Source organism: Citrobacter sp. KH_055_1, assembly GCF_057838705.1.
Window position 1 is genome coordinate 2,984,094 of record NZ_CM174473.1, and the last position, 57,671, is coordinate 3,041,764.

Consider the following 57,671-nt stretch of genomic DNA (forward strand, 5'->3'; position numbering starts at 1 on the left):
GTTCCAGTGCCTGCACGGCATGGGTGAACCCCTGTACGAGCAGGTTACCGGCAAAGTTGCCGATGGCAAACTGAACCGCCCATGCCGTATTTACGCACCGGTAGGGACCCATGAAACGCTGCTGGCGTACCTGGTGCGTCGGCTGCTGGAAAACGGCGCGAATACCTCATTCGTTAACCGTATTGCCGACACCACTCTGCCGCTGGATGAACTGGTCGCCGACCCGGTCGAAGCCGTAGAAAAACTGGCGCAGCAGGAAGGCCTGGCGGGTCTACCGCATCCGAAGATTGCGCTGCCACGCGACCTGTACGGCAAGGGACGCGAAAACTCAGGCGGACTGGATCTGGCGAACGAACATCGCCTGGCCTCGCTGTCCTCTGCCCTGCTCAACAGCGCACTGCAAAAATGGCACGCGAAACCGATGCTGGAGCATCCGGTGACTGACGGACAAATGACGCCGGTAATTAACCCAGCGGAGCCGAAAGATATTGTGGGCTACGTGCGTGAAGCCTCCCCGAATGAAGTGGAGCAAGCGTTACAAAGCGCGGTAAATAATGCGCCGATCTGGTTCGCTACGCCGCCGCAGGAGCGCGCCGCTATTCTGCATCGCGCCGCCGTTCTGATGGAAGGCCAGATGCAGCAACTGATTGGCATTCTGGTTCGCGAAGCAGGTAAAACCTTTAGCAACGCCATTGCCGAAGTGCGTGAAGCGGTCGACTTCCTGCATTATTACGCCGGGCAAGTCCGCGATGATTTTGATAACGAAACCCATCGTCCGCTCGGCCCGGTGGTCTGTATCAGCCCGTGGAACTTCCCGCTGGCCATCTTCAGCGGGCAAATTGCCGCCGCGCTGGCTGCAGGCAACAGCGTGCTGGCAAAACCGGCAGAACAGACACCGCTGATTGCCGCCCAGGGGATCGCCATTTTACTGGAAGCTGGCGTGCCGCCAGGCGTGGTACAACTGTTGCCCGGCCAGGGTGAAACCGTCGGGGCACAGCTGACGTCCGATGAGCGCGTACGCGGCGTGATGTTCACCGGTTCAACGGAAGTCGCCACGCTGTTACAACGTAATATTGCCCGCCGTCTTGACGCGCAAGGCCGTCCGATCCCGCTGATCGCCGAAACCGGTGGAATGAACGCGATGATCGTCGACTCCTCGGCGCTGACGGAGCAAGTGGTCGTTGATGTGCTGGCCTCCGCCTTTGACAGCGCCGGACAGCGCTGCTCGGCACTGCGCGTCCTGTGCCTGCAGGATGACATCGCCGAGCACACACTGAAAATGCTGCGCGGCGCAATGGCCGAATGCCGGATGGGCAATCCGGGTCGCCTGACCACTGACATTGGGCCGGTTATTGACGATGAGGCCAAAACCAATATTGAGCGCCACATTCAGGCCATGCGCGCCAAGGGACGTCCGGTATTCCAGGCTGCACGTGAAAACAGCGAGGATGCGCGGGAATGGCAAACCGGTACCTTTATTGCGCCGACGCTGATTGAGCTGGAGAGCTTCGACGAACTGCAAAAAGAGGTGTTTGGTCCGGTGCTGCACGTCGTACGCTACACCCGCAGCAATCTGGGCAATCTGATTGAGCAAATCAATGCTTCCGGCTACGGCCTGACGCTGGGTGTGCATACCCGTATTGATGAAACCATCGCTCAGGTCACCGGCTCCGCACACGTGGGTAACCTGTACGTCAACCGTAATATGGTTGGCGCGGTGGTCGGCGTGCAGCCCTTCGGCGGCGAAGGCTTGTCAGGCACCGGTCCGAAAGCCGGCGGTCCGCTGTATCTGTACCGTCTGCTGGCTAACCGTCCGGAAAATGCGCTAAGCATCACCCTGGCGCGCCAGGATGCCGATTACCCTGTCGATGCACAGCTCAAGGCGGCGCTGATCCAGCCGCTGGACGCCCTCACCGAATGGGCAGCCGATCGCCCGGCGTTGCAGACCCTGTGCCAACAGTTTGCTGAACTGGCGCAGGCCGGAACCCAGCGCCTGCTGCCTGGCCCTACCGGCGAGCGCAACACCTGGACGCTGTTACCTCGCGATCGCGTTCTGTGTATTGCCGATAACGAACAGGACGCACTGGTTCAGGTCGCCGCCGTGGCTTCCGTGGGCAGTCTCATCCTGTGGCCGGATGATGCTTTCCACCGCGATCTGGCAAAACGTCTGCCTGCCGCTCTTTCCGGGCGCATCCAGTTTGCCAAAGCGGATAATCTGACCGTACAACCGTTCGATGCCGTTATCTTCCACGGTGATTCCGATCAACTGCGCGCGTTATGCGAGGCGGTTGCCGCACGGGATGGCGCAATTGTCTCGGTACAAGGCTTTGCCCGTGGTGAGAGCAATATCCTGCTGGAGCGGCTGTATATTGAACGCTCATTGAGCGTCAACACCGCTGCTGCTGGCGGTAACGCCAGCCTGATGACAATCGGCTAAGGGTATGGTTAATTAAGGCTCCGGTAACGGCAATACCATTCAGTTAAGCATGTAGGGTGAACATGTGATTCTTGCTCAGGGTTCCGTTCACCTCAGCGGTATCATTTCTCTGAAGCTCAGGTACCCGTGAACGTGCAAGGGAGGCTCACCGCCGCCTCCCTTGCAACCCAGGCTCCCGGCCCGATAGCCTGGAGAAATAAGCGGAGGGAACCACGAAGTGGCAATTTTCCTGCCGGGAGCCGGGATTGTAAAGGGCGTGGCGGAAAACGCCCTTTACACGTTCACAGGAATCGGTGCCTCAGAAAAACGATGAACATGAGGTGAACGGAACCTCTCTCTGAGATAGCATGTTCATCACCTCCCCAACACTGGTTGATGCTTTCTGAAACTGAGTCGTTGACTGAACAGTATTACCGGTAACGGGGCCTTTTTTATGGAGTCAGAGAGAAGCATGAAACGAATTGTACTGACATGTGCGGCACTGCTGCTCAGCAGCCCGGCGCTGGCAGAAGACTGCACCAACGCGAACACCCAAACTGAGATGAACACCTGCGCTGCTGAGCAGTTTAAAACGGCGGATGCAAAGCTCAATGATACCTATCAGAATGCGCTTAAGCGTGCAGCGCCCACTCAACGTGAATTACTGAAAAAGGCGCAAGTCGCGTGGATAACTCTGCGCGATGCTGACTGCGCGTTAATCAGCTCAGGTACGGAAGGCGGCAGCGTGCAATCGATGATCGCGAGCCAGTGTCTGACCGATAAAACCCACGAGCGCGAAGCGTTTCTCGCCTCGCTGCTGCAGTGTGAAGAAGGTGATTTAAGCTGCCCGTTACCGCCCGCCGGTTAACGCACGCGGATCCCTTCGATAATCATCCGCTGGACGTTCTCAACCGTTTGGTTAAAAAAGGCTTCATCGCGTAGTGTCGCACCCGTCACTGCTTCCACCTGTGGAGCAAAGTCGGCGTAGTGCTGGGTTGAAGCCCAAATCATAAAAATCAGATGATGCGGATCGACCGGAGCCAGTTTGCCGCTACTGACCCACCCGGCAATCAGCGCGGATTTCTCATCAATCAGCGTTTTGAGATCTCCCGTCAACTCGGTCATCAGCAGCGGCGCACCTGCCAGCATCTCCATACAAAACAGCCGTGATGCCTGCGGGTAATCGCGGGAAACTTCCAGTTTGAGGCGGATATATTCTTTGATCGCCACCAGCGGCGCAAAGTCTTCACGAAAGGCCTTCAGCGGCGCCAACCAGATGTCGAGGATCTGGCGTAACACGGCAATATAGAGCACTTCTTTTGACGGGTAATAATAGAGCAGATTGGTTTTTGACACGCCCGCCTGCTCAGCCACCTGTTCAAGACGCGTTCCGTGGATCCCAAACTGGGAGAAGATATTTAGCGCCGCAGTTAAAATGGCCTGGCGTTTCGCGTTGACCGCCTGCGAGCGTTTACCTGTTTTTTTCTCTGCGCCTTGAGCCATCCGCCCTCCCCTTGTTCTGAGGGCGTCAGCATAACAAATCATACGGTGAATGGATAAATTAAAGCGGCCACGGGAAGTAGTTACCGTGCATCCTTCAAACAAAAAAACCGCCGGACAATCCGGCGGCGGTGGCTTTGCGACGTCTGTCGTTGAACGCTCAGACGTCACGATATAGTTAACAGACAGCCTGGCAATTACGTTTTGTTATTGCCGTGGCTATTTTTGCCCCCTTTTTTGCCTGCCTCTGAAGCGCGTTGCGGGTCATTCTTGAAATTACCCCCGCTGTGCTGGCCACCTTTTCGACCTGCTTCTGATGCTCTTTCGCGGTCTTCCGCAAAGTTGCCGGAACCGCCTCGATGGTTTGCCATTACTGACCTCCGTCATTGATTAGACATCATATTGCATAGGTACTGAGGAGTGATACCTCACGCAAGCTGTGGGCAATGCCCTATGTTCGCTGCGTGGGATTAAGCATAGTGAAGACTGGCCTGACAACCGGCTAACGGTAATATTCTGCAACAGGTTTGCCGGTATTTGGCGAATAATCACCGCCGGAAATCAATAACCCTTTCTTATGACTAGCAAATCCAACCTGCTCAAAAATGTATCATTTTGCGACAAAATAGAACTGCCATTAAAATTGTTATAAATCAAAGAAATGATGGTGAAATTTGCACTCCTGGCAGTACGTCATATCTTTAAAGAGAGGTAGCGATTCGCTACACAGACGGTTAACTCGAGGAGTAGTGTAAAATGGCAAAAGTTCTGGTGCTTTATTATTCCATGTACGGACACATTGAAACGATGGCCCATGCAGTCGCAGAAGGTGCAAATAAGGTCGATGGCGCGGAAGTCATTATTAAGCGTGTGCCAGAAACGATGCAGCCTGAGATCTTCCTGAAGGCGGGCGGAAAAACACAAAATGCCCCTGTCGCGACCCCGCAAGAACTGGCTGATTACGACGCCATTATTTTCGGCACCCCTACCCGCTTTGGCAATATGTCCGGTCAGATGCGTACCTTCCTGGATCAGACCGGTGGCCTGTGGGCTTCTGGCGGCCTGTACGGCAAACTCGCCAGCGTATTTAGCTCAACAGGAACCGGCGGCGGTCAGGAACAAACCATTACCTCAACCTGGACAACGCTTGCCCACCACGGGATGGTCATCGTTCCTATTGGATACGCCGCGCAAGAGCTGTTTGACGTCTCGCAAGTTCGCGGCGGGACACCGTACGGCGCGACCACCATTGCCGGGGCCGACGGCTCTCGCCAGCCAAGTCAGGAAGAATTGTCTATCGCCCGCTATCAGGGTGAATATGTCGCCGGTCTGGCAGTAAAACTCAACGGCTAATCTGCAACAGGAGGATTCGTATGCCAACTCAAGAAGCGAAAGCCCATCGCGTCGGTGAATGGGCGCGTCTGCGCAATACATCGCCGGAAATCGCCGAGGCTATTTTTGAAGTCGCCCATTATGACGAGAAACTGGCGGAGAAAATTTGGGAAGAAGGCAGCGACGAGGTGCTGATCAAAGCCTTCGAGAAAACGGACAAAGACTCACTCTTTTGGGGTGAACAGACTATCGAACGTAAAAACGTCTAGCATCATGACTCCCCCGTCTGCACGGGGGAGTTTCTTGTTATTTCACTCTACTTTGCCGCCGCATTCAGCACGCTATCGAATTTATCGATCGGGCAGAAGCCATTCGCATCTATCGGGCAGCCTTTCAGTTCCAGCGTCACGCGCTGCGCAGGTGATTTCAACGTCAACACCTGTGCATCACGCAGCTGCTGCGAGCTTTGATAAACATACTCGATTTTCATCAGATCCCGGTTAGCATTACTGTCATGCCAGCGCTGGAAGACAATCTTCCCGCCAATCGGCGTGCGTTCGTTCTGGTCATGCAGCTGATACGGTTTGAAATCCAGCGCGGTGAGTAATGACGCAATGTTGGAGTCGTGACCGACCAACACGGTAATTTTCGGCGCTTTTGTACGCTCGGTCACCAGTGCATTATCGATATATTTCACCAGCGGCCTGGCCACATTTTGCGCCACGGCCGGCGAGGTAAACAGGCTGTCCTGATAGCCATTCTTCAGCTTTGACAGCACCTTCCACTGTTGATCGGATTTGATCTCACCCCAGGCCACCTCATTTAGCGGGAACCCTTCGTAATATTGCAACGTGAACGCATCCACCAGCGAGTTACCAACCTTTAGCGGTCCTGAAACCCCTGGCTCCTGTTGGTACTTCGCAGTAAACGTGTCTTTGGCGTCGGTCAGTGAGCACTGCTGTTTTTCTTTACAGGACGGTGAGTCTTTGTAGTTTGTCATTTGCTCTAGCAACTGGTAGCTGTCGCTAAGCTGCATTTTGCTGCGCTCTTTTTCCATCGCCTGCACGGCCTGCTGACTAAATGCGGCAGAGTCGTCAGTGATTACCGGGTTGAAGGTGGGATCCATGGTGCCCATTTTTTCCTGATGGTGCACGGGAACATCGCAGCCCGGGAACGCGCCGGTCACAAAGAACTGCGCCGTTGCGACCGTACGCTGCAGGCTATTGGCGTAGGTATACACCGTGTCCGGGGCCGGACATTCACCGGATTTCACCATCCCCTGCTCTGCCAGCCATTCACGCATGTAATGGCCCATATAGATTTCCAGCACCCCGCCTTTGGTGGTGAGTTGACCGCCCGGCACATCCCATTGTGGCCACGGCTTCGGCGTCGATTGCTCCAGAACGCTGCCATTATTGGCTAAAGGTGCACGTAAGTTATGTCGGCTCATCATCAATACTTGCTGGAGTTGATAGCCCTCCGGCGCGGTCTGCGCCTGTGCGGCGGATGACAGTAATACGACCCCTGCCACGGCTGCGGCGATTAGTGATTTATTCATCCCTACGACCTCTTGTTGTTATCAATCACCACAGAGTGTGACAGAAACAAGACATTTTTCCGGGAACGCTTTCGCAAAAATGCAGGTGTAGTTAAGGGTTTATCTCAGCTGTAAAAAAATGCCGGGTTTCCCCGGCACGATATTCAGAACGTTTTTGCCCACCACAGCCGCAATTTCATGCCCCAGTAACTGGTCCAGCCGCTGGTTGTGGAGACCACGCGGCCTTGCGACATCACTACCAGCGTCGGCGTAACGCTAACCTCCCAACTGCGGGAGAGCGCGCCATCGGCGTCGTTGATGACCGGAAAATCCACGCCTTTGCGCGACAGCCAGCGAGACACTTCCGCTTCACTGCCGGAGCGTAACGCAATGGTCATCACGTTCTCACCTTCCCGCTGCAACCGGGCAACGTCCGGTGTGGTGAAGCGGCAAACGCCACACCAGCTGGCCCAGAAATAGAGCAGCACAGGTTCTTGTTGACTGAGCGCCGCCAAGGTAACGGTTTCACCCTCCAGCGTCTGCAACGGCGTGCTGTCAAAAGCGGTGGGGAGCGTGGGCGCTCGCCACGCATCCATCAGCAACATCGCGCCCGCAATCAGCACCAGTAAGATGAGCCCTTCGCGCAGCCAGCGGCGCAGTTTACTGAGCATTGGCCGCCGCCAGCTTTTCTTTGACCACGGCTTCCAGCGTTTCCCACGGTACGGCGCCAGGGATCAGTTCATCACCGATGATCGTGGCAGGCGTACCGCGCACACCTACCAGCCGCGCCAGTTGCAGGTTGGTGCTCAGCGTTTCCATACTTTTATCATCCAATGTTACCGGGGTTGCCGCCGATTTTTCCTGTGCCTGTTTAATACTGGCAGCAGTATGGTAGCCTCTTTTCTGCATCAGTTTTTCATGTAGCGCCTGGAACTGCTGCGGGTGCTCACGCCAGGTCATCAGTGCGGTGCGCGCCGACAGCACCGAGCTTTCACCTTTAAACGGCAGCGGTTTAATCACTACGGCTACGTCCGGGTACTTTTGCACAATTTTTTCCAGCATCGGATCCAGCTGCTTGCAGTACGGGCAGTTGTAATCGGTAAAGTTAATCAGCGTCAGTTTTGCCTGCTTCGCGCCAATGCGCGGACTGTCAGGATCGTTAAACAGCGCTTCCTGAATTAACGCTTCAATTTGCTGTTCCTGCTCCGGGGTAAACGGCGCGGGCTCTTGCGCCACACTGACGGCAGAAAACAGGGACAACAGCAGAACAATCAACAGTTTCATGGCGTGACTCCTTTAGCATCTACCAGCATGTTTAACACCGCATCGCGGGTTAACAGCGTCGGCAACGCCTGGCCTTCCGGCATGCCGGGGCCATAAATTTGGTTAAACGGCACAGCAACCTGGCCGCGTTTTTTTAGAAATTCGGTCATTGCTTCAGAGGGCAGCGTCCAGTCACCGCGCAGTGCCACCACATCGGGCTGCTGCAGGGCGGCCTGCACGTGCTCTTTATTCAAGACGTTGAATTTGTTGACCTTACAGGTAATACACCAGTCGGCGGTCACATCGATGAAAACACGTTTATGCTGAGCCAGCGCATCCGTGATGGCCTGTTCGCTAAGCGGCTGCCAATTGACGCTCTCCTTGGCGGCACTTTGGCTGGTAAACCCCAGATGCGGGAGCAGCAACGTTGCCAGCCAGATGGCTGAACCGAGCATCATCACCCCGAGCAAACGCCGCAGGATAGTCATCCAGCGTCCCGGACGCGGTAAACGCAGTGCCAGACCCGGGCGCAGCGCCACCAGCAGCCACGGTAAACTCATTCCCAGCCCTAGAGCCAGAAACAGCCCCCACAGCGTGGGTAGTGAAGCCGTTAGCGCCACCGCCACCGCCGTACCCAGGAACGGCGCACTGCACGGCGTAGCAAGCAGCGTCGCAAACGCGCCCTGCCAGAAATGACCGGCCAGGCCATTGCCACCGTGGGTCGCCAGCGTAGTGGTCATCTTTGAAGGTAAACGGAATTCAAACAGCCCGAACAGGCTGGCACTGAACGTCAGCATCACCAGCACCATCACGCCGATAAACCACGGACTCTGGAACTGGATCCCCCAGCCGAGTGCCTGATTGGTCATCCGCAGCACCGTCATCAGCGCGGCCAACGCCATAAAGGAGACCACTATCCCGGCCACCGAAGCCAGAAACTGGCGGCGAACCTGGCGACGGTTTTTCTCCTCGACGAGTAAAATTGAACCCAGCTTCATCCCAAGAACCGGCAGCACGCAGGGCATCAGGTTGAGGATAAGCCCGCCCAGTAGCGCCATCAACACCACCTGCCACAGCGGGAGCGCCGCGCTTTCTGCTGCCGGCGCGTCACCAATGACAAGACGACTTTCCTGAGCAACACCGTTATCAGCCAGCACCAGCGTGAGCGATTTACCGCGCAGATCCGGCGCACCCTCACCCCAGCTGTCATGCACCGGGATCGTGGCGCGCAGCGTTTCACCCTCCACGCGCATTGTCGGCATGCCAAAGTCCGCCTCATCGACAGTATCCAGGTACAACCCCGGTGTAGACCAGCCGCCCTTACGCTGCGCCTCGACGACCAGTTCTCCGGCGCGCGCCCCGGCGTGCAGAGAATCCGTCAGACCACTGGCAAGTGGGATCTGCCCCATGGCCTGTGCATAGTCATGGGCAAAGGTGGCGTCCAGGACAGAAGGCGTCACAGAAAAGGGATAATCTGTCAGCAGACAAACGTTGCTACAGGTCGACAGCGTCAAAACGCCGTTCAGCGTAGCCGGTGACGTACCGCGCACCACCATCGGGAACGTCACCCGATCGTGATAGCCCTGGGTAGTAATGTTGGCGACTTCAAAACGCGCAGGCGTGGGCCAGAACCAGTCCACGGTTGGCATGGCGCCCTTCCAGGCAATAGACGGCGCGACGCCGCCCTCGCCCGGTGAGCGCCAGTAGGTTTTCCAGCCATCCTCCAGTTTGACGTCCAGCAGCAGCCTGGTTTCCCCCTCGGCGGACGTATCGGCACGCAGCCGCACACTGGCATGGTCATTCTCGGCTGAGCGCAGCCAGCCGATATCAGCCGCCCAGGATACGGGCAGCCATAGCAATAACAGACAGAGCAGCGCCTGCCTGAAAACAGTCATCATATTTTTTCTCCGTGAATAATTATCTAACAGTCAGCAACGGCTGCTCTGTCATTCACGGAAGACGCAAAACCTGAGATGAACCCGCAGAGTGGGCGGCGAGATAGCTCGCGGTGGGAAAAACGGCAGACGAAAAACCCGCACCGGCGCCAGTAGCGACAGAAGCAGGCAAAGCACCAGAATGGCACCTTCAAACAGCACCGGAGGCGAAGCCAGCAATGACTTCGCACTCAGTTCGCAAGGGGTCACGGGTGAGGCGTCATCAGCCTCTATTTGCGCGCTGGCAACAACGGTTGCGGCAGTGGTGTTCATCTGCAACGCGTGCAGACCCGCCATGCGCTGCGCAGTGCATACCATCACTACGACACATGCCAGGCACAGGAACCACCATCCCATCCGTTGACGTTTTGCCATTTTACCCTCACTGATTGACGCGGTTATCTTAGCTACTGGCGAGGTTTTGGCAACCTTTACGCTGTAAAGTTATGTCGGTGCAGGACATTCATTCGCCCTGCGTGTATGTCATGGAAACAAATAATCGCCACCGTAAAATATAACGAGGGAAATATTTCGCTATTTCCGATAACTCCAAAAAATCCACCCAGACATTTAAATACGTTATTAAAAAGCATCCATGCGTAAATCAAAGTAAGGAGCAGCGCATTATAAAATAAATGCTTTATTATAATGATGGCGTAATGGACATCGCGTTCATTATAAACATCTTTGTTTATAATATGTTATTTAGAGTATATGAAAATGAAAAAATATCTACTCCCGCTGATCGGGTTGCTGTTTACCGTGAGTGCTCAGGCCGCAACATTTACCGATGGAAAAGAATTTATCACGCTGGAAAAAGCCGTACCGTCAGCGCCTGCTGCACTGAAGTTTTTCTCCTTCTACTGCCCCTCTTGCTATCAATACGATGAGGTCCTGGAAGTTACTGATAATGTGAAAAAAGCCTTACCTGAGGATGTTAAACTCACCGAGTACCACGTCGACTTTTTAGGTCCTCTGGGAGCCGATATGACGCACGCCTGGTCTGTCGCCATGCTGTTAAATGTAGAAGATAAGGTTAAACCTTTACTTTTTGATGCCGTACAGAAGAAACAGTCGATTAAAACCGCTGATGATATTCGCAACGTGTTTATCCAGGCAGGCGTGAGCGCCAGCGATTATGATGCCGCATGGAATAGCTTTGCAGTGAAATCACTGACTGCCAAACAGCAAGAATTGGCCAAAGCCGTCGATTTGAAAGGCGTACCGGCTATCTTCATTAACGGCAAATATATGATTAACCCGAAAGGATTAAATTCCGATAACGTGAATGCCTTTGTGCAGAACTACGCAGAGACGGTCCGTTTTCTTATTACCAAATCCTGATCATTAATATTGCACGACGCACCACCAACAGAAACCCTCTGCTACAGTTGGTGGTGCACAATGTCCGATTCATGCCGTCAGGCGCCACTGTTTTCCGTCCCTTTCATAGTTGGCATTCGCACTTTTCAGGATTACCCTAAACTTACGGTGATGCCTTTCCCGAGGGTATCCTTCTTCATGGGTTGATTCATACGAGATAACACTATGGAATTAAAGGATTATTACGCCATCATGGGCGTGAAACCGACGGACGATCTCAAAACCATCAAGACCGCCTATCGTCGACTCGCCCGCAAATACCATCCTGACGTCAGCAAAGAAACCGACGCCGAAGCACGTTTTAAAGAGGTTGCTGAAGCCTGGGAAGTCCTAAGCGATGAACAACGTCGTGCCGAATACGATCAGTTGTGGCAGCACCGCAACGATCCGCAGTTCAGCCGTCAGTTCCAGCAAGGTGAAGGTCAGAGCTACAACGCCGAAGATTTTGACGATATTTTCTCCTCCATTTTTGGTCAACACGCTCGCCAGTCGCAACAGCGCCACGCCCGTCGTGGGCACGATATCGAAATCGATGTGGCCGTGTTCCTCGAAGAAACCCTTGCTGAGCATAGCCGCACCATCAGTTACTCCCTGCCGGTCTACAATGCGTTTGGCCTGGTAGAGCGAGAGATCCCCAAAACGCTGAATGTGAAAATTCCAGCAGGTGTAGGCAACGGCCAGCGCATCAGGCTGAAAGGCCAGGGCACGCCCGGTGAGAACGGTGGCCCGAACGGTGATTTGTGGCTGGTGATTCATATCGCGCCGCATCCGCTATTTGATATCATCAATCAGGACCTGGAAATTGTCGTGCCCCTTGCCCCATGGGAAGCCGCACTGGGCACAAAAGTGACCGTGCCAACACTCACAGAGAGTATCCTGCTGACGATCCCACCTGGCAGCCAGGCCGGACAACGATTACGCATCAAGGGCAAAGGGCTGGTGAGTAAAAAACAGACCGGCGACCTGTACGCGGTGATCAAAATTGTGATGCCACCCAAACCTGACGACAACAGCGCCGCCTTGTGGCAACAGCTGGCGGACGCGCAGAAGACCTTTGATCCACGCAAAGAGTGGGGGAAAGCATAATGGCTAACGTTACCGTCACCTTTACCATTACCGAGTTTTGCCTGCATACCGGCGTTTCCACCGAGGAGCTGACTGAGATTGTCGGCCTGGGGATGATTGAACCCCGCGAAGATGAAAGCGCCCACTGGCAGTTTGACGATCGCGCGTTAGGCGTCGTACGGCGGGCTTTGCGTTTACGTCAGGAACTGGCGCTTGACTGGCCGGGGATAGCCGTTGCGCTCACGTTACTGGAAGAGAATGCGCAGTTGCGTCAGGAAAATCACCTGCTGCGCCAGCGTTTGTCGCGCTTTGTCACGCATTTATAACGTATTGAGATTAACGCCCGATTGATAACGTGAAATACCACGGGTAAGCGACGAATTCAGCGCTTACCCGTGTAGTCAGGATTTATCCGTCTTGCCGAACAGCAACGCCGTGTAGTGGGTGTTCACTTTGCCACTGCGTTTACCGTCTGATCCAAAATATCGATCATCCCGGCACAGACGCTCAGTGGTGTCGCAGAACAGGCCGCCCTGGAAGGTAAAGGCCGTCGTGTCAAATTGTCCGGCCGCTGCCAGTTTATCACCCTGCTTCTTTCCGACATACTTCGTGGTCAGCGCCACCGACAAGCCGTGCTCATCCGCACAGATATATTTGTCGCACAGTACGCCCGCGACAGGGCTGTGTGGTCCGGTGGTCGCGGCGTACGCGGGCAGTGACAGGATACCAACTGCCAGCAGGCTACCAATTTTTATCATCATACTCTCCCTATATTCTTCGCCTGACGTGATTAATATTGTACACCAGAAACCATCTATAACCATGAGCTACAATTATATTACTTTTAGATAATCAGCTGCGCGCTTGATGACAATAATGTGCAAAGGTTTACTATAAACCTGTCTTTTTTAGCAGGGAATTAAAATGAACAAAACAAAAGGCGTAATGATTCTGCCCCTGACATTCGCCCTGTCGGCGTGTGCTTTAAATACGATAGTGCAAGTATAACTCGCCATCACATATTGGGTGAACCTGAATTTAAATAACGTACTCTGTTACCTGTAATTCACTTGCTAAATCATTAGCCAAAATAGGCTTTATCCTTCTTATGCCTGATCGCCTCATGCTATTTATCGATGACACCCCTCCCCTGCATACAATGCAAAATACTGTGTACGTCAAAATTATTCAGGGATTACTATGAACAGAAAACGCTTACTGCTGATACCATTGTTTTTTAGTGTCGCAATTATCACCGCGTGTGACAATCAATCCTCAGAAAAAAACATCACCAGAGAACCCGAAGTTGGGATTATTACTCTGAAACCCTCTTCCGTTGATATTAAAAGTGAACTTCCGGGCAGGGCCGTATCGTTCGAAATTGCTGAGATCAGACCGCAGGTCAGCGGTATAATTATTAAGCGAAATTTTATTGAGGGTGATAAAGTCAGCAAAGGTGAATCGCTCTACCAAATTGATCCGGCGCCTCTGCAGGCAAAACTCGATGCGGCCAAAGGCGCTCTGGCAAAAGCGCTGTCCACTACCAATAATCTACGTTTAACATTCCAGCGCCAGTCAGCTTTATTAAAATCCAATTACGTCAGTCGTCAGGATTATGACACCACGCGTTCACAGCTTAATGAAGCTGACGCTAATGTTGCCGTCGCCAGAGCGGACGTCGAGCAGGCCGCCATTAACCTTCATTACGCCAATGTCACCTCGCCTATCGATGGCATTAGCGGCACGTCTTCCGTTACCGTTGGCGCACTGGTCACCGCGAATCAGGAAAGCGCGCTGGTCACCATTCAGCAATTAGACCCAATTTACGTCGATTTAACCCAGTCGGTGCAGGACTTCTTACGCCTGAAAGAAGAAAAATCCAGTAGAAAAATCGCCCAGGAAAAAGGCCAGATCCCGGTTGAATTGATGCTGGAAAATGGCAAACCCTACCGCTATACCGGGGCGCTGCAGTTTTCCGATCCCGCCGTCGATAAAGTCACTGGCTCCGTGACCCTGCGCGCCATCTTCCCGAATCCTGACGGCGAGATTTTACCCGGTATGTACGTTACGGCTTTACTGGATGAAGGTCGCCAGCAGAACGTTCTAATGGTTCCTCAGCAAGGGGTTACCCATAACGAGCAGGGAAAGGCGACTGCCCTGATCCTCGACCAGAAAAACAGGGTGCAACTGCGCGAAATCAACGCAGTAAAAGCTGTCGGTAACCAATGGTTAGTGACCGCAGGATTACGTCCCGGCGACCGGGTTATTGTTTCCGGATTACAACGAATCCGTCCGGGGATGAAAGCCCGGGTTCTCTCTTCGCCATCAAACAGCCCTGACACGGTAACCGAACAGTAATATTTCAGGTATTAAGGACACCTTCTTCATGGCTAACTTTTTTATTGAGCGCCCGGTTTTTGCCTGGGTGCTGGCGATTATTCTGATGTTTACCGGGGGGATCGCTATTATGAACCTGCCGATCGCCCAATATCCGCAAATAGCGCCCCCGACGATTACGATTAACGCCGCCTACCCTGGCGCAGACGCAAAGACCGTAGAAGACTCCGTCACTCAGGTGATTGAACAAAATATGAATGGTCTTGATGGCCTGATGTACATGTCGTCCACCAGCGACGCGGCAGGCAATGCGTCAATTATCCTGACGTTTAAAACCGGCACATCACCCGATATTGCACAGGTTCAGGTGCAGAATAAACTGCAGTTGGCGATGCCCTCCTTGCCGCAGGAGGTTCAGCAACAAGGGGTCAGCGTGGATAAATCCAGTAGCAATATCTTAATGGTTGCCGGCTTTATCTCGGATAACAACAGCCTGAGCCAATATGATATTGCTGACTATGTTGCCTCAAACATTAAAGATCCTCTCAGTCGTACTGCCGGGGTGGGGAGCGTGCAATTATTCGGTTCACAATACGCCATGCGCATTTGGTTGGATCCGCAAAAACTCAACAAATATAGCCTCACACCGCAGGACGTTATTGCGCAAATTAAGATACAGAATAATCAGATATCGGGGGGACAACTGGGGGGGATGCCTCAGTCGGCAGACCAGCAGTTGAATGCGTCGATCGTTGTTCAGACTCGCCTGCAAAGTACCGATGAATTTGGCAAGATCTTTCTGAAAGTCCAGCAAGACGGTTCTCAGGTTCTGTTGCGTGACGTTGCGCGAATTGAGCTGGGGGCGGAAAATTATTCGACGGTCGCACGGTATAACGGCAAACCTGCCGCCGGGATCGCGATTAAGCTTGCCGCCGGCGCAAATGCCCTGGAAACATCCCAGGCGGTCAAAAAAGAGCTGGACAAATTATCGGCCTGGTTCCCGGCCAGCATGAAGACCGTTTACCCCTATGACACCACCCCGTTTATCAAGATTTCAATTCAGGGTGTTTTCCAAACATTGATCGAGGCAATTATCCTGGTCTTCCTCGTCATGTATCTATTTCTGCAAAATTTCCGCGCGACGCTTATCCCCACAATCGCAGTTCCCGTGGTTATTCTCGGCACATTTTCCATCTTGTCTGTCGCCGGTTTTACGATTAATACACTGACGATGTTTGGCATGGTGCTGGCAATAGGACTTTTAGTCGATGATGCCATCGTAGTGGTCGAGAACGTTGAGCGTATTATTTGCGAAGAAAAATTGCCGCCAAAAGAGGCAGCGCATAAAGCGATGAGCCAGTTGCAAAGAGCGCTGGTCGGTATTGCCGTGGTGTTATCTGCCGTATTTATGCCGATGGCCTTTATGAGCGGCGCGACAGGTGAAATCTTCCGTCAGTTTTCCATCACCTTGATCTCCTCTATGACGCTATCGGTATTCGTGGCGATGAGCCTGACACCCGCACTTTGCGCCACGCTGTTGAAACCCGCGCCTGAGGAGGAGAACACAAGAACACATTTTCTGTTCACCCATTTCAATCATTTCATGGAGAAGTGCACCCGGCACTACACGGACAGCACGCGTAAACTCTTGCGTTGCACAGGCCGTTATATGGTCATCTATTTGGTGATCGGGGCCGGCATGATTGGCTTGTTTTTACGCACCCCAACCTCCTTTTTACCTGAAGAAGATCAGGGGGTATTCATGACCACGGCACAATTGCCTTCAGGTTCAACGATGGTCAATACCCGCAAAGTCCTCGACGAAATAACAGATTACTACCTGACGAAAGAACGGAAAAATGTCGCGTCTGTTTTTACCGTTGGTGGATTTGGCTTCAGCGGCCAGGGGCAAAACAACGGGCTGGCCTTTATCAGCCTGAAGCCATGGTCAGAACGTGTTGGTGAAGAAAATGCAGTTACCGCCATTATTCAACGGGCAATGGTGGCTTTAAGCGCCATTAATAATGCCGTGATTTATCCGTTCAATTTACCTGCGGTAGCAGAACTGGGAACCGCTTCAGGGTTTGATATGGAGCTTCTGGATAACGGTAATCTCGGACACGAAAAAATGATGCAGGCACGCAATCAGTTGCTGGAGCTGGCCAGTCAGTCATCCGGAGAGGTCGCCGGGGTGCGTCCTAACGGGCTGGAAGACACACCGATGTTCCATGTTAATGTTGACGCAAAAAAAGCTGAGGCCATGGGCGTTTCACTCGCGGATATTAATCAGACCCTCTCCACGGCGTTTGGTAGCCGCTATGTCAATGATTTCCTTAACCAGGGCCGCGTTAAAAAAGTGTATGTCCAGGCTGATACGCCGTTCCGTATGCTACCTGGCAATATAAACCACTGGTACGTGCGCAACGCCTCCGGCTCTATGACCCCGCTTTCCGCCTTCTCAACCACCGAATGGACCTATGGTTCACCCCGTCTTGAACGTTACAACGGGCAACCTGCGATGGAAATTCTGGGACAGCCGGTTGCCGGGAAAAGCAGCGGTGATGCAATGAACTTTATGGCATCCATGATTAATAAACTCCCTGCCGGCGTCGGCTACGCGTGGACGGGTCTGTCTTATCAAGAGGCGTTATCCACCAACCAGGCCCCCATGCTATATGCCATTTCGCTCGTGGTAGTCTTTCTTGCGCTGGCAGCACTGTATGAAAGCTGGTCCATTCCTTTTTCCGTGATGCTCGTAGTGCCCATTGGCATCGCCGGTGCGTTGCTGGCTACCGACCTGCGTGGTTTGAGCAATGATGTTTACTTCCAGGTCGGCCTGCTCACCACGATGGGCCTGTCGGCTAAAAACGCCATTCTGATCGTTGAGTTTGCCGTCGAGATTATGCAAAAAGAAGGCAAAACACCGCTTGAGGCTGCCGTCGAGGCGGCGCAAATGCGTCTGCGCCCTATTCTGATGACCTCACTGGCCTTCATTTTAGGTGTAATTCCACTGGCTATAAGCAACGGCGCGGGTTCTGGTGCACAAAATGCCGTCGGTACCGGCGTAATCGGGGGCATGCTGGCGGCGACCGTACTGGCGATTTATTTTGTCCCGGTCTTCTTTGTGCTCGTTGAAAACACGTTAGCGCGATTTAAAACATCACGCTGATATAAATAAATATAATATACCTGTATATGATAAAAACTCTGGGGTTACATAATGTAACCCCAGAGTTTTTAAATAATCGATTAACAATGATTTAATGCATATTCTGAACATTCACCGCAACTTCAGAATATTTTCAGGCCTGAATGAAGTGCAACAGATCGTTATTAATCACCTCGGCATGGGTAGTATGCATCCCATGCGGATAACCTGGATAAATCTTCAGAACGCTGTTAACGAGCAATTTATCCTGCAACAGCGCTGCATTTTTATAAGGGACGACCTGATCATCATCTCCTTGCATCACCAAAACGGGTAGCGTAATGGCTTTTAAATCATCGGTCTGATCGGTTTCAGAGAACGCCTTAATTCCTTCGTAGTGCGCTTTTGCACTCCCCATCATGCCCTGTCGCCACCAGTTTTGAAGAGTTCCATTGGATACCTCCGCCCCTTCCCGATTGAATCCATAAAAAGGCCCGGTTGCCACGTCAAGATAAAACTGCGCGCGATTAGCGGCAAGCGCCTGGCGGAATCCGTCGAAAACGCTGAGCGGTGTCCCTCCCGGATTATTATCTGTCTTAACCATCAGCGGTGGCACGGCGCTGATCAGTACGGCTTTCGCCACGCGACCTTGCGGTTGTCCGTATTGAGCGACATATCTTGCCACCTGCCCCCCTCCCGTGGAGTGACCAATATGCACGGCATTATGCAGATCAAGATGCTCCACCACAGCCGACACGTCTGCCGCATAGTGGTCCATATCATGACCGTCGCTCACCTGATCTGAACGTCCATGCCCGCGACGATCGATGGCGATAACACGATAACCGTGATGAAGGAAGAATAACATCTGGTTATCCCAGTCATCTGCGCTCAGCGGCCAGCCATGATGGAATACGATAGGTTGCGCATCTTTCGCACCCCAGTCTTTATAAAAAATGTTTACACCATCTTTTGTTTTTACAAATGACATAGTTGTATTTCCCTCGAGAGGATATTCCGCCTGAAGATCGTTGATACCACATTGATCGCGCAACGTCTTACCAGCATGTTACACATCAACGTGAATGAACCTGCGTAAGGCTTAGTGAGTATAGTTGCAAAAAAGAAACCTATTAATTTTGGTTTTACTGGATATATAACGTATGCCATCAACAAATCGTTAAAAACAAAGCGTTATTAGCCAACATCCACTTACCTGAAAATTAAACTTCACATTATTAATGAATACCACTCATAGCGCCTATCCTCCTGCTGACCATTATCTGCAAGCACAAACCCGTTAACATGGTCCTGTCTTTCAATATCCAGATGGTTCAGCATGCTTAACCTACAAGCACAAACGCAGTCAGCGACGGCTAAAAAAACCGGTCTTACCTTTGTCCTTATCCTTAGCGCCTTAATGGCCGTGACCTCCTTATCAACCGATATCTATCTGCCGGCAATGCCCATAATGGCAAAAGATTTACACGGCGATGCTGAGTTAACCATCACCGGTTTTCTCATGGGTTTTTGCATTGCACAACTGATTTGGGGACCGATTAGCGATCGTTATGGGCGGCGTCTGCCGCTATTCATTGGTTTGAGTTTATTCGTTATAGGTTCAGTCGGCTGCGCGTTATCAACGGATATTGTACATATTGTCTTCTGGCGTGTTTTTCAGGCGCTAGGTGCCTGTACCGGCCCGATGCTGGCGCGCGCAATGATCCGCGACCTGTTTAGCCGTACTCGCGCAGCACAAATGCTGTCGACCCTGATGATCATCATGGCTATCGCGCCGATTGCCGGTCCTCTGATTGGCGGGCAAATGATTAAGGTCACCTCGTGGCACACCATTTTCTGGTTACTGGCGATAATCGGTACATTCATGCTGCTGTCGCTATTCTGGCTACCGGAAACCCTGACGGAAGACAAACGTTCCCAGGCTTCCATCTCCAGCGCCTTTCATCATTATTCCGCATTACTGACCAACACCAGATATATGCGCTTTACGCTATGCCTGACGTTTTACTACATCGCGGCCTACGCCTTTATCACCGGTTCCCCGTTTGTGTACATCACGTACTTCGGCGTTGATCCGCAGCATTATGGCTGGTTATTTGCCATCAACATTGTGGGACTGATGGCCGTGAGCACGGTCAACAGACGCCTGGTTTATCGCTACCCACTGGAAGCGTTACTTAAGATTGCTGTCTTCATCGCTACCGTTGCCGCCATCGTGCTGGCTGTTACAACGGGTCTGGGCGCGGGAGGGATCACCGTGATTGTCGGAGCCGTATTCGTGTTCTTATCAATGAATGGCATCATCGCCGCGACGTCTACGGCATGTGCACTGGACGCCGCGCCGAATGTCGCCGGTTCCGCATCGGCGCTAATGGGCGCGTTGCAATACGGTAGCGGCATCATCTCCTCGCTGTTGCTGGCACTCTTTAGCGATGGCACACCTTGGACAATGAGCTGGGTCATTGCGGTATTTACGACAGCCAGTGCCGTCATGGCACTGAGCATTCAGGTAAAAAATCCGCAGTAGCACGAGATACTGCTATTCCCCCAGAGAATGGCAAAACACTTAGATTTACAGTGCTTTAAGAATTGTGGCTTCTATTTTCGCTGGGGTGGTGAACGGTGCAAAACGCTTGAGCGGTTTACCGTCACGTCCAATCAGGAACTTAGTGAAGTTCCACTTGATCCGCCCACCCAGCACGCCTGGCAATTCGTCTTTCAGGTAGCGAAATACCGGATGCGTTGCGCCGCCGTTGACCTCCACTTTCTCGAACATCGGGAAACTCACACCGTAGTTGATGTGGCAGGTCTGAGCGATTTCGTCGGCACCGCCGGGTTCCTGCTTACCAAATTGGTTGCAGGGAAACCCCAGCACCACCAGCCCCTGCGCAGCGTACTTCTTGTAAAGCACCTCAAGACCTGCGTATTGTGGCGTAAAGCCACAATGGCTGGCAGTGTTAACGACCAGAACCAGCTTGCCAGCGTAGTCAGCCATAGAGATGAGCTGACCCTGCAGGCTGGTGGCAGTAAGTTGATGAAAAGTGGTCATGTCGGGATCCTCAGAGCAGACGTCGACATTGCCATGCAGCGGGTTGCTGCTGGGGTAATCGTCGCGGGTCGTGGCGAGGAGATCCGGCTCCCCATTGATTAACACCCTATTATACGAGCAATATCCGTTTCCTCATCATTCATTAGTTACGCCACTGCCATTTTGTTAATCTTCGTTACTGGAAATCAGAATGGATGTCAGGAAATGAGCGAGCAGATAAAGATAGATATTCCGCCACAGGAAGGTCGTGGCTTTTGGGTTGCTAAAGGTCAAACATTCAGTGTTATTGACCCTGAAGGACAGCAGGTTGCGGACTTGTGGGCAATGTCTATCAGCGCTGGTGAAATTAACTGGCTAAGCACATCTCAGACGCGAGATATAACAGAGCGATTATTCCCCGCACCGGGAGAGTCTTTTTACAGTGAAAAAGCCAAACCCTTACTCACATTAGTGCAAGATAACTCACCATGCCCGCATGATATGCTGTTCCCGGCCTGCAACCCTGGACTTTACGAACGAGCAGGCCTGTATGATCACCCGAACTGTCGTGACAACATGCTGAGAGCACTGCAGGCGGCAGACATATCACTCCCCATCGTTCCCGATCCGGTCAATTTTTTCCAACGCTCAGAACCGCAGGCTAACGGTAAGCTTGAGGTATTGGCTTCGAACAATCCCCCCGGAGGAAATGTGCTATTACTCGCGGAAACAGATCTCTATGTGGTGGTTACTGCCTGTTCTGTTGATTTCCACCCGACCAATGGGGGCCACTGTACTGGTATCCAGATTATCGTTGGTTGAAATTCTGATAGATTAGGACTGGGCTATCACCGACTTCCAGGACGTACACAGCAGGTGCAATAAGCCTTTCGGGGCACTTTTATTTGAGGTTAACGATGGAATTTATTCCTTATTTTTTATTTGCCGGAGCGCTGTTTCTTAATGCCGGCGTTCCAGGGCCCAGTATTGCTGCCCTTGTGTCACGGGTCATTACGAATGGCTGGCGAAATGTCATACCTTTCATCGCTGCAATGTGGATAGGTGAAGTGATCTGGCTCTCCATGGCTATGGCCGGGCTAACTACCCTCGCGCAAACATTCCAGTTCGGTTTTCATATTCTGAAATGGGTAAGCATCGCCTACCTTTGCTGGCTTGCGTTTAAAATGTGGCGCAAGCCTGTGAATGAGAAAACAGACGAACTTCCGCAACGGACATCTTCATGGTCAATGTTTAGCGCGGGTATGGCATTAACGTTGGGTAACCCCAAAATAATGGTGTTCTACCTGGCTCTTCTTCCGTCGTTTATCGATTTGTCAAAAGCCGGTGTAAGTGAATGGGCAATCCTTGCCAGCATTACGCTGGTGACATTGGCCGCGATCGATCTGACCTGGACGTTCCTTGCACACAGAGCACGCGTTTTATTACGGACTCCTAAAGCGGTGAGATTTGCCAATCGTATAGGCGCTGTTGCTATGGGCGGTGCCGCTGCGGCTATCGCTGCACGCAACTAATACCCTAAAAAGTCTGCTGGCCATTTGTCGGCAGATTTATTAAATCTGAGCGTCTGTTTCTGGCTCTGACCGGCCCTTGAGGCTGGCATTATCTGTAAAAAACCTTGTACCATTTTTAATGAAGGAGTTCGCATGCTAAAAGTCATCGCCGAAGATTTTATCAAACCTGAATGCGTCGACAACGTTCTCCCTTTATACCGCGAACTCATCGCGGCAACGAAGAAAGAGCCTCTGTGTATTGCTTATGATTTGTACCGGGATGAAAAGGATCAGGGGCATTTTATTTTCATTGAAGAGTGGCCTGACCGGGCAGCACTCGATGCACACTGTGCCAGCGAGCATTTTACTCGGCTTGTTCCTTTGATTGATCAATACGCACGTAAAGCGGCGCAATATATCCTGATGGATGGTCGGGTGGAGCCGGAGAGATAAAGTCCGTTTCCAGCTCGAAGCCGACCGGCGTTGTTCCATAAGATTAATGAATCCATCTAATAAAGCTTAGTGAATTACTCCATCTAATCAAATAAATCAGTTTGCGTTATGCTGTTACGGGACAACAGTTGAAGGATAACGTCATGCAAACAGTCACACTGAATAACGGTATTAACATGCCCCTGTTGGGCTTTGGTGTATTCCAGATGACGGATGCCGCCGAGTGCGAGCGGGCGGTGATTGACGCCATCGAAACGGGTTATCGCCTGATTGATACCGCAGCCTCTTACCTGAATGAAACTCAGGTAGGCAACGCGCTAAAACAAAGCGGCGTCGCCCGCGATGAGCTTTTTGTGACCACCAAATTGTGGTTACACGATACAAACTACGAAGGTGCGAAGGCCCAGTTCGAGCGGTCACTGAACCGACTACAGCTCGACTATGTTGACCTGTATTTGATTCACCAGCCTTACGGCGATGTCCACGGCGCATGGCGTGCCATGGAAGAGCTGCAACAGGCAGGTAAAATTCGTGCTATTGGCGTGAGCAACTTCCATCCCGACAGACTGGCCGATCTTATTGCCTTTAATAAGGTCACCCCGGCGGTGAATCAGATTGAAGTGAACCCGTTCAATCAGCAGCTGCATGCCGTGCCGTGGATGCAAAGTCGTGGCATTCAACCTGAAGCGTGGGCCCCGTTTGCCGAAGGGAAAAACGGTCTGTTCCAGCATCCTGAGTTAACAGCGATAGGCCAGAAATACGGCAAAAGCGTCGGTCAGGTTGTCCTGCGGTGGATCTTCCAGCGTGGCATCGTGTCACTGGCAAAATCGGTGCGTAAAGAACGTATGGAAGAGAATATCAACATCCTCGATTTTGAACTGAGCGCGGAAGACATGCTGCACATCACCGCGATCGACACCGCAACCAGCGCATTCTTTTCCCATCGCGACCCGGCCAGAGTGGAATGGCTTGCTGGCCGTAAGCTCGACGTCTAATCCACGACACAAACAGAGGTTTACTGTCGCAAACACGTTATCTCGGTCAACCCTGGCTCGACGTGTTGGCGACAGGACTCGGTTTCATGGGGTTAAGCCACGGCTTACATGACTAACACGCTGAATCTGTTTGCCTGACACGTTAAATGCCGCAACCAGAACCGAATAAAACGAAAAAACCCAAGTCGCATAACGACTTGGGTTTCGTATTTGGCGGAAGCATAGACCTTTTATCTCACATCTAATTCAATCCAACGCAATTAAATTATCTCTTTAGTATCAATATGTTATTTACAAACCCTATTCAAAACTGTTCAATCAAATCCACTGATAGCCACAACAAATGGCATACCGAATGGCATACTGGATTTAGAGGAAAGCCCATGGCTGTAATCACCGACACCAAAGCAAAAAACATCAAACCGGGCGATAAACCTATCCCTCACGGTAGCATGACAGGACTGGCACTTCATCCGTCTTCAAAACGTGGCCGCGGCAAATGGGTGCTTCGCTTTTTAAGCCCATTATTCATCCAGCAATTGCTGATTATTAAGAAGGCCGGCTCTGTACCGCTCAATTGAACTGGCAAAGCGTTCCTCCTGAGTCCACGTTGTGGCATCGCGTTCAGTCAGCTTTATGATTCCATTCACATAACTTTCTGATCACGGGATGATGAGCGGAAATCTGCTCTTTTTCTTACCACCGGTTATCTGAGTTCCTCCATTCAGCCAACAGGCAATCAGGTGCACATTCACAGGATCCCAACCAGTGTGTTGAGTCCGGTGAATCCTTTTGATCCGATAGTAAAACTGATGCTCCCCGTTTCGGATCTCGTGATTTGCCATCAACATTAGCATAAGGGGTATGCTCCAGTCTGGTAGCCATGTATGTCGCCACATCCCTATACTGTCAGCCACTTCGATCGTACGGGTAAATTCCTTAAGCGTGAGTTGGCCTTGCCCACCACGAAGGTGCAGACAAATCAAATAAGAGCGTAGAAAGGTTGCAGGCTCCATGAATTGCTCACGCCTTGAATGTGCTTCTTCCAGCGATAGCGATTTTTCATTGCGATCCAGTGAGCTAAATCTCTTCGACTCTGACCCTAAAGGGCAAAACTCCTCACTCTGTTCTTTTTTTGCGTGGCTAAAGCGTGGTGTAAAACCTTAATTTTCAACAAGAAATCCATTTTGGTGAACCAATTTGTCACAGACAACACAGCAAAGCTCCGGCCAGTCTCTCTTATCATTACCCGATATCAAATTAGCGTATTCGTCAAGTGTGATGATTCGCCGGATCCCGTTATCAACTAAAATTGCCGTTTCCATAAGCTCCCTGATAATTTATCACATCAGCCTTCGTCACATTTTGTTCCCCGCAATTTCCCTATCTTCATCGGCATTGTCTGTAGCATCCGCTCTTCATTGTCATCCCGAAGCCCAAGCATGATGTTATACCCCGAAAAGAGATCCGAGCCACCCCATTAGCAGACCAGCCAAGCTGCTCCCCGATTTCACGGGCAGACAGCTGACTATAGTGTTGTTCCACAAACGTAATTTCGGCTATCGTCCACTGTGTCCAGTGATTAAGGTGACACTGCGTTTTATTCACCATGTCAGACCTCCCTAGTATTAATCACGCTGTTTTTCCTGCGCCAGCGTAGAGATTTGAGCCCGGAGGTGCTGCTCAGCCTGCTGAATCTGCTGCTGACGCTGCAGCGAGTCTTCAGGGAAAAGCTTCAACTGCCGAAGCTGTTCTTCCACAGGCACGGTCTGCCGGAAGCTTGTCAGCATGCCAAAGACCTGTGATTTAAGCTCACTGACGGTAATGTATTTTCCTCTCTGACCATCAAGCGCATTCAGTTTTTCGGCAAGTGCCTGAAGCTGTGTCATACCGTCATGCCAGCCGTTCATTGTATCGACAGGAAGCACTGAGACATTAATCTGTTGCCGCCACTGTTGTATGAGGGGCTCAGCCTGTTCCGGCCACAATGCCTGAACCTGTTCGATGAGTTTTCTGCCGTATGCAATATCCCAGTCAGGGGGCAATTTATTCAGCCGGGCAAGCTGCTGCTGTGTCTGGGCGATAAGATTCTGCGGTAACGGAGTCTGCTGACGCAACGTACCCAACTGTTCAGTCGTAAGGGGGGCAGGTAACGGGGCCAGTGAAGCAGTAAGCTTGTTCTGTAGAGGGTCTGGCCGGTGAAGAAAATGCCAGCTCCATAATGTTGCTGCACTGACCACCAGCATGGTACACATCCCGGCGACGAAGGATTTCCACTTTGTAACCGGAGCAGGCATTGTCGACAGCACTTCCACATTCGGCTGCGGTTCCTGCTGCGCAACGTAAACCCACTTCACTACACCCTCTGACATATCTTCATCCGGACCACCAGCAAAGTCTCTCGTGGATGCTGTCGCACTATTCATCACGGTGGCAGACAATACAATACCCGGCTGAATGTTCGACCCGGTGCTGGTTATGCCATCGCTGTTTTCCAGCCGAACAGCGCTGTTGTGCATCAGGGTACGCAATGTATCGAGCTGGCTGAGATGTTTTAGCTCCAGGCGCTGCAATACATCTCCTAGACTGGTAAGCAATTGTTCCGTCCGATACAACTGGCTAAGGTCGCTGTAATTAAGCGGCAGCGAGCGCATCCGTTGCTGCAGGCGCTGACTCAGACTGCTGAGGATTTCCATGCGTACATGGACTGGCTGAGGCCACAGTGCCCCCCACTGATGACTTATCAGTGCCTCAAGTATCGTCAGCCCTTCATTGAGCCCGAATAGGCTGAACATCAAGCCGCGTAGCGGAACGCGTTGCTGGGAGACAGAAATCCATGGCAGCAGTTGCTGAGCCCAGCGGGCGATACCGCCGTCTTTCAGGTGCTGGCCCAGGCGCAGCAGGAAGTCGTGGCTGTTGTTCTTTGTGACCTGACTTACCCCCTGCGTCCGCAGTGCCGGCAGCATCAGTTCAAGCTGGCGGGTAATACCGTCAGGCTTAGCACGCAGCGGGAAAGTAGCCCCGACCGTCTGTTCAGTGCGCTCTGCCTGCCACCAGGCGCTGTCGCAGACCTGCCACAAATAAACCGGGGCGGAATAACGCAGCAGCTCGCTGATTTTTTCCAGACCGCGCAGATCACTATCGCTTATCTGCGGCGTAATGCTCTGGCCTTCGCCAATTACGCGCACGATACCGTCCAGAGGACGACCGCGTCGTAGCTTGCGCAGGGCGGTATATTTTTTTTCGTCAGGTTCAGCGGTCAGGCTGCCGCCGTAAATCAAGACCGTGTGGTGGCCTTCTAGCCACTGACGAGCTTGCAGGTTGGGCACCAACTGAGCGATGGCGCTATCATCACCTGTGACTAACAGCAGGCGGACTTTATGTCGCCAGAAGAGGCTATAACGGCGACGCAGATGGCTGCTGATGTCCGTCTTGAGCGGCAGCCGGGGGGTTCCTTTCTTTTTGACCGGTCTGGAAGAAACCTCTCCTATCACTTTATCCCGAATTATTAAATGAAAAGCGATAAATCCCAGCACCAGTACGCAGAGCGACACTCCCCAAACAACAAAACAGGCCGTCATGATTCGACGTATCACGTCCCATTCCGTGGAGAGATCTTCCCCCCAATACCACCACAGCAACCCACCTGCCAGCACAAGCAGCGTGACAGTAGCAACAAACAACACCGCCGTGGCAAGAACAGAAAATTCAGCGGGTTTATTTTCCTTCACCATAAGGTTTAATAATTCCAAGTGCGAGAGTGTGTAGAGGATCTTTGGCTATCCAGCCGCAGGGTTCTTGAGAATTTTTTGCGTAAAGGGCCGCCAGAACGAGCACGATAAGCATTTCCATATCACCGGGGTTCCCCCAGTTGAGGTCCTGAACATGGTGGGTCACATTCCAGCCGCTTTGCGCCAGGGCGGTCAACGTCGGCTGTGAGAACAGCATGCAGGCGTCAGGCGGCTTTTCGAGTTCGCTTTGCTGCTCCGCTCGCTCGCAGGCTGCGGTTAAAACCGCTTTCCCGGCGAGATCGTAAACCTCACCCCGTGTAAGGCTGACCTGCCCTTTCTGCGCGACCAGACATAGCGCAGCGGACTCACCGGCAGGTTGCTCAGAATTAAACGAGGCCGCTATCGAATGACACCCGGCGACCAGAATAGCCTCTGTTTCAGGGAGCGTTTGAGCCGTTGCGGCAAGTGCAGACAGCGTTTCTTCGCCTTGCCATGCCTCCGGTTTTTCAGGAAGTACCACGTCCGGAAATGAAACCTGCATTTGGGTACAGAATGCACGCCAGGCATTCAGAGAACCTTGCCAGTAGCAGCACCATAAGTGTGGGAGGGAGGCATCTGCGCGTTGCGCCTTCCATTGCAGCACCAGCATTTTTGCCAGCAAAGCCTCGCGTTCAACCACCGTATCAACCAGCGTTCGACCGATACGCAGCGCTTTCCCGGTCGGCTCATTTTTTATCTCAGGAACCCGATGCTCCCGCTTTAACAACCGCAGCCAATGTGGCGTATCGGTTCCGGCCGGGCCCAGCAGTACCATTTCATTGAGCGCGAAACGGTGTTGATGCTGCTCCCACCAGGCCTGCTGCTGCTGCTCAACCAGTTGTTCATAATATCGGGCGTTATGGGCAGACATCCGGTAATACAGCAGGCGTATTAACCAGAGCACGCCCATCAGAACCACTGCGCCAGCCATTCCTTTTATAATCAGCCCAGCACTGCTTCCGGCAGGATGAAGCAACGCGCCGCTACCTCCGCACAACAACACCGCCAACGCGCCCGCTGACAGCCAACGCTTACCATCAGGAGGGCGCGCACCCCGGTAGGGTGGATACTCCGGTAACGGCCTCACAGTTCAATGCCACAATCGGGAAAGGAACTCACCAGCGTGCAGCCGCAGGCACAACGGTGACCGTGCAGCGCCACCGGCTGTCCGTCCACTTCCGATAACGAACTGCCTTCGCTGATGACCGTCATGCCATGTTTATTGCACTTCACCGCATCGCCTTTACAGGCAATCCCTTTTCCAAAGCAAAGATAATGCCCACCCAGCACTTTCCCGCCGTACTCCCGCAGGGTATCGCCCTCGCGTATCACTGTTTTCATCCTTCATCCCTCCCTGAATCAGGCCGTTGCGGTCGCCTTAAGATTTTCCGCCCAGTTGAACTCAATCATTGATTTTGCCAGCGCCAGCCGCCGATCGCTGATGACCTGAGTTTGCTGTGCAACCACCGTGCCGGGCTCCATCGTTGGCGCCTGTAGCTGTGCGGCATCAGGCAGCATCGGCAGCGGTTTGCCGGAAAGCAGATCGATGGCCTGCGTTTCGAGGTAAATGGCCCCCACGGTACCGGCAAGCCCCGCGAGTTTGCCCTTCGCGCTTTTCTGTTTGATGATAACGGCCGCGCCTGCAGCAAGGGTCGCGACCCCCACTACCGCCCCGGCAATCATCAACGGCGTCATCGGCTTACTGCTGCTGCTGCCGAAATAGATCATCCGGTAGAGGAAATAGCTGCCCCAGGGTTCGCGGGAGCCGAAGGCGTTGTGCATAAACCACGCGCGGGAATCATGGACCTGATCGTCAAACAGCGCCCGCACCAGCCCGCCAGGCTCAGTCGCGTTACTCGCTTCTCCGGCCGTCGGGAAAAGCACGGCCTTGCGATCGTCTCCGGCAGTTTTTATTTTCAGCCACTCGCCGTACTCATTGTCGTTATTCAGCAGGAAGATGGCGTTACTCATTGAATCAACGGCAGTAAACAGCCAGTTACCGGTATTCGACCGGGAGAGGCTGCTGTAATCTTCCCTGAACTCCTCGGCGGCCTGGCGCAGCTGGGTTTGCCCCAGCGCGGCGTCGAAATCCTTTGGCCCCGGCGGGAGTATCAGGAAGCCCTCTTCAGGTTTATGTTCGGCAATTTTTGCCTTACGAGCATCCTCAACGTCCTTCTGTAAACCCGCTCTTTTTTCCTCAGACTGCTTTCTGACCAGTGGATCACTGTCTTTATCCAGCCCGTTAGCCGCAGAATCGACATAGAAACGCTGGGTCTTGTAGGTTCCCCCGGCATAGCGATTGATACGCCACGCGGTGATCCAGCCCATCTGATCCTCAAGGGCTTTTTCCAGACTGACCGGCGCGCGCGGCGGATCGTATTTTGCGGCTTGTTCGGGGGAGATGGGCTTATCGGGAGCTGTCTGACCGAGGGTTATTTCGCGCCAGGCGTTGAAACGGTTTATTAACTCAGGTGCGACTTCAAATACAAGTTGTAGATCCGTAGACATCATTCGCCAGTTCTCTGACCTCAAGTCTTCTGGTAATGAAGCTGGTGGAACTTTTATGGGGGCTCCTGACTGAAAAGCTGACGAATACATGTCGTGTAAAGCAATTTGCGACAACAGCAAACTATCACCTTCACCATTTGCTTTCCCCTGGTCCCCTGGCGGGTAGCCTCCCCCAAGGTCCGAGTGCATGCCCGGATAGACGACTTCCTGGCTGTTCGCCGGATATTTACCATCCGGGCGGCGGATCGAATCCAGCGGGAAGCACAGACGCTGCTCGTGGGAAGAGACCAGGTGGACACACTTTTTAATCAGCCCGCCGTAGATCTTCTCTGCCGGCAGCTCCTGGGTCCCGTCCGCCCAGCCCATATGCCCTTCCGCCACCGGGGCGATATGCGCCACGCCCACCGAGGCCACCGTATCCAGCAGGCCAAGAAACTCGACGCTGAGCGGAATTTTCAGCCCCCCTACCGCCAGGCACTGCTCGGGCTTGTCTTTTCCCTCCTCAGGCTTTGGTAACAACTCGCTGAGCCAGTTGACAAAGGCCCGCGCCGCCGCCGCGCCACGCGAAAAGCCGTACACGTACAGTTTGATCCCCAACAGCTTCGACTTTCCGGGATCGACAGGTACCAGGGCCTTTTGCAAATCGGATGACATCTCTTTCAGCAGGCTCTGGAAGGTTTCATAGCGGTTAGCGCTACCGGTCAGCCCAAAGGACGCCATGGAGGTCGCCATTTTGTCCACCGCCTTCCAGCTCTCATCGTCCGACAGACTTTTTTTGGTCATCGTCCGCTTCAGGGCATCGATCAGGCGCAGCAGGCCCCAGTTGATGCGCTCCTCCCCGTGTGTCGCCGCAGCCAGCCCCATCATGCTGAAGTCCAGATCCTTCACCTCGGGGAAAGGCGTCCCGACGCCGGGAATATAATATTTGTAGTACTTATCTTCACCGCTACCATCCGCATCCAGCAATTCCTCACCTTTAGCGACTCCCCCGGCTGCTCCCTGTCCAATGGTGGCGCGAAACAGACGGGCAATATTGGTCGGGTGCTTCGGGTCAGCAATATACAAGTCGTGATTAAGGTTATTGCCGGTGCCGTCAAAAAACAGGCTGATATGTAAAGTTTTACAGCAGGGAGGCTCCACGCGCAGCCCGGCGGCCAGACACAGCTCCTGCCGGTAGGCCAGCTCATGGCTGTCCTGCTGCGCGCAGTTTGTGCCAGCCAGCGCAGCCTGGGTGGGTAAACGCCCCTGGCCATAGTTCGCACAGCTGGTCGTCACTTTCACCTCATCACAGGGCATAAAGTGCACTGTGATCCCGCAGATTTCCTGCCCCGTATAGTCCGGCACAGGTACTATCGTGCTGTGCTGCCGATTCTGGGCCTTTATTTTTTTTTCCAGGCCAGATAGTTATCCCAATTTTCATAACCGGGGAAATCCATTGAGTATCCCACACCAGTTTCCCAGTCCACCCTCACCGTCATACCTGGCCGCCACTTCGCTGGCACGCCATAGCAACAGCCCCCCCCACCACCCTGATACGGCCCGATAATGTCAATCCCCGACTGACCATCGACGCTGAAATGGTTGATCGCCCATTTGGTATGGTTTATTGCCTCTATGGTTCCCGCATTCGCCACAGGCTGAATGCAGCCCATTAACAGAAGAGCTCCCAGTACCACCAGGTAATGTCGTATTTTCATTTTGCATTCCTTTTCTTTCCCGCCGTACTCCCGCAGGGTATCGCCCTCGCGTATCACTGTTTTCATCCTTCATCCCTCCCTGAATCAGGCCATTACTGTCGCCTTAAGATTTTCCGCCCAACTGGACTCAATCACTGATTTTGCCAGCGCCAGCCGCCGATCGCTGATGACCTGAGTTTGCTGTGCAACCACCGTGCCGGGATCCATCGTTGGCGCCTGCAGCTGTGCGGCATCAGGCAGCATCGGCAGCGGTTTGCCGGAAAGCAGATCGATGGCCTGCGTTTCGAGGTAAATGGCCCCCACGGTACCGGCAAGCCCCGCGAGTTTGCCCTTCGCGCTTTTCTGCTTGATGATAACGGCCGCGCCTGCAGCAAGGGTCGCGACCCCCACTACCGCCCCGGCAATCATCAACGGCGTCATCGGCTTACTGCTGCTGCTGCCGAAATAGATCATCCGGTAGAGGAAATAGCTGCCCCAGGGTTCGCGGGAGCCGAAGGCGTTGTGCATAAACCACGCGCGGGAATCATGGATCTGATCGTCAAACAGCGCCCGCACAAGCCCGCCAGGCTCAGTCGCGTTACTCGCTTCTCCGGCTGCCGGGAAAAGCACGGCCTTGCGATCGTCTCCGGCAGTTTTTATTTTCAGCCACTCGCCGTACTCATTGTCGTTATTCAGCAGGAAGATGGCGTTACTCATTGAATCAACGGCAGTAAACAGCCAGTTACCGGTATTCGACCGGGAGAGGCCGCTGTAATCTTCCCTGAACTCCTCAGCGGCCTGACGCAGCTGGGTTTGCCCCAGCGCGGCGTCGAAATCCTTCGGCCCTGGCGGGAGCATCTGGAAGCCCTCTTCAGGTTTATGTTCGGCAATTTTTGCCTTACGAGCATCCTCAACGTCCTTCTGTAAACCCGCTCTTTTTTCCTCAGACTGCTTTCTGACCAGGGGATCACTGTCTTTATCCAGCCCATTAGCCGCAGAATCGACATAGAAACGCTGGGTCTTGTAGGTTCCCCTGGCATAGCGATTGATACGCCACGCAGTGATCCAGCCCATCTGATCTTCAAGGGCTTTTTCCAGACTGACCGGTGCGCGCGGCGGATCGTATTTTGCGGCTTGTTCGGGGGGGATGGGCTCGGAAGACTTGGTCAGCCCCAGTGTTATTTCACGCCAGGCGTTGAAACGGCTGACTACTATTTCTGAGATGTAAAACTCCGAAATGCTTCTACCATCCATAGCTCTCCATTGCTGGGAACTTAGCTCTTTGGACAGTACATTCTCGGGTACTTTTAAAGGAGCTCCGGATTCAAAGGCAGAGGCATACATTTCATGCAGCGCTATTTGCGACAACAAATAACCGTCGTTGTCTGCACTGGCCTTTCCTTGATCCCCCGGTGGATAGCCTCCCCCTAAATCCGAGTGCATCCCCGGATAAACCACCTCCCAGCTGTTGGCTGGATACTTTCCATCCGGACGGCGGATCGAATCCAGCGGGAAACAGAGCCGCTGCTCGTGGGAAGAGACCAGATGGACGCATTTTTTGATCAGCCCACCGTAGACCTTCTCTGCCGGCAGCTCCTGGGTCCCGTCCGCCCAGCCCATATGCCCTTCCGCCACCGGGGCGATATGTGCTACCCCTACCGAGGCCACCGTATCCAGCAGGCCAAGAAATTCGACGCTGAGCGGAATTTTCAGCCCCCCTGCCGCCAGGCACTGCTCGGGCTTGTCTTTCCCCTCCTCAGGCTTTGGCAGCTGTTCACTGAGCCATTTAACAAAGGCTCGCGCCGCCGCTGCGCCGCGCGAAAAACCGTACACGTACAGTTTGATCCCCAACAGCTTTGGCTTTCCGGGCTCAGTAGGGACTAGGGCCCTTTGCAGTGCTGGTGCCATATCTTTCAGCAGACTCTGGAAGGTCTCAAAACGGTTGGCTGCGCCGGTCAGCCCAAAGGACGCCATAGAGGTCGCCATTTTTTCCACCGCCTTCCAGCTTTCATCGTCCGACAGCGTATCCAGGCCCATCGTCCGCTTCAGGGCGTCGATAATCCGCAGCAGGCCCCAGTTGATTCTGTCCTCCCCATGGGTCGCTGCCGCCAGCCCCATCATGCTGAAATCCAGATCGTTAACCTCGGGGAAAGGCGTCCCAACGCCGGGAACATAATATTTGTAGTATTTATCACCACCACTGCCGCTGGCATCCAACAGCTCCGCTTTTTTGTCCGCCAGCCCCCCGACGTAGCCCTGCCCGATAGTGGCACGAAACAGACGGGCAATATTGGTCGGGTGCTTCGGGTCAGCAATATACAAGTCGTGATTAAGATTATTGCCGGTGCCGTCAAAAAACAGGCTGATATGCAACGTTTTACAGCAAGGGGGCTCCACGCGTCGCCCGGCGGCCAGGCACAGCGCCTGCCGGTAGGCCAGCTCGTGGCTGTCCTGCTGCGCGCAGTTTGTGCCAGCCAGCGCAGCCTGAGTGGGTAAACGCCCCTGAGCCGGAAACACCGGCGGGAACCACGCCAGATCGGTGATTATTTCGGACATACTTTCGGCTCCGGCATCTGTAGCGGCTCGTTGATTGGATAGCCCGGCCGGCCGGGGCTCACACAGCTAGTCGTCACTTTCACCTCATCGCAGGGCATAAAGTGTACCGTGATCCCGCAGGTCTTTTGCCCCGTATAATCTGGTACTGGTACCACTGCGCTGTGCTGCTTATTCTGGGCCTTTATTTTTTTTTCCCAGGCCAGATACTTAGCGTCATCACCAAACCCCGGAAAATCTGCTGAGCCACCCACTCCAGTTTCCCAGTCGATTTTGACCGTCATCCCCGGCCGCCATTTCGGGGGAACACCATAGCAGCAGCCGCCCCCGCCGCCCTGATACGGCCCGATAATATCAATCCCCGACTGACCGTTGACGCTGAAATGGTTGATCGCCCATTTGGTATGGTTGATGGCAACAATGGTTCCACCACCGCCGCTTCGGGTTTCGGCTTTCGCTGTCGGCTGGCTACAGCCCGCCAGCAGCAGGGCACCCAGTAGCACGAGGTAATGTCGTATTTTCATTTTGCATTCCTTTTATGAAGAAACTGATGACATGCGTTTTGCTTAGCCATGACTTTTCGGGATGGCATGGCTAAGCATTACTGAATGGAAAAAACGTCAAACGGTAATTAGCGCCTGCGGGCGGTTGTCCTGCTGCGCGCAGTTTGTGCCAGCCAGCGCAGTCTGGGTGGGTAAACGCCCCTGAGCCGGAAATGCCGGCGGGAACCACGTCAGATCGGTGATTATTTCGGACATACTTTCGGCTCCGGCATCTGTAGCGGCTCGTTGATTGGATAGCCCGGCCGGCCGGGGCTCACACAGCTGGTCGTCACTTTCACCTCATCGCAGGGCAGAAAGTGTACCGTGATCCCGCAGGTCTTTTGCCCCGTATAGTCCGGTACCGGTACCACCGCGCTGTGCTGGCGATTCTGAGCCTGCATCTCTTTTTTCCATTTTTGAAACTTCTCTCTATCTGCAAAACCAGGAAACCCCTTTGATCCGCCCACTCCCGTTTCCCAATCTACCCTCACCGTCATACCTGGCCGCCACTTCGCCGGCACGCCATAACAGCAGCCCCCCCCGCCCCCCTGCCAGGGGCCAATAGCATCAATGCCCGACTGACCGTCGACGCTGAAATGGTTGATCGCCCATTTGGTATGGTTGATGGCAACAATAGTTCCACCACCGCCGCTTCGGGTTTCGGCTTTCGCTGTCGGCTGGCTACAGCCCGCCAGCAGCAGGGCACCCAGTACCACGAGGTAATGTCGTATTTTCATTTTGCATTCCTTTTATGGCTGCTCCTGCGAAAGGCGAGCAACCTCATGACTCCACTTTTAGACTTCTACTGAAGGCCGTCCGGCCAGGGTCCCAATCACCCAATCCTCACGCTCTTTATCCAGTATCATCCCTTTGGCGGTGGCGGAGAGCATACCTGTAAAGCAGGCTGTAAACCGTTCATTTTGCGAGGTAAATCCAGTATCGGGAACATCCCGATGGCGAAGCATCAGCTTGACGTCGCAGATGCACATCAGGGCTTCAAACTGGCTATCGCGCAAAGCGATGTTCTGACACTTCTCGTTGATTGCGGGCTGTGCTCCCTGCCCCATCAGCAATCCCGGCTTCTCGTCGAGATCCAACCAGCTCCAGAACAATGCCGGACGCTGCAGTTGGATCTGCTGTTCCGGTTCCAGAATATGAGAAAACAGATAAGGGAAAATACGGGCATCAAAGTATCTGAACAGCCCTGAATGTCCCTCATGTGTCGCATCGGTGCAGGCAGTTAACCATTCAGCCAGAGTAGTGAAAGGCCAGGGAGAACAGAGCACCAATAGCGGGGCTGTCTTTTGTACTTTCTGAGCCAACTCAATAAACCACTGCTTCTGCTGAGGATCGTTTAAAGAGATCCTGATCAATAGCGGCGACTCTTCAGGCAGGGCATCTTCCGGCAAGCCCTGGAAGAGAGACTGCCATACCAAAGGCGGTGAAAAATCACGCAGCACAGGGATGACGGAAAAATCGATACCGCACTGGTCGAGAATAAAATCAAGATGGGTCATTTTTATATCAGCGCAGGTTTGCTGAAGCAGATTCACCCAGTCAGTGATATGGGTTGTGTTCACTTATGCCTCCCGTGGCACAAAGCCCTGTGCCAGCTGCTGCGCCTTTTTCAGACACTCTTTGCACACAGACGAAGGCAATTCTGGCAGCGGATAATCCTCACTCGACGGGCCCTGTAATTTGTGCTGCCCCTTGAGGCTTAACAGGCCTGGGCCATGCACGTTGATTTCGCCCTGTGGCGTGAGCTTGATGTAAGCGCCACCGCAGGCAAGCGTGATCCCATTTTTTGCCGTCAGTTGCAGGTGCCCCTGGGTAGACTGCACCGTGACATCCTTCATTGATGTGAGCGACAGCGTATCCGCGTGAGATTCCACCGCTAGCGGGCCTTTGGCAGAGACCAGACGCATACCTTCCTGGTGAGCCAGCATAGAGATAGCCTGGCTGGCATTGACGGAGTAACGCTGCGCCGCACTGAGATTAACCTCCCCCAAGCTTTGCAGATACAAACCCTTACCGGTGTGCAGCAATGCCGTTTCCGGTGTGACGGCGGCAATACCTTTCGGTGCAGACATCAACAAAGTCGGCTCTTTGAGTACGCTGGCTCCTGAAACAAGCGCCTGAAGAGGTTGTGCATCCGGTGCGACGTTTTGATGGGTCCTTGCAAGCCCCCCCCATTCTGCAACCTGATTTGCCGCACCTTTCAACAGGCTGATCGCTTGCTCCATCGCCAGAACGTCGCCCTGCGCCTTTGCCTGCCCGTCCACCGAGATAAATATCCCTTTCTGTGCCCGGATGGCTCCCCAGCTGTCGGTTCTGAGCTCAAAGCCCTCGCCGCGCGGCTGTTTCTCGCAGTCGACCAGATGCCCGAGATTCAACTGGCTCTTGCCGCCGTACTCCGTGCTGACCTTGATATGCTCTTTCCCGCGCTCATCATCCAGGCGGATTTTGTTATTCGCCGGGGTGCGCAGGACGTTACGTTTGTAGTTTCGGATAGTGACATGATCACCGTGGGCCGAATCGTGCAGCACGCCGGAAATGTACGGCCTGTCCGGGTTGCCATCCTCAAAGCCGATCGCCACTTCGGTGCCTGCCAGCAGCGGCAGGTGCAGACCGTAGGTGTCACCGGCATACGGGCGTGACTGGCGCACCCACAGGCTCTCGAACCCGGTTTCCCAGTTATCACGGTCAAACAGCATGTTGACGCGATAGCGGCCGTCTTTATCGATGTGACCATAGGTATCGTTCTCGGTGGTGCTCGTAACACGTGCCGGCAATGTGCCCGCCATCACGGGACGTGAGCCTGGCTCAGGACGGAAACTAAAATCAGTGCTGTCCGGGATGCCGTCGAAGTTGACGCCAAAGTCTTCATCACGGCGCGCATGGCTGTGCATCGCCGTGACGACCAAGCCCTGAGCAAACACGTCTGCCACTTCGTACCCGCCGGTGACTTTCAGTACCTGACCCGGAGAGAGGGTCGGGTAGCTGGTGATGGCATGAGTCTGCGTCTGGCCATTCAGATAACGCTCATGACGAATGCGGGCAAAAAAGGCTCCGGACTCCGGGGCCGGATTGCGGTCATAGGCGTTGCCCGGTGTCAGATAATTATCCGCATAGTGATAGGCATCACCGTAGGTGGTGGCATCCCCGCGGGTCGCATCAACCTGGGTGTTCATGTCATCCGTGGCCTGACGGTAGTTGTAATCACGGGTGCTGACCTGCTTCTGCACCACGTTATGATGGCTCTCCATGCCCCAGACCGAATCCACACCTTCAGAATGCTGTCCTGATGGCGGAACCGATGGCAGCGTCAGGCCTTTTTCATACCCCTGCTGACCGTCATAAAACTCCACGACGTCGATGTTCAGGCGCGTATCAGTGGTAAAGCGGAACCAGATACCGACTTCACCCAACAGACGGGTAATAAAGTGCAGGTCATCCTCGCCGTACTGCATCACCTGTTCACGACGCGGGTACTCTTTTGAGAGTGAGAACAGAAAATCCTGACCGCGCATGTTGTGACGCTCGCGCAGAATTTTTTCCACGATTTGTGGGACCGACATATCCTGATAAATGGCGTTCTGATGCGAACGGTCAAGCAGCGCCAGGCGTGGCTGGAGCGTCAGGGCATAGTGGGTTTCATCCTTCGAGGTACTGAGGCGCTCAAAGCCTGTCACCACCCCCTGAAGGGTTCGCACGGCCTGCTGCATTTTGATGCCGTAACCCTGGTCAACCGGGGCCTGCAGCGTCAGGGAGGCCGCTTTCATCAGCATCATTTCTTTGCTGATGGCGTGATCGGCGCTGGTGAATTCAATGCGGTAGCTGAAGGGTTTGCTCAGGGCTTCATCGCCTTCAAATGCCAGAACATCGAGTTCTGCTTCACATCCCTTCACCGACAGCTGGTGATGGTTGTGGCTGAATCTGAACGGGAGATTATTGCTCATGCGCATACTCCTTGTGTACGGCCAAACTCCAGCCCGACACCCTCTTCCTCACTCCAGCTAAGGCATAGCGACTGTGGTTTCTGTTTCGCAGCCATGTGGGTCAGCAACTGCTGACTCAGCACCGGCAGAATCTGCTGATTGAGCAGGCTGTCGACGTTACGCGCGCCAGTGTCCGGCAGCAGGCAGGCAGCAGTGAGTGCGTCATACAGGCTCTCATCAATCTGCGTGGTCAGGCCGTAGTGACGATGTAAGCGCTTGCTGACCTGTGACAGCTTCATTTCCACGATGGTACGCATCGCCGCTTCCGCCAGCGGGCGATAAATCACGGTCTGGAAACGCGCCAACAGTGCCGGCTGGAAGTGGTCGCGTAAAATCGGGCGCAGCAGTTCGTGCAGATCCGCGTCGGTCGATTCCGGCTGTTCGTCCAGCAGCTGCATCATGTGATCGCTGCCGAGGTTTGAAGTCATCAGGATAACGGTGTTGCGGAAGTCGATTTCACGCCCTTCGCCGTCGCGCATAAAGCCACGGTCGAAGACCTGATAGAACAGGTTCATGACGTCGCGGTGAGCTTTCTCCACTTCATCCAGCAGCACCACGCTGTAAGGACGTTTGCGCACGGCTTCGGTGAGAATGCCGCCCTGACCGTAGCCGACGTAACCCGGCGGTGAGCCTTTCAGCTGAGAAACGGTGTGCGGCTCCTGATACTCGGACAGGTTGATGGTAATCAGCGATTTTTCACCGCCGTACAGCACATCTGCCAGCGCCAGCGCGGTTTCGGTCTTACCGACGCCGCTCGGGCCGACCAGCAGGAACACGCCCTGCGGGCCGTTCTCGGACGTCAGCCCGGTTTTGGAGGCACGCAGACGCTGGGCGATAGCCTCAAGAGAAACATCCTGACCGACGACACGCTGGCCGATTTCATTTTCCAGAGTCAGCAGCTCAGTCTGTTCGTCTTTCATCAGGGAAGAGAGCGGCACGCCGGTCCAGTCGGCAATCACGTTGGCAACCGTGCGGGTGTCCACATCCACCTGAACCAGCACGTCGCCCTGTTGTGCCTGTTCGAGCTGCTGCTGCAGATCGGAAATCTCCGCCTGCTGGCTGATGTCCTGGCGGCTGGCCATCAGCTGCTGCGCCAGCGCCTTTTCAGTGCTGAAACGCGATTCCTGCTCCGCAATCCACGCTTCCAGTTCAGTCCGCTGCTGCTCAATGGCACCCAGGCGGTCACCATGGCGGTTGCTGCCGGCGGCGATATCTTCCAACAGCGCCTGCTCTTCCAGTTCCAGTGCGGTCAGTTGGGCTTTCAGGCGCACAATTTGTTCAGGTACCGTATCGAGACTCATACGCACACGCGCGGCTGCGGTATCCAGCAGGTCAACGGCCTTGTCCGGCAGCTGGCGCCCCGTCAGGTAACGACGGGACAGCGTAACGGCCGCACGCACTGCATCGTCAGTGATGTGTACGTTGTGGTGTTCGGCATAGCGAGATTTGAGGCCACGCAGCATAAGACACGCCGTGTCATCATCCGGCTCGTCCACTTTCACCATCTGGAAGCGGCGCTCCAGCGCGGCATCGCGCTCAAAATACTGCTTGTATTCAGACCAGGTCGTCGCGGCGATGGTACGCAGTTCGCCGCGCGCCAGTGCCGGCTTCAGCAGGTTGGCCGCATCCGCGCCACCCGCCTGATTGCCCGCGCCGATAATAGTGTGGGCTTCGTCGATAAACAGCAGAATCGGCACCGGTGACTGCTGCACGGCATCGATAACGTTTTTCAGGCGCTGTTCGAACTCGCCTTTCACACCTGCGCCCGCCTGCAACAGGCCGAGGTCAAGGGTACGCAGGATGACCGGCTTGAGCGATTCCGGGACGTTGCCCTCTGCTATACGCAGCGCCAGACCTTCAACCAGTGCGGTTTTGCCGACACCCGGTTCGCCGACCAGAATCGGGTTATTTTTACGGCGGCGCGAGAGAATATCCACCATCTGGCGGATCTCAGTGTCGCGCCCGAATACCGGGTCGATTTTGCCCTCTTTCGCTTTGGCGGTAACGTCGAGGGTAAATTTATCCAGCGCATTCTGCAGCGCCGGGTTCAGTTCGCCCTCTTTCAGCTCTGCACCAACCGGGCGGCCAACAAACTCCACCTCACTACCATGGCTATGTGCCAGCTCCGCTTCGTGTTGTACGTCCGGACGTTCGTCTGACTGTGCGTCCAGAAGAGGACGCAGGCGCTCCAGCTGGCTCTGACCGAGCGTCAGCAGCGGCCACAGACCATCGCAGCGGACCAGGTTCTGTTTTTCCACCAGGGCCATCAACAGGTGCAGGCTTCGGATTTGTTCTTCACCGTTCAGCGAGGCAATCAGCCAGGCTTCCTGCATCAGGGTCTGAAGGGCGTCAGACAGTTGCGGACGATGGCGTACCGAGCGCGGCTGTTTATCGAGCCAGCCCAGCAAATCCTGCCAGATGGCGTCCATATCCCACTCGTAACGACGGGCCAGTACGGTCAGGTCACCTTCCCCCTGTTCGAGCAGCTTCAGCAGCCAGTGCTCCGGCAAAATTTCCGCATGGGCTCGGGTCTGGCAGAGCGACGCTGCGCCTTCCATCGCACGGGCACAGTAAGGGTTCAGACGTCGCAACAGGATGGCTGGATTTTCCATGAATCTCTCTCTTTGTCGGTTCCTGGACACGCTACCGCCCATCGCTGTTTCCCGTGAAGGGGACCAAAGCGCATATGGTCAGGCTGGCAGTTTGTGGGTTTCTTTGCTGAAAGCCCGTTTCAGACAGGCACTCAGCAAAAAACTGCGGACAGGGCCCTGTCCGCATGCGACTTACGCCGTAGCGCGTTCGTTCCAGGAATCGGAATGAATGATGTTGCCGTCTTTGTAGGTCCAGGTGATTTTTTCGTAACGCAGTTCAATGCGCTCAAGGTGGTTGTGCTTCTCTTTAGAAGGATCCTTGATGTCATACATTTCAGGATTCACTTTCACCACTTTCACGTTTTCCAGTTTGGTGTTGAAGTACTCCACTTCCTGGCCCGCGTCGTTGATTTTGTACCACTTGAATTCCGCAGACTTGAGGGTCTGACCGGTGGTCACCGCCTTGTACAGATACGGGCTGGACGAGTCGATTTCCTTGGTGAACAGGAACGGGGTGTGGATACGGGTACCGGTCAGCTTGCCGGTGTTGTTGTCAGTCGGGATGTACAGGTTATGCTCCTGAGCGACAACTTCGATGCTGCCTTCACGATCCTGAACATCCACAGACCCTTTAATGTCCGCGCCGCCGTCGTCTTTCAGCCAAAGATAAACAGGAATTGCCATCGGATTTACTCCATTAATGTTGAGAAACGTCATCATCCTGCGATGACGCTGTGGTTTTGCCGGGTATCTGACAGGCATTGGCCTGCGGTACCAGACTGATTTCGACACGGCGGTTGAGCGCACGGCCCTCCGGGGTGTCATTGGTTGCGACCGGGCGGCTCTCACCATAGCCCTGCACCGCAAAACAGCTCACCGGCACATCACCGGTGTCACGCATCCAGTCGCGTACCGCTTCGGCACGTTTCAGGGACAGCGTCTGATTAAGTTTCGGATTACCGGTGTTATCGGTATGGCCGGCGACTACAATCAGCCAGCCCGGCTTCGCTTTGATGTCGACCAGCGAATTAACCAACATTTTCGTGGAGCCGGTTTTCAGCACGGATTTGCCGGAGTCGAACAGCGACATGCTGTCGAGTCGGACAATTTTCGGTACCGGTTCAGGTTTCGGCTGTGGTTTAGGTGGTGGCGGTGGAGGCACATACGAACGGATCGCATCCAGCACAGGCATTCGCAGACGCTCCCCCTGATACAGACCAAGGCCCATACGCGCCGGTACGCCATTGCGCGCCCAGCCATCCAGCTCTGCCGCATCGTCACTCAGGACCGCAACAGCATCGGCTTTGGGTCCGAAATCATGCATCGGGATACGGTCATAGCGGGCAATATCGAAGCTCACACGCTGTAGCAACTGGTGATTGTTCCAGCCACTGCTGAGCAGCGCAGCAATGGCCGCCAGCGTGAAAATCCCGAGCGCACAACGGAAGGTTCGCCCACGCGGCGTCAGGCCTCGCCCTTCGGGCAGCAGCGGCAGGATAAAATCCGGGAAGGGGGAGATAACCGTACTGTCCGTTCCAACCGGCTGCCAGCCCGCCACCTGCTGCATCGCAGTGTGACGGGAAAGCCATGCAGTCCAGGCAGATGTGGCCAGACTTCCGGCAAGGATCGGCCCCATTCCCCACAGCACCGCGGTCGGTGCAATGACAGGAACGTCGGGGTTCTCATCCATAAAGACTGCTTTGACGTGCTGATGGAACCAGTTCATCAGACTGTTCATCAGCACCTGTTGCTGCATCGCAGGCGACCCACCGGTGGTAACCCATGCAGCGATTGAACTCGGCGCTGAAGATTCACGCCAGACCCTCATTGCCTGCGCGTCCTGCCAGATATCCAGCGCACTCAGCTCGGATACCGGATTCAGGTTGATTTTTTCAAACAGGGACGCGTAGACCCCGCCCGCAGCAGGACGTTCCAGTACCATACTTTCTCCACCAGCCGCATTCTCATTTTTTACTGACATCAACATCTTCCTTATTAATCCGTTAAATCATCGTGACCGTTATGGCTGTTTTGGGGCCAGGGCTGAGAGTTCGGCTCTGAGTTCTGCGCTTAATGCCGGGTCGAGCAGAATTTTTTCCAGTTCCTTTCGGAAAGCCTGATTATCCAGAAGGTTCGCTTTTAAATCGCGAAGCAAATTACGCATTGAAAGCATCGCTTTCAGTTGCGGTATTTGCCGGGAGACCTGTTCAGGGGTGAAATCCTTCATGCTCTGGAATGTGAGATTAATATTGTCTTCGCTACCATCATCGGCAAGCGTGTTTTTAACGGTCAGATTTACTTTTGGGGAATATTCGGAAAGTACTGCGTCAAAGTTATTTTTGTTCAAATTAACCTTTCCACGCTCTGATAATGGCGCAGACTCCTGACCATTACTGAAAGCACCCGCAACGAGTAATTTAAGGGGGAGTTCGGTTTTCTTGCTGGCTCCCCCCGTATGCAGGTCAAGTTTTAGATTAATACGTGCCTTTGGCACTTCATTCTGGAAACTGTCAGCCATCTCATTATCCCTCGGTTTATCGCTGCGTACACTTTTCAAATGAAAGTTCTTTACATGCAACAATAGAATAATGATCGACTAGAGATCAAATTTACCGATCTTTAATCTCTTTTAAGTAAATTCTTAGGAATTTTCCTCTAAATGTTAATAGCAAATAGTACTGACATGTCAGTAAAATGAACTACCACCAACACACAAAACAAACATTTATGTCGCGACAGTTAAAATGAAAGGAGAATTGTTGATAAAGTAATTTAAATTGATTTAAATCAATGTGGTAAAATTAAAATACCCGTGCACTTTCAAAGATATGGTTTTAGATCAGAAAGATATAAAAGGGGCAGAAAGTCATAGCCTTGCTTCATGTGGGAAACACAGCAATAGCCATAAGGAAAGCATCAGGAAGATAATCGGTTTTATGTCCCGAAAGAGGGCATTTCATTTACTGTCAGGGCTGTATGGCGATCCTATCAGGCTTCAGCATGATGGCAGGGAGTGCATGGGCCTGGAAAACCGCCATACAGGATGACAAACCGCCAGCCACAAGAAATTCAATCGTTGCAATCGCTTGCCCTCATCAGAAAACCGATGAGTCAACGCTGACTTTTTTACCAGCAGTGCAGCAATATCACTGTATTCTTCAGCCAGACCCTCACGCCCCAGTCTCTGTCACTCACCACCGAATTAACCCAGTCCTCTGATTTAAGTCGTTCAATAGCGTAAGTTAGTCGATACAAATACGACTGGGCGGGCAGTGGCCCGATACAGGATGACCACAGATATTCCAGTCGATGAAGTAAGCTGGCGGCAGGACCTTTCATGCTTCTCTGGCGCAACAAACTGCCAATATCAGAGGCAGCAGAACGCGGAAACCGGCGTTGTTTCTGCGCATCCTCAATCATATTCAGGCAATGTTGATAAAGAACTTTATCGACCGTAACTCCAGGAATATTCCGAATAGCTAACACAAGCAGCCAGGTATCCAGCATGTGGTGGATAAGCTCAATAATATCATCGCCAAGCATTATCCAAGAACACTGACAACAAGATGAAACAGATGCCGGTCACTAATCCATCCGATGCATTATTAGAACCACCAACGCAAGCCAGACGGCAATGGCGTACTGCTAAACAATACGAAAAAACCCAAGTCGCATAACGACTTGGGTTTCGTATTTGGCGGAAGCGTAGAGATTCGAACTCTAGAACCCTTTCGGGTCGCCGGTTTTCAAGACCGGTGCCTTCAACCGCTCGGCCACGCTTCCAATGAGGCGCACTATAAACATCCCGAACGGACCTGTAAAGCACCAATGTGTTCGTTTGCCTGAAAAACAGTCAAAATGTTGTTAATCGACTGAAATAACAACAGATTGAACGTTTATTCAGCATAAATATGCTCTTCTGCCACTTAGTGTTTTTTGATGAACATATCTTTGGTGTAGTAATAGCCCCGGTTATCCGGCGCAAATCCCCCTACCCACGGCTTCACCAGATGTGCGCGAACATAGTGATAAATCGGAATGGCTGGCACATCCTCAGCCAAAAGCGCTTCCGCCTGCTGATAATACTTGCCACGTTCTTCCACTGAACCTGCTTTCGCCGCATGACTCATCGCTTCATCATAGGCAGGGTTGCTGTAATGGGTCGTGTTCTCACTATCGCCGGTACGGAAAATATTCAGGAAGCTTGAAGCATCATCGTAATCAGCGATCCACGCATAGCGCACCACATCAAAATTACCGGTGTGCATGGTGTCCAGCATCGTTTTCCACTCCTGGTTTTGCAGCGTCACCTCGACACCCAAATTTTTCTTCCACATCGACGATGCCGCAATCGCAATCCGCTGATGCGTTTCGAAGGTGTTGTAGAGCAAATTTAATGAAAGCGGATGTTCAGGGCCAAAACCGGCTTCTGCCAGTAGTTTTTTCGCTTCCGCAATACGTTTATCCCGCGGCCACGACGCGTATTCTGGCGCGGATAACGTCACCCCGCCAATTTCAGGCTGGCTGATAACCCAGGCTTCCCGCTGCCCCTGCCCCATCACCTTTTGGGCAATGATGTCTTTATCCAGCGCCATATTCAGCGCCCGACGCACGCGCGAGTCGTTAAACGGCGCCCGGGTCGTATTAAACTGGTAGTAATAGGTTGATAACAACGGTGAGACGTGAAGCTCATTACCCATTGTTTTTTTCAACTGGGCAAACTGATTCACCGGCACGCTCAAAACAATATCGATTTCACCGGCCTTGTAGCGGTTAACATCTGCCGCTTCTGAGCTAATAGGCAGATAAGTGACTTTATCAATGACCGTGTGCGCGTTATCCCAGTAGTGCGTATTGCGCACCGCGACAATTCGCTCGTTCACCACCCACTGCGACAGTTCGTACGGCCCACTGCTGACAAAATGCTCTGGTCGGGTCCACTTGTCGCCATAACGGCCAATCAGTACCTTATCCAGCGGTACCAGTGACGGGTGCGCCAGCATAGCCAGAAACGCCGCCGTCGGTTGCGTCAGGGTAATTTCCAGCGTGGTATCATTCAGTGCTTTTACACCCAGCGTGGCGGGATCTTTTTTCCCCTGTGCGATATCGACAGCGTTGGCAATATGCATGTTGCCAGGGTAAGAGGCATACGGTGAAGCTGTTTGCGGTGAAACCAGACGCTGCCAGCTCCAGACAACATCCTGTGCGGTAATAGCAGAGCCATCAGACCAGGTAATACCCGGTCGTAAATGAAAGGTCCAGATGGTGTTATCTTTATTCTCCCAGGATGCCGCCAGTCGAGGCTCGATAGCCCCATCCTGACTGACGGCAACCAGACCGTCGAACATATCGCTGATTAAAGTAAATTCAACGTTGCTTTCAACTTTATGCGGATCCAACGATGCAGGTTCACTCCCGTTATTTCTCACCAGTTCCTGTTTTTCGGCCAATGTTGTTCCTGCAGGAACATTGGCAGCCCATACCGCACCGTTTATCGATATCAAACAGGCGGTCAACAGCGAAAACGTAAATACCTTCGATTTTTGTTGAGTCATTCCCTGCACCTTATTGTTCTGTTTTATGATGACACCGCAGTCACTCTTAAAGGGATGTAGGGGATAACGCAATATTTTTCAGTTACCTATCAGATATCGATCTGACATTTTCAAACATTAAGTGGTAACATCTGATTCAGGCACTTTTGCTGAAATAAAATGCTTAAGTCTGGCGGGTTAAAATGCGTAAAGATGGGTAAAACCGCTGTGTCATTACCCGCGATTTCATTATCCTCCGTCATTAATTACATCTGTCATAAGAGAGTGACTCATGGATCGTATTATTAGTTCATCGCGCGACCGTACATCGCTACTCAGCACGCATAAAGTGCTGCGTAATACCTATTTTCTGCTTAGCCTGACGCTGGCGTTTTCTGCCATCACCGCAACGGCTAGCACCGTGCTGATGCTGCCATCCCCGGGTCTTATCCTGACGCTGGTCGGTATGTATGGCCTGATGTTCCTGACCTATAAAACGGCAGATAAGCCGGTCGGTATTCTGTCAGCTTTCGCCTTCACCGGCTTCCTGGGCTACATTCTGGGACCGATGCTGAATGCCTACTTGTCTGCGGGCATGGGTGATGTCATCGGTATGGCGCTGGGCGGTACCGCGCTGGTCTTCTTCAGCTGTTCTGCCTACGTGCTGACCACCCGTAAAGACATGTCCTTCCTCGGCGGTATGCTGATGGCGGGTATCGTGGTGGTGCTGATTGGTATGGTTGCCAATATTTTCCTGCAGCTGCCGGCTTTGCATCTGGCTATCAGCGCGGTGTTTATTCTGATTTCTTCAGGCGCTATCCTGTTCGAAACCAGCAATATCATCCGTGGCGGTGAAACCAACTACATCCGTGCAACGGTCAGCCTGTATGTGTCGCTGTACAACATTTTCGTCAGCCTGCTGAGCATTCTGGGCTTCGCCAGCCGCGACTAAGTTGTCAACTCGCATTATCCAGCCCCGCTTATGCGGGGCTTTCTTTTTTGCTAAACTGCCGCCAGTTTGACTAACGCAGTGAAGGATTATGTTGATCTTTGAAGGTAGAGAAATCAGTACCGACAGCGAAGGCTATTTAAAAGACACGACCGAGTGGAGTGAACCGCTGGCCGCTGCCATTGCCGAAAACGAAGGTATTACCCTGACGCCCGAGCATTGGGAAGTGGTACGCTTTGTACGCGAGTTTTATCTGGAGTTTAATACGTCTCCGGCAATCCGCATGCTGGTAAAAGCGATGGCCAACAAGTTTGGCGAAGACAAAGGTAACAGCCGTTATCTTTACCGTCTGTTTCCGAAAGGTCCGGCTAAACAGGCAACCAAAATCGCGGGCCTGCCTAAACCGGTAAAATGTATTTAATAGCGGATACTAAATCCCTTTAAATCATCGCCAGGACGGTGGGGTTCGCTGAGAATTCTGTCTACCCTGGCGCTACGCGGGCCCCCAGCCTTTAACCACCTCATCAGTTGTTCCACCTGGTCGCTTTCGCCGCAGGCGACAATCTCTACGCTACCGTCATCCATGTTCTTTGCGTATCCGGTTAATCCCAACCGTTGTGCTTCATGCTGAGTGGTGTAGCGAAAACCCACGCCCTGTACCCGGCCGTGAACCCAGGCAATGATGCAGACTTTAGACATTACGGTTCTCCTTATCATCGCGTTGCGCGTTGCAAATCCTCGAAAAACTCAGGACAATGGCGCCCATTTCTTTGAATCGACAGAATAGCAAATTATGAGTGTACGTTTAGTGTTAGCCAAAGGGCGCGAAAAATCATTACTTCGCCGCCATCCGTGGGTATTTTCCGGTGCAGTCGCCCGTATGGAAGGTAAAGCCAGTCTGGGTGAAACCATCGATATTGTTGACCATCAGGGTAAATGGTTAGCACGCGGAGCCTGGTCACCGGCGTCGCAGATCCGTGCACGCGTCTGGACATTCGACAAGTCCGAATCCATTGATATTGACTTCTTCACCCGCCGTTTGCAGCAAGCAAAGACGTGGCGCGACTGGCTGGCGAAGAAAGACGGCCTGGACAGCTACCGTCTGATCGCCGGAGAATCCGACGGCCTGCCGGGTATCACCATTGACCGTTTTGGCCGTTTCCTCGTCCTGCAACTGCTCAGCGCCGGGGCTGAATATCAGCGTGCCGCGCTGATTAGCGCCCTGCAAACGGTGTTCCCTGAATGCGCCATTTATGATCGCAGCGATGTTGCAGTGCGCAAAAAAGAAGGTATGGAGCTGACCCAGGGGCCCGTCACGGGCGAACTGCCTCCGGCCCTGCTGCCGATTGAAGAACACGGCATGAAGCTGTTGGTCGATATTCAGCACGGTCATAAGACAGGTTACTACCTGGATCAGCGTGACAGCCGTCTGGCCACGCGTCGTTATGTACAAGACAAACGTGTCCTGAACTGTTTCTCCTATACCGGCGGTTTCGCGGTGTCTGCGCTGATGGGTGGATGCAGCCAGGTCGTCAGCGTTGATACCTCGCAGGAAGCGCTCGACATCGCCAGACAAAACGTCGAACTGAATAAGCTGGATCTGAGCAAAGCTGAATTTGTCCGCGATGACGTCTTTAAACTGCTGCGCGCCTATCGCGATCGCGGTGAGAAGTTTGATGTCATCGTGATGGATCCGCCGAAGTTTGTGGAAAACAAAAGCCAGCTAATGGGCGCCTGTCGTGGCTATAAGGACATCAATATGCTGGCTATCCAGCTACTGAATCCTGGCGGTGTACTGCTGACGTTCTCCTGCTCCGGACTGATGACGACCGATTTATTTCAGAAAATCATCGCTGATGCCGCATTAGATGCGGGTCGTGATGTACAATTTATAGAGCAGTTCCGTCAGGCCGCCGATCATCCGGTGATCGCTACCTACCCGGAAGGGCTGTATCTGAAAGGGTTTGCCTGTCGCATCATGTAACTTGAAAAGTGGAATATTGCCCTTACATAGAGGGTATCTATTTCCCGGGAGGTGACTATGATTGCCAGCAAATTCGGTATCGGCCAGCAGGTCCGCCATTCCCTGTTAGGTTACCTCGGAGTGGTCGTGGATATCGACCCGGAATATTCGCTTGATGACCCGTCACCTGATGAGTTGGCGGTTAACGACGAACTTCGCGCCGCTCCCTGGTATCACGTGGTGATGGAAGACGATAATGGCCTGCCAGTGCATACGTATCTGGCGGAAGCACAGTTGAGCAGTGAGCTACAGGAAGAACATCCAGAGCAACCATCGATGGATGAACTGGCACGGACCATCCGTAAACAGCTTCAGGCTCCACGCCTGCGCAACTGACTTTAGCCGTTGCCGGATGACGATAAACTCATCCGGCAACTGCTCATTTTTATTTCGCCAGCCCCAGTCTCGGGATCTCGATAGCCGGGCAGCGATCCATCACCACAGCCAGACCCGCATCACGCGCCAGCACCGCCGCCGGCTCATTGATCACGCCCAACTGCATCCATAATGTCTTTGCCCCGATGGCAATCGCCTCCTGCGCAACACCCCAGGCCGCTTCTGAATTACGGAAGACATCCACCATATCCACCTTCTCCGGCACATCCGCCAGCGTCGCATACCCTTGCTGTCCCAGTAACGTTTTCCCGGCAACCTTGGGGGAAACAGGAATAACGTGATAGCCCTGATCGAGCAAATATTTCATCACGCGATAGCTGGGGCGGTCGGGTTTATCGCTTGCCCCTACCAAAGCAATCGTGCGGGTGGATGTCAAAATGCCAGCAATATCGGTCTCTTTCATCATCTTCCTCCAGGCTGTTTTGCAAAGTGTACGACAAACCTGACGTTGCAACCATTCATCCCATACCGGCGCATGAGAGCTAAACTGGAAATTATGTCTATATGTTAGTAAACATGATTGTCGAAAACTTTTGATACATCTTACTCAGGTATTTTCTGGACAGGAGAACCCTATGAGAGCCGGCATTGTGACAGCCTTGATTGCCCTGTGTTTGCCGGTATCCGTTTATGCGACCTCACTGCGTCTGTCAAGCGACATTGACCTGCTGGTACTGGACGGAAAAAAAGTCTCCAGCTCATTGTTACGCGGTGCCGAAAGCATTGAGCTGGAAAATGGTCGGCATCAGCTGGTTTTTCGCGTCGAGAAAACCATTCGCCTGTCCAGCCATGAAGAACGGCTGTATATCTCCCCCCCGTTGGTCATCAGCTTCGATACCCAATTAGTCAGTCAGGTTAATTTTCATCTTCCGCGTTTGGGCAATGAGCGTGACGCGGCACATTTCGATGAAACCCCTCGTGTGGAACTGTTGGATGGTGACGCCATGCCGATTCCGGTCAAGCTGGATGTGATGACCATCACATCCACCGCGAAAACCGTTGATTATGAACTGGAGACCGAACGCTACAACAAAGCGGCTAAGCATGCTTCATTACCACAATTTGCCACCATGATGGCCGATGACAGTTCGTTACTCTCCGGGGTTTCTGAACTGGATCGGGTGCCACCTCAATCGCAAGCGCTCACCGAGCAGAGGTTAAAATATTGGTTTCAGCAGGCCGACGCGCAAACGCGAAGTAACTTCCTGCAATGGGCAGAGAAGCAGCCCCCCTCATGACATTTATGTCCACGTACGCATTTTTTTTTGTCTTTCTCTTGCAGCGTCAAGTGCTTCCAGTACTCTGTAGCAAGGTTAACTTGGGAGCGGTACTATGGAATTGACGACTCGCACATTGCCAGCGCGCAAGCATATTGCGCTGGTTGCACACGATCACTGTAAAAAGATGTTGATGAACTGGGTTGAACGCCACCAGCCACTGCTGGAACAACACGTTCTCTATGCGACAGGCACAACGGGTAATTTAATCCAGCGCGCGACCGGTATGGACGTTAACGCTATGCTGAGCGGCCCGATGGGCGGCGACCAGCAGGTGGGAGCGCTGATCTCTGAAGGGAAAATTGATGTGCTGATCTTCTTTTGGGATCCGCTCAATGCCGTGCCTCACGACCCTGATGTCAAAGCCCTTCTGCGCCTGGCAACGGTGTGGAATATTCCGGTAGCGACCAACGTGTCGACGGCCGACTTTATTATCCAGTCGCCGAATTTCAGCGACGAGACGGAGATCCTGATCCCCGATTACGCCCGCTACCTGGCTGAGCGCCTCAAATAATAGCCTGACAGGCGGCTGTCGCCGCCTGCTTTCAAGGTTTACGGCTAACTGGCACATCCCGCTGTTTAAGCTCATCGACAAAACACGACGGCGCGTCTTTATTAAACAGCAGCCATACCCGATGCCGTGCACGCGTAAGCGCCACGTAAAGCAAGCGTCTCTCTTCTGCATCAGGAAAATCTTCTACCGCCGGCAGCAGCGCCTCCTCCATAATTGACTCGCGGGCTGGTGCCGGGAAACCATCATTACCGTCATGAAGCCCGACAATAATGACGTAATCCGCCTGCTGCCCTTTACTGGCATGGATAGTCATAAACTCAAGCTGTAGCTTGGGCCAACGGGTCGCCGCCTTCTCCAGGCTGGCAGGTTTCAGATGATGATAGCGCGCCAGTACCAGAATTCGCTCCTCGGCTTTCGCAAAACCAGACAGCTTATCCAGCAGCGCATCCAGCTGGCTTTCATCCAACAGCGTCACCGCTTTTTTGTCACCAACCGTCAGGCTGTTAAGCGGTTTTGCAAGCTGATGCGGATTTTGCTGAATAAAACCGTTGGCTACCTCTCCAATACGGCTATTGAAGCGGTAAGTGGTATCCAAATCGCAGCGATCGCCCTCGCCAAAGGTGTGATGGAAGGCAGTAGTTAACGAAAGCTGTGCGCCACTAAAGCGATAAATAGCCTGCCAATCGTCTCCTACAGCAAACAAGGTGGTCTGTGAATTTTGCTGTCGCAACGCAGCCAGCAACGCTGCGCGCTGGGGGGAAATATCCTGAAACTCATCAACCAGAATATGTTTCCACGGGCTGATAAAACGCCCCTTTTGCAGAATGACGATGGCCTGATGAATTAGCCCGGAAAAATCAACGGCGTTTTCTTCTTTCAGGGCGCTCTTCCATGCCTTAAGCAACGGCGCCATGAGCTTGATACGTTTACTGAATAGATCGCGAATGTCCTCCGGCGCATTGGCAATCATTTCCGCTTGCGCCCCCCCGTGCATACGCATCAGGCTAACCCAACGATCCAGTCTTGGGGCCAGGCGACGCTGCAGTTTTTCATCATCCCAAAAATTACCTTCAGGTACTGACCACTGCATCTCTTCTTCTAACCATTGCCTCCAGCCTTTGGCCTGCGCCTTTTTCTCACTACACTGCTGACGCCAGGCGGTAATAAAAAGTTTATGGCGCGCGGGGGTATCGTTTTCAAGCTTGCTTACCGTTGGGACCTTTTTACTGCCCTGCTGAATGATGTGCAGCGCCAGCGAGTGGAACGTCCGGGCAGTGATGTCTTCTGTATGCAGTCGCTCACGAATCCGCTCATCCATTTCCTCGGCAGCTTTGCGACCAAACGCCAGAAGCAGAATTTGTTCGGCCACCGCGTCTCCCTTTGCCAGTAGCCAACCTGCACGTGCCACCAGCACAGATGTTTTGCCACTTCCCGCGCCCGCAAGCACGAGTAACGATTGCTCACCGTTAACCACCGCCCGGGCCTGAGCCGGATTCAGCGGCGAAGATTCAATCTGCTGGAAGAACTCGGCGTGCTCTGTCAGCATTGCGTCGGTATAGGCTTGATTATGCTGTAACCGGCAGGCTTCAATATCCTGCAACCATGCCTGACACTGGCGTATTGCCTCGCGACAGTTGTCAAACTCCTCCAGCCTTTCAACCGGCAACGGCAGCGCCGCGAAAGCGCGACGGATTTGCTGTTGCAGGCCTGCCGTTTGGTTGCGTGTCAGCCATTTATTTTCATGGGTACGGGCCGCAATCGTCTCGAGCTGCTCCTGCAAAACCGTGGCGGCGACCTCGCTCATTTCCTGGCTCCACTGCTGCCAAAGCATGTTGAGATGGCGATGAAAACGCTGAGTTTCTGCCCATTCCGTCCCATGCAGTCGCACAACCTTATCGCCCGGGAGCACAAATTCGAGTTCCCCCCATACGAGGCCCCGTTTGCAATGAATAGCCAGTAATTGATTGAATGGAATAAGATACTCGTGACGATCGCCGGAAACTTTAATCCCGGCATTAAGAATAACGGCCCGATCGTACGGGTGTTGCGCCAGACGTTTTCCAATAGAAGTAGCTTTCAGTTCCATAAGGCTTAAGCGGATCCACACGAAGAGGTTTACTTATCAGTGTAACCGCCAGAGAAAACGTGCTCCAGCCCAAAAAAACGTTACAATTGCCGAATTCACCAAAAACCAGAGTTAACCGAGAGTTTATGCGTACAGTTCTGAATATTTTAAATTTTGTGCTCGGGGGGTTCGCCACCACCTTAGCCTGGTTACTGGCAACGCTGGTCAGTATCGTGCTTATTTTTACCCTGCCATTAACCCGCTCATGCTGGGAGATAACGCGCCTTTCTCTGTTTCCCTATGGCAACGAAGCCATTCATGTTGATGAACTCAACCCGGCAGGTAAAAATGTTCTTCTGAACACCGGCGGAACATTACTGAATATTTTTTGGCTGATTTTCTTCGGCTGGTGGCTGTGCCTGATGCATATTGTCTCCGGTATTGCCCAGTGCATCACGATTATTGGTATTCCGGTGGGGATTGCTAACTTTAAGATCGCCGCAATTGCACTTTGGCCCGTCGGTCGGCGCGTGGTCTCGGTAGAAACTGCCCGCGCAGCACGTGAAGCCAATGCGCGTCGCCGCTTTGAATAACCAGGACTGATGGCCTTTATGTTAAGTCCTCTGCTCAAACGCTATACCTGGAACAGCACCTGGCTGTACTACGTGCGAATTTTTATTGCACTTTGTGGCACCACCGCGCTGCCCTGGTGGCTGGGCGACGTCAAGCTGACTATCCCGCTGACGCTGGGCATGGTGGCCGCCGCGTTAACCGACCTCGACGATCGTCTAGCTGGTCGCTTGCGCAATTTGATCATTACGCTGATCTGTTTTTTTATTGCCTCAGCGTCCGTCGAGCTTCTCTTCCCATGGCCGTGGCTGTTTGCCATTGGATTAACGCTTTCGACCAGCGGTTTTATTCTGCTTGGCGGATTAGGCCAGCGCTATGCGACGATCGCCTTCGGCGCATTGCTTATCGCGATTTACACCATGCTGGGCACGTCACTGTACGATCAGTGGTATCAGCAGCCGATACTACTGCTCGCCGGGGCTATCTGGTACAACCTGCTGACATTGACCGGACATCTCCTGTTCCCAATCCGTCCATTGCAGGATAATTTGGCGCGCAGCTATGAGCAGTTAGCGCACTATCTGGAGCTGAAATCCCGTCTGTTTGATCCCGACATTGAAGATGAAAGCCAGGCACCGCTCTACGATTTAGCGCTGGCCAACGGGCAACTGATGGCGACGCTAAACCAAACCAAAGTGTCGTTGCTGACCCGCCTGCGCGGTGACCGCGGGCAACGGGGAACACGTCGCACGTTACACTACTATTTTGTGGCGCAGGATATACACGAACGCGCAAGCTCTTCGCATATTCAATACCAAACGCTACGCGATCACTTCCGTCACAGCGACGTGATGTTTCGCTTCCAGCGCCTGATGTCTATGCAGGGGCAAGCCTGTATGCAGCTGTCACGCTGTATTTTATTGCGCACACCCTACCAACATGACCCACATTTTGAGCGCGTTTTCACCCATATCGATGCCGCACTTGAGCGCATGCGTGTTAATGGTGCGCCTGCAGACTTGCTTAAAACATTGGGATTTTTGCTCGCTAACCTGCGTGCTATCGACGCGCAATTGGCAACAATTGAGTCCGAGCAGGCGCAGGTCATTTCGCGCAATGAGTCCGAAAATCAGCTTGCCGATGACAGCCCACATGGGTTCAGCGATATCTGGTTGCGTCTGAGCCGTAACGTCACCCCCGAGTCAGCCCTATTTCGCCATGCTATCCGCATGTCGTTGGTGCTCTGTGTCGGATACGCCATCATCCAGATAACCGGTATGAACCATGGATACTGGATCCTGCTAACCAGTCTGTTTGTCTGTCAGCCAAACTACAACGCCACCCGACATCGCCTGGCCCTGAGAATTATTGGTACCTTAGTCGGAATAGCGATTGGTTTACCCATTTTGTGGTTCGTCCCCTCTCTGGAAGGGCAGCTCATCCTGTTGGTGATTACCGGCGTGCTCTTTTTCGCCTTTCGCAACGTACAGTATGCCCATGCGACCATATTTATCACCCTGCTGGTATTATTATGCTTTAACCTGCTGGGAGAAGGGTTCGAGGTCGCACTGCCGCGAGTCATCGATACGCTGATCGGCTGTGCGATTGCCTGGGCTGCCGTCAGTTTTATCTGGCCAGACTGGCGTTTTCGTAATTTACCACGGGTCATCGAACGAGCAACGGATGCTAACTGCCGCTATCTGGACGCTATCCTTGAGCAATATCATCAGGGCCGTGATAACCGTCTGGCATACCGAATTGCCCGCCGTGATGCACATAACCGTGATGCGGAGCTTGCTTCCGTGGTGTCGAACATGTCGAGTGAACCAGATGTTACAGCCCAAACGCGCGAAATGGCATTCCGTTTGCTGTGCCTCAACCATACCTTCACCAGCTATATTTCCGCTCTCGGCGCTCACCGGGAACAGCTGACTAACCCGGAAGTCCTGGCATTACTGGACGACGCGGTCTGCTATGTTGATGATGCGCTTCATCATCAACCCGCTGACGAGCAGCGCGTATACCAGGCTCTGGAAAGTCTTAAACAACGGATTCAACATCTTGAACCGAGCCAGGACACCAAAGAACCGCTGGTCGTACAACAGGTTGGATTATTGATTGCGCTGTTACCAGAAATCAGTCGGTTACAGCAACAAATCGCGGCATTACCCATTAGTAACCCGGTTCAGGCTTAAGTGAACTCACCCACTCAACCAACTCCCGGCGGCGAACCGCCGGGAGTGCTGCTTCATGTATCCCACTGATTGCGCCCTCAAGCGCATAAAGAATTTTCACTGTCAGCGATGGGTTAATTTGCAAAAGCTTTAGCCAACACATTTGAGCACCCAGGGTGCGTAATGTACCCTCATCGTTAATCCCGGCTTCACTCAGTAGGGTCTCCAGATGAAAGGAAATGTTCGGCAGTTCCCGTAACCGGTGTTGCGAAACACGCGTCTGTTTTTCTTTTACTGCGGCATCCAGCGAATATCGTGATAAAGACACCAACTGCGGATGGTTTCGCCACAGCGCATCATTAACTTGATAATAGTTGAGTATCACGGGACGTCCCCGCTTCATAAACGTCAACCAGACCGGGGAATGTTTTACACAGTACTGTACGCTTTGCTCGCAGGCCCGCAGGTATAACTCACCGTCGGCAACCATTGCAAAGACCGTATCGCCCACCGTCAAGCTATAACTGCCAAATAAAGAGCGGTAGCTAATTGTACCTAAAGAGGCCAAATATTCTTGTGATTTATAGATCCTGGCATAAGAGAGGTTT

Annotated in this window: 50 protein-coding genes, 1 tRNA gene and 4 pseudogenes (2 of these 55 cut by a window edge); 23 read left to right on the forward strand and 32 right to left on the reverse strand. The window is 53.2% G+C overall.

Features of this window, described 5'->3' with window-relative positions:
* Both putA and AC3ITF_RS14230 read left to right on the forward strand, forming a co-directional pair.
* Positions 1-2,437 carry the 3' portion of a trifunctional transcriptional regulator/proline dehydrogenase/L-glutamate gamma-semialdehyde dehydrogenase gene (putA, locus tag AC3ITF_RS14225; RefSeq protein WP_135912267.1) on the forward strand. The gene continues 1,526 nt to the left of window position 1, outside the view, so the window shows 2,437 of its 3,963 coding nt (coding positions 1,527-3,963); the start codon falls outside the window, past its left edge; the stop codon is at positions 2,435-2,437.
* 451 nt (positions 2,438-2,888) lie between these two features.
* A complete protein-coding gene (locus AC3ITF_RS14230; RefSeq protein WP_115259968.1) occupies positions 2,889-3,284 on the forward strand; it encodes a lysozyme inhibitor LprI family protein in 396 nt (131 codons plus the stop codon).
* Here the strand turns inward: AC3ITF_RS14230 and rutR are convergent.
* Positions 3,281-3,919: an HTH-type transcriptional regulator RutR gene (rutR, locus tag AC3ITF_RS14235; protein WP_135912268.1), complete on the reverse strand. Its 639-nt coding sequence runs from the start codon at positions 3,917-3,919 to the stop codon at positions 3,281-3,283. The genes AC3ITF_RS14230 and rutR overlap by 4 nt on opposite strands.
* 194 nt (positions 3,920-4,113) lie before the next feature.
* A complete protein-coding gene (locus tag AC3ITF_RS14240; protein WP_096757608.1) occupies positions 4,114-4,287 on the reverse strand; it encodes a con-10 family general stress protein in 174 nt (57 codons plus the stop codon).
* Positions 4,288-4,672: 385 nt separating this feature from the next.
* Between AC3ITF_RS14240 and wrbA the strand changes: the two genes are divergently transcribed.
* Positions 4,673-5,269, forward strand: coding sequence for an NAD(P)H:quinone oxidoreductase (gene wrbA, locus AC3ITF_RS14245; protein ID WP_096757609.1), 597 nt, complete (start codon positions 4,673-4,675; stop codon positions 5,267-5,269).
* Between the two features lie 20 nt (positions 5,270-5,289).
* Complete coding sequence (locus AC3ITF_RS14250) at positions 5,290-5,517, forward strand: YccJ family protein (protein WP_096757610.1); 228 nt, start codon at positions 5,290-5,292, stop codon at positions 5,515-5,517.
* A gap of 47 nt (positions 5,518-5,564) precedes the next feature.
* Here AC3ITF_RS14250 and agp read toward each other — a convergent pair whose 3' ends face one another.
* The 5 genes from agp to AC3ITF_RS14275 form a co-directional block, all read right to left on the reverse strand.
* Positions 5,565-6,806 carry a bifunctional glucose-1-phosphatase/inositol phosphatase gene (gene agp, locus AC3ITF_RS14255; protein WP_489175770.1) on the reverse strand — a complete coding sequence of 414 codons (1,242 nt, stop codon included), beginning with the start codon at positions 6,804-6,806 and terminating at the stop codon, positions 5,565-5,567.
* A gap of 143 nt (positions 6,807-6,949) precedes the next feature.
* A complete protein-coding gene (locus AC3ITF_RS14260) occupies positions 6,950-7,456 on the reverse strand; it encodes a protein disulfide oxidoreductase (protein ID WP_489175771.1) in 507 nt (168 codons plus the stop codon).
* Complete coding sequence (locus tag AC3ITF_RS14265) at positions 7,446-8,069, reverse strand: DsbA family protein (protein WP_489175772.1); 624 nt, start codon at positions 8,067-8,069, stop codon at positions 7,446-7,448. The genes AC3ITF_RS14260 and AC3ITF_RS14265 overlap by 11 nt, the downstream gene beginning before the upstream one ends.
* Positions 8,066-9,946, reverse strand: coding sequence for a cytochrome c biogenesis protein CcdA (locus tag AC3ITF_RS14270; RefSeq protein ID WP_489175773.1), 1,881 nt, complete (start codon positions 9,944-9,946; stop codon positions 8,066-8,068). The genes AC3ITF_RS14265 and AC3ITF_RS14270 overlap by 4 nt, the downstream gene beginning before the upstream one ends.
* 48 nt (positions 9,947-9,994) lie before the next feature.
* On the reverse strand, positions 9,995-10,357 hold the full coding sequence (locus tag AC3ITF_RS14275) for a copper resistance protein (RefSeq protein ID WP_146717079.1): 363 nt from the start codon (positions 10,355-10,357) through the stop codon (positions 9,995-9,997).
* Between the two features lie 345 nt (positions 10,358-10,702).
* On the opposite strand from AC3ITF_RS14275, the gene dsbA reads away from it, so the two are divergent.
* From dsbA to cbpM, 3 genes are all read left to right on the forward strand, one after another.
* Complete coding sequence (gene dsbA, locus AC3ITF_RS14280; RefSeq protein ID WP_115258904.1) at positions 10,703-11,326, forward strand: thiol:disulfide interchange protein DsbA; 624 nt, start codon at positions 10,703-10,705, stop codon at positions 11,324-11,326.
* 204 nt (positions 11,327-11,530) lie between these two features.
* Positions 11,531-12,451 (forward strand): curved DNA-binding protein, encoded by a 921-nt coding sequence (cbpA, locus tag AC3ITF_RS14285; protein ID WP_181506005.1) that lies wholly within the window; start codon positions 11,531-11,533, stop codon positions 12,449-12,451.
* Positions 12,451-12,756, forward strand: a complete 306-nt coding sequence (cbpM, locus tag AC3ITF_RS14290) for a chaperone modulator CbpM (protein WP_181219356.1) — start codon at positions 12,451-12,453, stop codon at positions 12,754-12,756. Before cbpA ends, cbpM begins: the two co-directional genes overlap by 1 nt.
* A gap of 75 nt (positions 12,757-12,831) precedes the next feature.
* Here cbpM and AC3ITF_RS14295 read toward each other — a convergent pair whose 3' ends face one another.
* Positions 12,832-13,191: a YcgJ family protein gene (locus AC3ITF_RS14295; RefSeq protein WP_489175774.1), complete on the reverse strand. Its 360-nt coding sequence runs from the start codon at positions 13,189-13,191 to the stop codon at positions 12,832-12,834.
* A gap of 439 nt (positions 13,192-13,630) precedes the next feature.
* Here AC3ITF_RS14295 and AC3ITF_RS14300 point away from each other — a divergent pair, with 439 nt between their 5' ends.
* Both AC3ITF_RS14300 and AC3ITF_RS14305 read left to right on the forward strand, forming a co-directional pair.
* Positions 13,631-14,788, forward strand: a complete 1,158-nt coding sequence (locus AC3ITF_RS14300) for an efflux RND transporter periplasmic adaptor subunit (protein ID WP_489175775.1) — start codon at positions 13,631-13,633, stop codon at positions 14,786-14,788.
* A 28-nt stretch (positions 14,789-14,816) separates the two neighbouring features.
* Positions 14,817-17,936 (forward strand): efflux RND transporter permease subunit, encoded by a 3,120-nt coding sequence (locus AC3ITF_RS14305; RefSeq protein ID WP_489175776.1) that lies wholly within the window; start codon positions 14,817-14,819, stop codon positions 17,934-17,936.
* 133 nt (positions 17,937-18,069) lie between these two features.
* Here AC3ITF_RS14305 and AC3ITF_RS14310 read toward each other — a convergent pair whose 3' ends face one another.
* Complete coding sequence (locus AC3ITF_RS14310) at positions 18,070-18,906, reverse strand: alpha/beta fold hydrolase (RefSeq protein WP_181539809.1); 837 nt, start codon at positions 18,904-18,906, stop codon at positions 18,070-18,072.
* A gap of 348 nt (positions 18,907-19,254) precedes the next feature.
* Between AC3ITF_RS14310 and AC3ITF_RS14315 the strand changes: the two genes are divergently transcribed.
* Positions 19,255-20,463 carry a multidrug effflux MFS transporter gene (locus AC3ITF_RS14315; protein WP_489175777.1) on the forward strand — a complete coding sequence of 403 codons (1,209 nt, stop codon included), beginning with the start codon at positions 19,255-19,257 and terminating at the stop codon, positions 20,461-20,463.
* A gap of 45 nt (positions 20,464-20,508) precedes the next feature.
* Here AC3ITF_RS14315 and AC3ITF_RS14320 read toward each other — a convergent pair whose 3' ends face one another.
* Positions 20,509-20,985 (reverse strand): glutathione peroxidase, encoded by a 477-nt coding sequence (locus tag AC3ITF_RS14320; RefSeq protein ID WP_117341740.1) that lies wholly within the window; start codon positions 20,983-20,985, stop codon positions 20,509-20,511.
* A gap of 204 nt (positions 20,986-21,189) precedes the next feature.
* Here AC3ITF_RS14320 and AC3ITF_RS14325 point away from each other — a divergent pair, with 204 nt between their 5' ends.
* The 5 genes and pseudogenes from AC3ITF_RS14325 to AC3ITF_RS14345 all read left to right on the forward strand — a co-directional run.
* Positions 21,190-21,786, forward strand: a complete 597-nt coding sequence (locus tag AC3ITF_RS14325) for a DUF1989 domain-containing protein (protein ID WP_489175778.1) — start codon at positions 21,190-21,192, stop codon at positions 21,784-21,786.
* 95 nt (positions 21,787-21,881) lie between these two features.
* Positions 21,882-22,496: a LysE family translocator gene (locus tag AC3ITF_RS14330; RefSeq protein ID WP_135912281.1), complete on the forward strand. Its 615-nt coding sequence runs from the start codon at positions 21,882-21,884 to the stop codon at positions 22,494-22,496.
* A gap of 132 nt (positions 22,497-22,628) precedes the next feature.
* Positions 22,629-22,928, forward strand: a complete 300-nt coding sequence (locus AC3ITF_RS14335; protein ID WP_135912282.1) for a putative quinol monooxygenase — start codon at positions 22,629-22,631, stop codon at positions 22,926-22,928.
* Between the two features lie 143 nt (positions 22,929-23,071).
* Positions 23,072-23,923, forward strand: coding sequence for an aldo/keto reductase (locus AC3ITF_RS14340; protein ID WP_096757627.1), 852 nt, complete (start codon positions 23,072-23,074; stop codon positions 23,921-23,923).
* Positions 23,924-24,306: 383 nt separating this feature from the next.
* A pseudogene (locus AC3ITF_RS14345) lies at positions 24,307-24,450 on the forward strand (tyrosine-type recombinase/integrase); the annotation flags it as partial.
* A gap of 1,101 nt (positions 24,451-25,551) precedes the next feature.
* Here AC3ITF_RS14345 and AC3ITF_RS14350 read toward each other — a convergent pair.
* From AC3ITF_RS14350 to AC3ITF_RS14435, 18 genes and pseudogenes are all read right to left on the reverse strand, one after another.
* Positions 25,552-26,727 (reverse strand): annotated as a pseudogene (locus tag AC3ITF_RS14350) (VasL domain-containing protein); the annotation flags it as partial.
* Between the two features lie 913 nt (positions 26,728-27,640).
* Positions 27,641-28,780 carry a hypothetical protein gene (locus tag AC3ITF_RS14355; protein ID WP_489175779.1) on the reverse strand — a complete coding sequence of 380 codons (1,140 nt, stop codon included), beginning with the start codon at positions 28,778-28,780 and terminating at the stop codon, positions 27,641-27,643.
* Positions 28,777-29,034: a PAAR domain-containing protein gene (locus AC3ITF_RS14360; RefSeq protein WP_489175780.1), complete on the reverse strand. Its 258-nt coding sequence runs from the start codon at positions 29,032-29,034 to the stop codon at positions 28,777-28,779. The genes AC3ITF_RS14355 and AC3ITF_RS14360 overlap by 4 nt, the downstream gene beginning before the upstream one ends.
* An 18-nt stretch (positions 29,035-29,052) precedes the next feature.
* Positions 29,053-31,476, reverse strand: coding sequence for a T6SS phospholipase effector Tle1-like catalytic domain-containing protein (locus AC3ITF_RS14365; protein ID WP_489176448.1), 2,424 nt, complete (start codon positions 31,474-31,476; stop codon positions 29,053-29,055).
* Positions 31,453-31,898: pseudogene (tli1a, locus tag AC3ITF_RS14370) on the reverse strand (Tli1a family immunity protein); the annotation flags it as partial. The gene AC3ITF_RS14365 and the pseudogene tli1a (AC3ITF_RS14370), both read right to left, overlap by 24 nt.
* An 84-nt stretch (positions 31,899-31,982) precedes the next feature.
* Complete coding sequence (locus AC3ITF_RS14375; protein WP_489175781.1) at positions 31,983-34,433, reverse strand: T6SS phospholipase effector Tle1-like catalytic domain-containing protein; 2,451 nt, start codon at positions 34,431-34,433, stop codon at positions 31,983-31,985.
* Positions 34,421-34,954: a Tli1a family immunity protein gene (tli1a, locus tag AC3ITF_RS14380; protein WP_135912300.1), complete on the reverse strand. Its 534-nt coding sequence runs from the start codon at positions 34,952-34,954 to the stop codon at positions 34,421-34,423. The genes AC3ITF_RS14375 and tli1a (AC3ITF_RS14380) overlap by 13 nt, the downstream gene beginning before the upstream one ends.
* 96 nt (positions 34,955-35,050) lie before the next feature.
* Complete coding sequence (locus tag AC3ITF_RS14385; protein WP_168246970.1) at positions 35,051-35,188, reverse strand: hypothetical protein; 138 nt, start codon at positions 35,186-35,188, stop codon at positions 35,051-35,053.
* Positions 35,176-35,709: a Tli1a family immunity protein gene (gene tli1a / locus AC3ITF_RS14390; RefSeq protein ID WP_135912301.1), complete on the reverse strand. Its 534-nt coding sequence runs from the start codon at positions 35,707-35,709 to the stop codon at positions 35,176-35,178. The genes AC3ITF_RS14385 and tli1a (AC3ITF_RS14390) overlap by 13 nt, the downstream gene beginning before the upstream one ends.
* 57 nt (positions 35,710-35,766) lie before the next feature.
* The gene (tla1, locus tag AC3ITF_RS14395) at positions 35,767-36,552 is read right to left on the reverse strand and encodes a toxin Tle1 chaperone Tla1 (protein ID WP_135912302.1); all 786 of its coding nucleotides are present in this window, start codon (positions 36,550-36,552) and stop codon (positions 35,767-35,769) included.
* A complete protein-coding gene (locus tag AC3ITF_RS14400; RefSeq protein WP_135912303.1) occupies positions 36,553-38,931 on the reverse strand; it encodes a type VI secretion system Vgr family protein in 2,379 nt (792 codons plus the stop codon). It abuts the gene before it with no gap.
* Entirely contained in the window at positions 38,928-41,582 is a 2,655-nt protein-coding gene (gene tssH, locus AC3ITF_RS14405; RefSeq protein ID WP_135912304.1) for a type VI secretion system ATPase TssH, read from the reverse strand. The genes AC3ITF_RS14400 and tssH overlap by 4 nt, the downstream gene beginning before the upstream one ends.
* 171 nt (positions 41,583-41,753) lie before the next feature.
* On the reverse strand, positions 41,754-42,245 hold the full coding sequence (gene hcp, locus AC3ITF_RS14410; RefSeq protein ID WP_024558534.1) for a type VI secretion system effector Hcp: 492 nt from the start codon (positions 42,243-42,245) through the stop codon (positions 41,754-41,756).
* Positions 42,246-42,258: 13 nt separating this feature from the next.
* Positions 42,259-43,389 (reverse strand): annotated as a pseudogene (locus AC3ITF_RS14415) (OmpA family protein); the annotation flags it as partial.
* A gap of 192 nt (positions 43,390-43,581) precedes the next feature.
* On the reverse strand, positions 43,582-44,079 hold the full coding sequence (gene tssB, locus AC3ITF_RS14420; protein WP_135912309.1) for a type VI secretion system contractile sheath small subunit: 498 nt from the start codon (positions 44,077-44,079) through the stop codon (positions 43,582-43,584).
* A gap of 608 nt (positions 44,080-44,687) precedes the next feature.
* Positions 44,688-45,104: a hypothetical protein gene (locus tag AC3ITF_RS14425; RefSeq protein ID WP_168246971.1), complete on the reverse strand. Its 417-nt coding sequence runs from the start codon at positions 45,102-45,104 to the stop codon at positions 44,688-44,690.
* Between the two features lie 152 nt (positions 45,105-45,256).
* A tRNA-Ser gene (locus tag AC3ITF_RS14430) sits at positions 45,257-45,344 on the reverse strand.
* A gap of 143 nt (positions 45,345-45,487) precedes the next feature.
* The gene (locus AC3ITF_RS14435) at positions 45,488-47,116 is read right to left on the reverse strand and encodes an ABC transporter substrate-binding protein (RefSeq protein ID WP_489175782.1); all 1,629 of its coding nucleotides are present in this window, start codon (positions 47,114-47,116) and stop codon (positions 45,488-45,490) included.
* 271 nt (positions 47,117-47,387) lie between these two features.
* On the opposite strand from AC3ITF_RS14435, the gene yccA reads away from it, so the two are divergent.
* A complete protein-coding gene (gene yccA, locus AC3ITF_RS14440; protein WP_096757630.1) occupies positions 47,388-48,047 on the forward strand; it encodes an FtsH protease modulator YccA in 660 nt (219 codons plus the stop codon).
* Between the two features lie 88 nt (positions 48,048-48,135).
* Positions 48,136-48,465 carry a sulfurtransferase TusE gene (gene tusE / locus AC3ITF_RS14445; protein WP_096757631.1) on the forward strand — a complete coding sequence of 110 codons (330 nt, stop codon included), beginning with the start codon at positions 48,136-48,138 and terminating at the stop codon, positions 48,463-48,465.
* Here tusE and yccX read toward each other — a convergent pair.
* On the reverse strand, positions 48,462-48,743 hold the full coding sequence (yccX, locus tag AC3ITF_RS14450; RefSeq protein WP_096757632.1) for an acylphosphatase: 282 nt from the start codon (positions 48,741-48,743) through the stop codon (positions 48,462-48,464). The genes tusE and yccX overlap by 4 nt on opposite strands.
* 94 nt (positions 48,744-48,837) lie before the next feature.
* Here yccX and rlmI point away from each other — a divergent pair, with 94 nt between their 5' ends.
* The gene (gene rlmI / locus AC3ITF_RS14455; protein WP_096757633.1) at positions 48,838-50,028 is read left to right on the forward strand and encodes a 23S rRNA (cytosine(1962)-C(5))-methyltransferase RlmI; all 1,191 of its coding nucleotides are present in this window, start codon (positions 48,838-48,840) and stop codon (positions 50,026-50,028) included.
* A 57-nt stretch (positions 50,029-50,085) separates the two neighbouring features.
* Positions 50,086-50,403 carry a heat shock protein HspQ gene (hspQ, locus tag AC3ITF_RS14460; RefSeq protein WP_005123508.1) on the forward strand — a complete coding sequence of 106 codons (318 nt, stop codon included), beginning with the start codon at positions 50,086-50,088 and terminating at the stop codon, positions 50,401-50,403.
* A 49-nt stretch (positions 50,404-50,452) separates the two neighbouring features.
* Here hspQ and AC3ITF_RS14465 read toward each other — a convergent pair whose 3' ends face one another.
* On the reverse strand, positions 50,453-50,866 hold the full coding sequence (locus AC3ITF_RS14465; protein WP_096757634.1) for a CoA-binding protein: 414 nt from the start codon (positions 50,864-50,866) through the stop codon (positions 50,453-50,455).
* A 172-nt stretch (positions 50,867-51,038) separates the two neighbouring features.
* Here AC3ITF_RS14465 and csgI point away from each other — a divergent pair, with 172 nt between their 5' ends.
* Both csgI and mgsA read left to right on the forward strand, forming a co-directional pair.
* Positions 51,039-51,701, forward strand: coding sequence for a curli synthesis inhibitor (csgI, locus tag AC3ITF_RS14470; protein WP_096757635.1), 663 nt, complete (start codon positions 51,039-51,041; stop codon positions 51,699-51,701).
* 94 nt (positions 51,702-51,795) lie between these two features.
* Complete coding sequence (mgsA, locus tag AC3ITF_RS14475) at positions 51,796-52,254, forward strand: methylglyoxal synthase (protein ID WP_115258915.1); 459 nt, start codon at positions 51,796-51,798, stop codon at positions 52,252-52,254.
* A gap of 31 nt (positions 52,255-52,285) precedes the next feature.
* Here the strand turns inward: mgsA and helD are convergent, their stop codons facing one another.
* Complete coding sequence (gene helD / locus AC3ITF_RS14480; RefSeq protein ID WP_489175783.1) at positions 52,286-54,340, reverse strand: DNA helicase IV; 2,055 nt, start codon at positions 54,338-54,340, stop codon at positions 52,286-52,288.
* A 125-nt stretch (positions 54,341-54,465) separates the two neighbouring features.
* On the opposite strand from helD, the gene AC3ITF_RS14485 reads away from it, so the two are divergent.
* On the forward strand, positions 54,466-54,912 hold the full coding sequence (locus AC3ITF_RS14485; protein ID WP_096757638.1) for a YccF domain-containing protein: 447 nt from the start codon (positions 54,466-54,468) through the stop codon (positions 54,910-54,912).
* Between the two features lie 18 nt (positions 54,913-54,930).
* Entirely contained in the window at positions 54,931-57,084 is a 2,154-nt protein-coding gene (gene yccS / locus AC3ITF_RS14490; RefSeq protein ID WP_489175784.1) for a YccS family putative transporter, read from the forward strand.
* On the opposite strand, the gene AC3ITF_RS14495 is transcribed toward yccS, so the two are convergent.
* Positions 57,062-57,671, reverse strand: the 3' portion of a protein-coding gene (locus AC3ITF_RS14495) for a TfoX/Sxy family DNA transformation protein (protein ID WP_115258917.1). Its footprint extends 5 nt past the window's final position; only the last 610 of its 615 coding nucleotides appear in the window; its start codon lies beyond the right edge, outside the window; its stop codon occupies positions 57,062-57,064. The two genes, yccS and AC3ITF_RS14495, sit on opposite strands and share 23 nt — an antisense overlap.

Excerpts from the sequence above, each read along its gene's own strand:
- AC3ITF_RS14230 (WP_115259968.1), top strand. The coding sequence starts at position 2,889 with ATGAAACGAATTGTACTGACATGTGCGGCACTGCTGCTCAGCAGCCCG.
- rutR (WP_135912268.1), bottom strand. The coding sequence starts at position 3,919 with ATGGCTCAAGGCGCAGAGAAAAAAACAGGTAAACGCTCGCAGGCGGTC.
- AC3ITF_RS14240 (WP_096757608.1), bottom strand. The coding sequence starts at position 4,287 with ATGGCAAACCATCGAGGCGGTTCCGGCAACTTTGCGGAAGACCGCGAA.
- wrbA (WP_096757609.1), top strand. The coding sequence starts at position 4,673 with ATGGCAAAAGTTCTGGTGCTTTATTATTCCATGTACGGACACATTGAA.
- AC3ITF_RS14250 (WP_096757610.1), top strand. The coding sequence starts at position 5,290 with ATGCCAACTCAAGAAGCGAAAGCCCATCGCGTCGGTGAATGGGCGCGT.
- agp (WP_489175770.1), bottom strand. The coding sequence starts at position 6,806 with ATGAATAAATCACTAATCGCCGCAGCCGTGGCAGGGGTCGTATTACTG.
- AC3ITF_RS14260 (WP_489175771.1), bottom strand. The coding sequence starts at position 7,456 with ATGCTCAGTAAACTGCGCCGCTGGCTGCGCGAAGGGCTCATCTTACTG.
- AC3ITF_RS14265 (WP_489175772.1), bottom strand. The coding sequence starts at position 8,069 with ATGAAACTGTTGATTGTTCTGCTGTTGTCCCTGTTTTCTGCCGTCAGT.
- AC3ITF_RS14270 (WP_489175773.1), bottom strand. The coding sequence starts at position 9,946 with ATGATGACTGTTTTCAGGCAGGCGCTGCTCTGTCTGTTATTGCTATGG.
- AC3ITF_RS14275 (WP_146717079.1), bottom strand. The coding sequence starts at position 10,357 with ATGGCAAAACGTCAACGGATGGGATGGTGGTTCCTGTGCCTGGCATGT.
- dsbA (WP_115258904.1), top strand. The coding sequence starts at position 10,703 with ATGAAAAAATATCTACTCCCGCTGATCGGGTTGCTGTTTACCGTGAGT.
- cbpA (WP_181506005.1), top strand. The coding sequence starts at position 11,531 with ATGGAATTAAAGGATTATTACGCCATCATGGGCGTGAAACCGACGGAC.
- cbpM (WP_181219356.1), top strand. The coding sequence starts at position 12,451 with ATGGCTAACGTTACCGTCACCTTTACCATTACCGAGTTTTGCCTGCAT.
- AC3ITF_RS14295 (WP_489175774.1), bottom strand. The coding sequence starts at position 13,191 with ATGATGATAAAAATTGGTAGCCTGCTGGCAGTTGGTATCCTGTCACTG.
- AC3ITF_RS14300 (WP_489175775.1), top strand. The coding sequence starts at position 13,631 with ATGAACAGAAAACGCTTACTGCTGATACCATTGTTTTTTAGTGTCGCA.
- AC3ITF_RS14305 (WP_489175776.1), top strand. The coding sequence starts at position 14,817 with ATGGCTAACTTTTTTATTGAGCGCCCGGTTTTTGCCTGGGTGCTGGCG.
- AC3ITF_RS14310 (WP_181539809.1), bottom strand. The coding sequence starts at position 18,906 with ATGTCATTTGTAAAAACAAAAGATGGTGTAAACATTTTTTATAAAGAC.
- AC3ITF_RS14315 (WP_489175777.1), top strand. The coding sequence starts at position 19,255 with ATGCTTAACCTACAAGCACAAACGCAGTCAGCGACGGCTAAAAAAACC.
- AC3ITF_RS14320 (WP_117341740.1), bottom strand. The coding sequence starts at position 20,985 with ATGACCACTTTTCATCAACTTACTGCCACCAGCCTGCAGGGTCAGCTC.
- AC3ITF_RS14325 (WP_489175778.1), top strand. The coding sequence starts at position 21,190 with ATGAGCGAGCAGATAAAGATAGATATTCCGCCACAGGAAGGTCGTGGC.
- AC3ITF_RS14330 (WP_135912281.1), top strand. The coding sequence starts at position 21,882 with ATGGAATTTATTCCTTATTTTTTATTTGCCGGAGCGCTGTTTCTTAAT.
- AC3ITF_RS14335 (WP_135912282.1), top strand. The coding sequence starts at position 22,629 with ATGCTAAAAGTCATCGCCGAAGATTTTATCAAACCTGAATGCGTCGAC.
- AC3ITF_RS14340 (WP_096757627.1), top strand. The coding sequence starts at position 23,072 with ATGCAAACAGTCACACTGAATAACGGTATTAACATGCCCCTGTTGGGC.
- AC3ITF_RS14360 (WP_489175780.1), bottom strand. The coding sequence starts at position 29,034 with ATGAAAACAGTGATACGCGAGGGCGATACCCTGCGGGAGTACGGCGGG.
- AC3ITF_RS14375 (WP_489175781.1), bottom strand. The coding sequence starts at position 34,433 with ATGTCCGAAATAATCACCGATCTGGCGTGGTTCCCGCCGGTGTTTCCG.
- tli1a (WP_135912300.1), bottom strand. The coding sequence starts at position 34,954 with ATGAAAATACGACATTACCTCGTGCTACTGGGTGCCCTGCTGCTGGCG.
- AC3ITF_RS14385 (WP_168246970.1), bottom strand. The coding sequence starts at position 35,188 with ATGTCCGAAATAATCACCGATCTGACGTGGTTCCCGCCGGCATTTCCG.
- tli1a (WP_135912301.1), bottom strand. The coding sequence starts at position 35,709 with ATGAAAATACGACATTACCTCGTGGTACTGGGTGCCCTGCTGCTGGCG.
- AC3ITF_RS14400 (WP_135912303.1), bottom strand. The coding sequence starts at position 38,931 with ATGAGCAATAATCTCCCGTTCAGATTCAGCCACAACCATCACCAGCTG.
- tssH (WP_135912304.1), bottom strand. The coding sequence starts at position 41,582 with ATGGAAAATCCAGCCATCCTGTTGCGACGTCTGAACCCTTACTGTGCC.
- hcp (WP_024558534.1), bottom strand. The coding sequence starts at position 42,245 with ATGGCAATTCCTGTTTATCTTTGGCTGAAAGACGACGGCGGCGCGGAC.
- tssB (WP_135912309.1), bottom strand. The coding sequence starts at position 44,079 with ATGGCTGACAGTTTCCAGAATGAAGTGCCAAAGGCACGTATTAATCTA.
- AC3ITF_RS14425 (WP_168246971.1), bottom strand. The coding sequence starts at position 45,104 with ATGCTTGGCGATGATATTATTGAGCTTATCCACCACATGCTGGATACC.
- AC3ITF_RS14435 (WP_489175782.1), bottom strand. The coding sequence starts at position 47,116 with ATGACTCAACAAAAATCGAAGGTATTTACGTTTTCGCTGTTGACCGCC.
- yccA (WP_096757630.1), top strand. The coding sequence starts at position 47,388 with ATGGATCGTATTATTAGTTCATCGCGCGACCGTACATCGCTACTCAGC.
- tusE (WP_096757631.1), top strand. The coding sequence starts at position 48,136 with ATGTTGATCTTTGAAGGTAGAGAAATCAGTACCGACAGCGAAGGCTAT.
- yccX (WP_096757632.1), bottom strand. The coding sequence starts at position 48,743 with ATGTCTAAAGTCTGCATCATTGCCTGGGTTCACGGCCGGGTACAGGGC.
- rlmI (WP_096757633.1), top strand. The coding sequence starts at position 48,838 with ATGAGTGTACGTTTAGTGTTAGCCAAAGGGCGCGAAAAATCATTACTT.
- hspQ (WP_005123508.1), top strand. The coding sequence starts at position 50,086 with ATGATTGCCAGCAAATTCGGTATCGGCCAGCAGGTCCGCCATTCCCTG.
- AC3ITF_RS14465 (WP_096757634.1), bottom strand. The coding sequence starts at position 50,866 with ATGAAAGAGACCGATATTGCTGGCATTTTGACATCCACCCGCACGATT.
- csgI (WP_096757635.1), top strand. The coding sequence starts at position 51,039 with ATGAGAGCCGGCATTGTGACAGCCTTGATTGCCCTGTGTTTGCCGGTA.
- mgsA (WP_115258915.1), top strand. The coding sequence starts at position 51,796 with ATGGAATTGACGACTCGCACATTGCCAGCGCGCAAGCATATTGCGCTG.
- helD (WP_489175783.1), bottom strand. The coding sequence starts at position 54,340 with ATGGAACTGAAAGCTACTTCTATTGGAAAACGTCTGGCGCAACACCCG.
- AC3ITF_RS14485 (WP_096757638.1), top strand. The coding sequence starts at position 54,466 with ATGCGTACAGTTCTGAATATTTTAAATTTTGTGCTCGGGGGGTTCGCC.
- yccS (WP_489175784.1), top strand. The coding sequence starts at position 54,931 with ATGTTAAGTCCTCTGCTCAAACGCTATACCTGGAACAGCACCTGGCTG.